The organism is Planococcus sp. SSTMD024 (genome assembly GCF_041320495.1).
GTDB lineage: Bacteria > Bacillota > Bacilli > Bacillales_A > Planococcaceae > Planococcus.
This window is the reverse complement of record NZ_JBGGNS010000022.1, coordinates 57,672-115,342: the sequence shown is the minus strand read 5'-3', so window position 1 is coordinate 115,342 and position 57,671 is coordinate 57,672. Positions and strand designations below refer to the sequence as shown.

The 57,671-nt window shown below is 48.9% G+C and carries 57 protein-coding genes, 1 pseudogene and 2 riboswitches (2 of these 60 cut by a window edge); of the genes and pseudogenes, 10 read left to right on the top strand and 48 right to left on the bottom strand.

Annotation, left to right across the window (positions count from 1 at the left end):
* The 4 genes from AB9R92_RS09405 to AB9R92_RS09390 all read right to left on the bottom strand — a co-directional run.
* On the bottom strand, positions 1-156 hold the 5' portion of the coding sequence (locus AB9R92_RS09405) for a hypothetical protein (RefSeq protein ID WP_370669203.1). It extends 114 nt beyond the left edge of the window; 156 of the gene's 270 nt are visible here — the first part of the coding sequence; its start codon is at positions 154-156; the stop codon falls past the left edge of the window.
* Positions 157-236: 80 nt separating this feature from the next.
* Positions 237-797, bottom strand: coding sequence for a DNA-3-methyladenine glycosylase I (locus AB9R92_RS09400; protein WP_370669202.1), 561 nt, complete (start codon positions 795-797; stop codon positions 237-239).
* 59 nt (positions 798-856) lie between these two features.
* Positions 857-1,057 (bottom strand): hypothetical protein, encoded by a 201-nt coding sequence (locus AB9R92_RS09395; protein WP_370669201.1) that lies wholly within the window; start codon positions 1,055-1,057, stop codon positions 857-859.
* 39 nt (positions 1,058-1,096) lie between these two features.
* Positions 1,097-1,303: a hypothetical protein gene (locus AB9R92_RS09390; protein ID WP_370669200.1), complete on the bottom strand. Its 207-nt coding sequence runs from the start codon at positions 1,301-1,303 to the stop codon at positions 1,097-1,099.
* Positions 1,304-1,488: 185 nt separating this feature from the next.
* Here AB9R92_RS09390 and AB9R92_RS09385 point away from each other — a divergent pair, with 185 nt between their 5' ends.
* Positions 1,489-2,214 (top strand): SDR family NAD(P)-dependent oxidoreductase, encoded by a 726-nt coding sequence (locus tag AB9R92_RS09385; protein WP_370669199.1) that lies wholly within the window; start codon positions 1,489-1,491, stop codon positions 2,212-2,214.
* A gap of 85 nt (positions 2,215-2,299) precedes the next feature.
* On the opposite strand, the gene AB9R92_RS09380 is transcribed toward AB9R92_RS09385, so the two are convergent.
* The 15 genes from AB9R92_RS09380 to AB9R92_RS09310 form a co-directional block, all read right to left on the bottom strand.
* On the bottom strand, positions 2,300-3,064 hold the full coding sequence (locus tag AB9R92_RS09380) for an IclR family transcriptional regulator (protein WP_370669198.1): 765 nt from the start codon (positions 3,062-3,064) through the stop codon (positions 2,300-2,302).
* A gap of 28 nt (positions 3,065-3,092) precedes the next feature.
* The gene (locus tag AB9R92_RS09375) at positions 3,093-4,277 is read right to left on the bottom strand and encodes a CaiB/BaiF CoA transferase family protein (protein WP_370669197.1); all 1,185 of its coding nucleotides are present in this window, start codon (positions 4,275-4,277) and stop codon (positions 3,093-3,095) included.
* Positions 4,278-4,285: 8 nt separating this feature from the next.
* Complete coding sequence (locus AB9R92_RS09370; protein WP_370669196.1) at positions 4,286-6,241, bottom strand: TRAP transporter permease; 1,956 nt, start codon at positions 6,239-6,241, stop codon at positions 4,286-4,288.
* Between the two features lie 42 nt (positions 6,242-6,283).
* Positions 6,284-7,264 (bottom strand): TAXI family TRAP transporter solute-binding subunit, encoded by a 981-nt coding sequence (locus tag AB9R92_RS09365; RefSeq protein WP_370669195.1) that lies wholly within the window; start codon positions 7,262-7,264, stop codon positions 6,284-6,286.
* A 5-nt stretch (positions 7,265-7,269) separates the two neighbouring features.
* Positions 7,270-8,085, bottom strand: a complete 816-nt coding sequence (locus AB9R92_RS09360; protein WP_370669194.1) for an enoyl-CoA hydratase/isomerase family protein — start codon at positions 8,083-8,085, stop codon at positions 7,270-7,272.
* A complete protein-coding gene (locus AB9R92_RS09355; protein ID WP_370669193.1) occupies positions 8,066-9,115 on the bottom strand; it encodes an acyl-CoA dehydrogenase family protein in 1,050 nt (349 codons plus the stop codon). Before AB9R92_RS09355 ends, AB9R92_RS09360 begins: the two co-directional genes overlap by 20 nt.
* Positions 9,112-10,266, bottom strand: coding sequence for an acyl-CoA dehydrogenase family protein (locus AB9R92_RS09350; protein ID WP_370669192.1), 1,155 nt, complete (start codon positions 10,264-10,266; stop codon positions 9,112-9,114). The genes AB9R92_RS09355 and AB9R92_RS09350 overlap by 4 nt, the downstream gene beginning before the upstream one ends.
* Before the next feature lie 568 nt (positions 10,267-10,834).
* Entirely contained in the window at positions 10,835-11,086 is a 252-nt protein-coding gene (locus tag AB9R92_RS09345) for a hypothetical protein (protein ID WP_370669191.1), read from the bottom strand.
* A gap of 132 nt (positions 11,087-11,218) precedes the next feature.
* The gene (locus AB9R92_RS09340) at positions 11,219-12,520 is read right to left on the bottom strand and encodes an MATE family efflux transporter (protein ID WP_370669190.1); all 1,302 of its coding nucleotides are present in this window, start codon (positions 12,518-12,520) and stop codon (positions 11,219-11,221) included.
* Positions 12,510-13,298, bottom strand: a complete 789-nt coding sequence (locus tag AB9R92_RS09335) for an ABC transporter ATP-binding protein (protein WP_370669189.1) — start codon at positions 13,296-13,298, stop codon at positions 12,510-12,512. Before AB9R92_RS09335 ends, AB9R92_RS09340 begins: the two co-directional genes overlap by 11 nt.
* Positions 13,280-14,095 (bottom strand): ABC transporter ATP-binding protein, encoded by an 816-nt coding sequence (locus AB9R92_RS09330; RefSeq protein WP_370669188.1) that lies wholly within the window; start codon positions 14,093-14,095, stop codon positions 13,280-13,282. Before AB9R92_RS09330 ends, AB9R92_RS09335 begins: the two co-directional genes overlap by 19 nt.
* Positions 14,092-14,928, bottom strand: a complete 837-nt coding sequence (nikC, locus tag AB9R92_RS09325) for a nickel transporter permease (protein WP_370669187.1) — start codon at positions 14,926-14,928, stop codon at positions 14,092-14,094. The genes AB9R92_RS09330 and nikC overlap by 4 nt, the downstream gene beginning before the upstream one ends.
* Positions 14,928-15,872 carry a nickel ABC transporter permease gene (gene nikB, locus AB9R92_RS09320; RefSeq protein WP_370669186.1) on the bottom strand — a complete coding sequence of 315 codons (945 nt, stop codon included), beginning with the start codon at positions 15,870-15,872 and terminating at the stop codon, positions 14,928-14,930. Before nikB ends, nikC begins: the two co-directional genes overlap by 1 nt.
* The gene (gene nikA, locus AB9R92_RS09315) at positions 15,873-17,402 is read right to left on the bottom strand and encodes a nickel ABC transporter substrate-binding protein (RefSeq protein ID WP_370669185.1); all 1,530 of its coding nucleotides are present in this window, start codon (positions 17,400-17,402) and stop codon (positions 15,873-15,875) included.
* A 330-nt stretch (positions 17,403-17,732) separates the two neighbouring features.
* Entirely contained in the window at positions 17,733-18,077 is a 345-nt protein-coding gene (locus AB9R92_RS09310; protein WP_370669184.1) for a DUF6176 family protein, read from the bottom strand.
* A 183-nt stretch (positions 18,078-18,260) separates the two neighbouring features.
* Here AB9R92_RS09310 and AB9R92_RS09305 point away from each other — a divergent pair, with 183 nt between their 5' ends.
* Entirely contained in the window at positions 18,261-19,187 is a 927-nt protein-coding gene (locus AB9R92_RS09305; protein WP_370669183.1) for an iron-hydroxamate ABC transporter substrate-binding protein, read from the top strand.
* 69 nt (positions 19,188-19,256) lie between these two features.
* Here AB9R92_RS09305 and AB9R92_RS09300 read toward each other — a convergent pair whose 3' ends face one another.
* The 10 genes from AB9R92_RS09300 to AB9R92_RS09255 all read right to left on the bottom strand — a co-directional run bounded on the left by AB9R92_RS09300 (position 19,257) and on the right by AB9R92_RS09255 (position 28,953).
* Positions 19,257-19,427, bottom strand: coding sequence for a Fe3+ hydroxamate ABC transporter substrate-binding protein (locus tag AB9R92_RS09300; protein WP_370669182.1), 171 nt, complete (start codon positions 19,425-19,427; stop codon positions 19,257-19,259).
* A gap of 23 nt (positions 19,428-19,450) precedes the next feature.
* Complete coding sequence (locus tag AB9R92_RS09295; RefSeq protein WP_370669181.1) at positions 19,451-20,005, bottom strand: hypothetical protein; 555 nt, start codon at positions 20,003-20,005, stop codon at positions 19,451-19,453.
* Between the two features lie 168 nt (positions 20,006-20,173).
* Positions 20,174-21,253, bottom strand: coding sequence for a M42 family metallopeptidase (locus AB9R92_RS09290; RefSeq protein WP_370669180.1), 1,080 nt, complete (start codon positions 21,251-21,253; stop codon positions 20,174-20,176).
* Positions 21,254-21,273: 20 nt separating this feature from the next.
* Complete coding sequence (locus AB9R92_RS09285; RefSeq protein ID WP_370669179.1) at positions 21,274-22,902, bottom strand: ABC transporter substrate-binding protein; 1,629 nt, start codon at positions 22,900-22,902, stop codon at positions 21,274-21,276.
* A gap of 193 nt (positions 22,903-23,095) precedes the next feature.
* Entirely contained in the window at positions 23,096-23,590 is a 495-nt protein-coding gene (locus AB9R92_RS09280) for an LURP-one-related/scramblase family protein (RefSeq protein WP_370669178.1), read from the bottom strand.
* Between the two features lie 85 nt (positions 23,591-23,675).
* Entirely contained in the window at positions 23,676-24,242 is a 567-nt protein-coding gene (locus tag AB9R92_RS09275; RefSeq protein WP_370669177.1) for a DUF4256 domain-containing protein, read from the bottom strand.
* A gap of 193 nt (positions 24,243-24,435) precedes the next feature.
* Positions 24,436-24,870: a GNAT family N-acetyltransferase gene (locus AB9R92_RS09270; protein ID WP_370669176.1), complete on the bottom strand. Its 435-nt coding sequence runs from the start codon at positions 24,868-24,870 to the stop codon at positions 24,436-24,438.
* A 75-nt stretch (positions 24,871-24,945) separates the two neighbouring features.
* Complete coding sequence (locus AB9R92_RS09265; RefSeq protein ID WP_370669175.1) at positions 24,946-25,626, bottom strand: hypothetical protein; 681 nt, start codon at positions 25,624-25,626, stop codon at positions 24,946-24,948.
* Positions 25,627-25,833: 207 nt separating this feature from the next.
* Positions 25,834-28,083 (bottom strand): catalase/peroxidase HPI, encoded by a 2,250-nt coding sequence (gene katG, locus AB9R92_RS09260; RefSeq protein WP_370669174.1) that lies wholly within the window; start codon positions 28,081-28,083, stop codon positions 25,834-25,836.
* Between the two features lie 228 nt (positions 28,084-28,311).
* On the bottom strand, positions 28,312-28,953 hold the full coding sequence (locus AB9R92_RS09255; protein ID WP_370669173.1) for a Yip1 family protein: 642 nt from the start codon (positions 28,951-28,953) through the stop codon (positions 28,312-28,314).
* A 158-nt stretch (positions 28,954-29,111) separates the two neighbouring features.
* On the opposite strand from AB9R92_RS09255, the gene AB9R92_RS09250 reads away from it, so the two are divergent.
* The gene (locus AB9R92_RS09250; protein ID WP_370669172.1) at positions 29,112-29,684 is read left to right on the top strand and encodes a YdeI/OmpD-associated family protein; all 573 of its coding nucleotides are present in this window, start codon (positions 29,112-29,114) and stop codon (positions 29,682-29,684) included.
* Positions 29,685-29,824: 140 nt separating this feature from the next.
* Here the strand turns inward: AB9R92_RS09250 and AB9R92_RS09245 are convergent, their stop codons facing one another.
* The 10 genes from AB9R92_RS09245 to AB9R92_RS09200 all read right to left on the bottom strand — a co-directional run bounded on the left by AB9R92_RS09245 (position 29,825) and on the right by AB9R92_RS09200 (position 40,285).
* Positions 29,825-30,841, bottom strand: a complete 1,017-nt coding sequence (locus AB9R92_RS09245) for an ABC transporter ATP-binding protein (protein ID WP_370669171.1) — start codon at positions 30,839-30,841, stop codon at positions 29,825-29,827.
* A complete protein-coding gene (locus tag AB9R92_RS09240; protein ID WP_370669170.1) occupies positions 30,838-31,845 on the bottom strand; it encodes an ABC transporter ATP-binding protein in 1,008 nt (335 codons plus the stop codon). Before AB9R92_RS09240 ends, AB9R92_RS09245 begins: the two co-directional genes overlap by 4 nt.
* A gap of 13 nt (positions 31,846-31,858) precedes the next feature.
* On the bottom strand, positions 31,859-32,689 hold the full coding sequence (locus tag AB9R92_RS09235; protein WP_370669169.1) for an ABC transporter permease: 831 nt from the start codon (positions 32,687-32,689) through the stop codon (positions 31,859-31,861).
* Positions 32,690-32,712: 23 nt separating this feature from the next.
* Positions 32,713-33,657, bottom strand: a complete 945-nt coding sequence (locus AB9R92_RS09230) for an ABC transporter permease (RefSeq protein WP_370669168.1) — start codon at positions 33,655-33,657, stop codon at positions 32,713-32,715.
* Positions 33,658-33,749: 92 nt separating this feature from the next.
* Positions 33,750-35,330, bottom strand: a complete 1,581-nt coding sequence (locus AB9R92_RS09225) for an ABC transporter substrate-binding protein (protein ID WP_370669167.1) — start codon at positions 35,328-35,330, stop codon at positions 33,750-33,752.
* Positions 35,331-35,885: 555 nt separating this feature from the next.
* Positions 35,886-35,988, bottom strand: a riboswitch (SAM riboswitch).
* A 94-nt stretch (positions 35,989-36,082) separates the two neighbouring features.
* Positions 36,083-36,850, bottom strand: coding sequence for an alpha/beta hydrolase (locus AB9R92_RS09220; RefSeq protein WP_370669166.1), 768 nt, complete (start codon positions 36,848-36,850; stop codon positions 36,083-36,085).
* A gap of 147 nt (positions 36,851-36,997) precedes the next feature.
* The gene (gene mmuM, locus AB9R92_RS09215; protein ID WP_370669165.1) at positions 36,998-37,951 is read right to left on the bottom strand and encodes a homocysteine S-methyltransferase; all 954 of its coding nucleotides are present in this window, start codon (positions 37,949-37,951) and stop codon (positions 36,998-37,000) included.
* A 43-nt stretch (positions 37,952-37,994) separates the two neighbouring features.
* Positions 37,995-38,732: an amino acid ABC transporter ATP-binding protein gene (locus tag AB9R92_RS09210; RefSeq protein ID WP_370669164.1), complete on the bottom strand. Its 738-nt coding sequence runs from the start codon at positions 38,730-38,732 to the stop codon at positions 37,995-37,997.
* Positions 38,732-39,451 carry an amino acid ABC transporter permease gene (locus tag AB9R92_RS09205; RefSeq protein WP_370669163.1) on the bottom strand — a complete coding sequence of 240 codons (720 nt, stop codon included), beginning with the start codon at positions 39,449-39,451 and terminating at the stop codon, positions 38,732-38,734. Before AB9R92_RS09205 ends, AB9R92_RS09210 begins: the two co-directional genes overlap by 1 nt.
* A 21-nt stretch (positions 39,452-39,472) precedes the next feature.
* Positions 39,473-40,285 (bottom strand): transporter substrate-binding domain-containing protein, encoded by an 813-nt coding sequence (locus AB9R92_RS09200; protein ID WP_370669162.1) that lies wholly within the window; start codon positions 40,283-40,285, stop codon positions 39,473-39,475.
* A 123-nt stretch (positions 40,286-40,408) separates the two neighbouring features.
* A riboswitch (SAM riboswitch) is annotated at positions 40,409-40,514 on the bottom strand.
* A gap of 206 nt (positions 40,515-40,720) precedes the next feature.
* Here AB9R92_RS09200 and solA point away from each other — a divergent pair.
* Complete coding sequence (gene solA / locus AB9R92_RS09195) at positions 40,721-41,860, top strand: N-methyl-L-tryptophan oxidase (RefSeq protein WP_370669161.1); 1,140 nt, start codon at positions 40,721-40,723, stop codon at positions 41,858-41,860.
* A gap of 643 nt (positions 41,861-42,503) precedes the next feature.
* Here the strand turns inward: solA and AB9R92_RS09190 are convergent.
* From AB9R92_RS09190 to AB9R92_RS09170, 5 genes are all read right to left on the bottom strand, one after another.
* Positions 42,504-43,562 (bottom strand): Gfo/Idh/MocA family protein, encoded by a 1,059-nt coding sequence (locus AB9R92_RS09190; protein WP_370669160.1) that lies wholly within the window; start codon positions 43,560-43,562, stop codon positions 42,504-42,506.
* A gap of 11 nt (positions 43,563-43,573) precedes the next feature.
* Positions 43,574-44,548 carry an ABC transporter permease gene (locus AB9R92_RS09185; RefSeq protein WP_370669159.1) on the bottom strand — a complete coding sequence of 325 codons (975 nt, stop codon included), beginning with the start codon at positions 44,546-44,548 and terminating at the stop codon, positions 43,574-43,576.
* Entirely contained in the window at positions 44,541-46,055 is a 1,515-nt protein-coding gene (locus AB9R92_RS09180; protein ID WP_370669158.1) for a sugar ABC transporter ATP-binding protein, read from the bottom strand. The genes AB9R92_RS09185 and AB9R92_RS09180 overlap by 8 nt, the downstream gene beginning before the upstream one ends.
* 64 nt (positions 46,056-46,119) lie before the next feature.
* Positions 46,120-47,100 carry a substrate-binding domain-containing protein gene (locus AB9R92_RS09175; RefSeq protein ID WP_370669157.1) on the bottom strand — a complete coding sequence of 327 codons (981 nt, stop codon included), beginning with the start codon at positions 47,098-47,100 and terminating at the stop codon, positions 46,120-46,122.
* 112 nt (positions 47,101-47,212) lie between these two features.
* Positions 47,213-48,202 (bottom strand): LacI family DNA-binding transcriptional regulator, encoded by a 990-nt coding sequence (locus AB9R92_RS09170; RefSeq protein ID WP_370669156.1) that lies wholly within the window; start codon positions 48,200-48,202, stop codon positions 47,213-47,215.
* A 201-nt stretch (positions 48,203-48,403) separates the two neighbouring features.
* On the opposite strand from AB9R92_RS09170, the gene AB9R92_RS09165 reads away from it, so the two are divergent.
* From AB9R92_RS09165 to ahpF, 3 genes are all read left to right on the top strand, one after another.
* Entirely contained in the window at positions 48,404-49,372 is a 969-nt protein-coding gene (locus AB9R92_RS09165; protein WP_370669155.1) for a sugar phosphate isomerase/epimerase family protein, read from the top strand.
* A 452-nt stretch (positions 49,373-49,824) separates the two neighbouring features.
* Positions 49,825-50,394 carry an alkyl hydroperoxide reductase subunit C gene (gene ahpC, locus AB9R92_RS09160; protein WP_370669154.1) on the top strand — a complete coding sequence of 190 codons (570 nt, stop codon included), beginning with the start codon at positions 49,825-49,827 and terminating at the stop codon, positions 50,392-50,394.
* Positions 50,395-50,407: 13 nt separating this feature from the next.
* Positions 50,408-51,955, top strand: coding sequence for an alkyl hydroperoxide reductase subunit F (ahpF, locus tag AB9R92_RS09155; RefSeq protein ID WP_370669153.1), 1,548 nt, complete (start codon positions 50,408-50,410; stop codon positions 51,953-51,955).
* A 98-nt stretch (positions 51,956-52,053) separates the two neighbouring features.
* Here the strand turns inward: ahpF and AB9R92_RS09150 are convergent, their stop codons facing one another.
* The gene (locus AB9R92_RS09150) at positions 52,054-52,536 is read right to left on the bottom strand and encodes a nucleoside deaminase (protein ID WP_370669152.1); all 483 of its coding nucleotides are present in this window, start codon (positions 52,534-52,536) and stop codon (positions 52,054-52,056) included.
* Positions 52,537-52,737: 201 nt separating this feature from the next.
* On the opposite strand from AB9R92_RS09150, the gene AB9R92_RS09145 reads away from it, so the two are divergent.
* A complete protein-coding gene (locus AB9R92_RS09145; RefSeq protein WP_370669151.1) occupies positions 52,738-53,109 on the top strand; it encodes a VOC family protein in 372 nt (123 codons plus the stop codon).
* A 43-nt stretch (positions 53,110-53,152) separates the two neighbouring features.
* Here the strand turns inward: AB9R92_RS09145 and AB9R92_RS09140 are convergent.
* The 3 genes and pseudogenes from AB9R92_RS09140 to AB9R92_RS09130 all read right to left on the bottom strand — a co-directional run.
* Positions 53,153-53,326, bottom strand: a pseudogene (locus tag AB9R92_RS09140) (DUF4317 family protein); the annotation flags it as partial.
* Between the two features lie 184 nt (positions 53,327-53,510).
* Complete coding sequence (locus tag AB9R92_RS09135) at positions 53,511-54,167, bottom strand: RsiV family protein (protein ID WP_370669150.1); 657 nt, start codon at positions 54,165-54,167, stop codon at positions 53,511-53,513.
* Positions 54,168-54,371: 204 nt separating this feature from the next.
* A complete protein-coding gene (locus tag AB9R92_RS09130; RefSeq protein WP_370669149.1) occupies positions 54,372-55,559 on the bottom strand; it encodes a DUF4317 domain-containing protein in 1,188 nt (395 codons plus the stop codon).
* Between the two features lie 166 nt (positions 55,560-55,725).
* Here AB9R92_RS09130 and AB9R92_RS09125 point away from each other — a divergent pair, with 166 nt between their 5' ends.
* Both AB9R92_RS09125 and pgaC read left to right on the top strand, forming a co-directional pair.
* The gene (locus AB9R92_RS09125) at positions 55,726-56,592 is read left to right on the top strand and encodes an FG-GAP-like repeat-containing protein (protein WP_370669148.1); all 867 of its coding nucleotides are present in this window, start codon (positions 55,726-55,728) and stop codon (positions 56,590-56,592) included.
* A 332-nt stretch (positions 56,593-56,924) separates the two neighbouring features.
* Positions 56,925-57,671 carry the 5' portion of a poly-beta-1,6-N-acetyl-D-glucosamine synthase gene (pgaC, locus tag AB9R92_RS09120; RefSeq protein ID WP_370669147.1) on the top strand. Its footprint extends 513 nt past the window's final position, so only the first 747 of its 1,260 coding nucleotides appear in the window; its start codon is at positions 56,925-56,927; its stop codon lies beyond the right edge, outside the window.

The window sequence follows — 57,671 nt, the reverse complement described above, 5'->3', positions numbered from 1 at the left end:
GGACACTTCTGACTGCAACACGTGCTCATTCGCCCATAAGGCTTCGATATTCGGCTGATACAGCATCGTTTTCGCGTATCCGACTGTAAATATAATAATCCAATACAGAAGATGGGCTATCATCGCCCCGGCTGCTGCTTGGCATATCAGCTTCATCCCGCTCACTCCTTTTCCATATTTTAGCATAAAAATGGAAATTCGCCAACATTGAATTCCAACTGTTCCCAATTTTTTATTTATTTTCGGTTTGCGCTATGGAACGGGCAGTTGATGACATGATCGTCAACCATTCCGACTGCCTGGAGAAACGAGTAGGTGGTGACCGGGCCGACAAACTTAAAGCCGCGCTTTTTCAAATCCTTGCTAAGCTTTACCGACAACTCCGACTGAGCGGGAATCTCCGAGTCCGATTGCCATTCGTTGATCACCGCTTGGCCGTTCGTGAAAATCCAAAGATACTCGGCAAAACTGGTGAATTCCGATTGGATCTCCTTCACCGCCTGTGCATTCGTGCGGACGGATTGGAGCTTGCCGCCATGTTTGATCACGCCGTATTGTTCTTTGATCTCAGCAAGCGCTTCGTCCGTCAATGCGGCGCAATACTCGATATCAAAATCGTGAAAAGCGGCTTTATAGCTATCGCGTTTGGACAGCACAATCTGCCAGGACAAGCCTGCTTGGGCGCCTTCTAAGCTCAGCATTTCAAATATATAGCGTTCATCGCGGCTTGGGCGGCACCATTCCTCGTCGTGGTAAGCCTGCATCTGTTCGTCGCCTTTCGGCCATTCGCATTGCATTGGAGCACCTCTTCCTATTTTTTATGGCAAAAAAAGAAGCGGCCATCCTTCCCGCTTCTTTACCGATGATCGTCTTCCGATTTTTCCCGTTCCTCTACTTTGACGCTTTTTACAGGTGTTTGTTGATTTGGCACATCGTCCACTTTATTGGACTTGCTCTTTTTCAGCATCATGAGGATACTGCCGACCAAAAGCCCGGTAATGAGCAAGAACAAGCCAAAGATGATAAGCGCTACTGTAATTCCACCAGGCATTTCCATTTGCATTTCCTCCTTTCACTATCGATCCTTAGCTTCTCTTCATTGTTCATTCTCCAGCTTTTCCACGCGCATTTCCAGTGCCTCGATGCGGTTTTTCAAATCCGTTTCATCCGGCTGCGTCTTTTTATTCTTGTTAGCCACTGCCTTTACCGCGGCCACTACCAGCACGACCGCTAACACGAAAAAGCCGAGGAGGAAAAATGTCGCAATGATATCGCCTATATTGAACATCCTCGTATCAGCCATAATTCATATCCCCTTCCAATCTTGGTGTAAACTTCTATATACTTGGTCTAAAATCCTTTTCCTGCAAATAGCTGAGCAACTTATTCACAAAAATCTCGAATTCAAGATAGTGTAGAAGAGGAGGTTCTTTCATTCATGAAGAACCTATATTATGGAACGTCAATTATAATTAGGAGGAGATTGTATTGGGTAAATTGCAAGGAAAGACAGCCATCATAACAGGTGGGGCTTCCGGAATCGGTGCAGCCACTGCACGGCTTTTTGCGAAAGAAGGTGCTAAACTTGTACTTGTCGACTTGAATGCAGAAAAGGGGCAGGCATTTGCATCCGAACTGCCAGACGCCATATTCGTCAAAGCAGACATTACTGACGAAGCGCAAGTCCAAAACGTTTACGCACAAGCGGCTGAGACATACGGGCAAATCGACATCGTCTTCAATAATGCCGGCATCGGCAAAGTGACCCCGACACATGAACTATCCTACGAGGAATGGCGCAAAACCGTTAATGTTGACTTGGATGGCGTGTTCCTTGTTGCACGCGAAGCCATCCGTGCCTTCCAAGAAATTGGCGGCGGCGTCATCGTCAACACCGCTTCGATGTATGGCTGGGTCGGCTCTCCAGGATCCGCTGCATATAACGCAGCAAAAGGGGGTGTCGTTAACTTGACCCGTTCACTCGGCCTCGAATACGCGGACCAGAACATCCGCGTCAATGCACTATGTCCGGGGTTCATCGATACCCCGATCATTCCGGAAGAAAGCAAGGACATCTTGAAGGAAATGACACCGATGAAACGCCTTGGGCAATCCGAGGAAATGGCAAAAGCCGTGCTGTTCCTCGCATCCGATGACTCCAGCTTCATGACCGGTTCAAGCCTCGTCGTCGATGGGGGCTACACCGCACAATAATTTCAAAAACTATTCCTATAGGAAAAAAGCCGAAGCCCTTACGGAAGGGCTTCGGCTTTTTATTGCTTCAAAAAGTTAATTAGTTTTACAAAACTATTTCTTGAGCAGCTTTTTTCAGAGTTTCAGTTAAACCTTCAAAATCATATTCTTCTTGCCTAATATAAGGAAATGTAACTGATAATGTCCCCAATAAAAAGTCTTCTTTGGCTAAAATAGGAACACTAATAGAAACGGCCCCTTTTACTCTTTCTCCATAAGTAATAGAATATCCTTGGTTTCGAATCTCAGCAAGTTGCTTGCGCAATTCTTCTTTGGAATTAACGGTAAGATCTGTAATGCCAGATAGTTCAATGCTGTTTAAATAGGATTCGATAAACTCTGGTTCACAATAAGCTAACAGCACTTTAGCCGATGCCCCTGCATACAGAGGAGAAGTATGACCGACAAATGTCAAAGCAGAGAGTTCATGGCGGCTTGGCAAATTATAAATACACCTTCTTTGATTACCTTCAATAATATTCAAAGAGATATTCTCTTTTGTATCTTCGTTCAATCTTTCCATAATTGGGATAGCCTTCGACAACAAAGCATCACTCTTCTGAACCATCTGCCCCAAGAACATTAATTCAAGGCCAAGGCTATATTGTTTTGTCTTTTCATTCTTCGTTAAGAATCCTTCGTAAACCAAGGTATTCACAATACGTTGTAAACTCGAAACAGAAATCCCCGTACTGCGCGACAACTCTGTTAAAGACATATGCGGTTGATCTACCTTAAATGCCCGAAGCACTTGAATTACACGATGAATACTGGACATAGAATAGTTAGTTTTAAATGCTTCTGGCTCCATAACTCCACCTCTTCTGAACGTGTTACCATTATATTAACTGATTTCGAGCATTGAAAGAAGAAACATGGTCACGATTGTTTAGCAATTCTTTTAGTATCTCTTCTGTATGCTCACCTAATTTTGGTGGTGCGTAGCGAGTTGATACATTGAGGCCACTATATCTTAAGGGGCTTGCCAACAATTTCACTGGCCCACTGCCGTTGTCCAGAGTTTCTACTCCTTCTCTATACAAAATTTGCTCTTGTTTCAATGCTTGTTCAATAGTATTGACTCGTCCTACTGGAACTTTCGCATTCGCTAATATCTGCACCCAGTAATCGGAGGATTTGTTTAGGAGGACTGCTTCAATCATCTTAGCTAATTCATTTTCATATTTCTTTCTTTGAGCATTATTTACAAACCTTTCGTCTTCAGCCCATTCTGGATGATTCAAAGCCATACACATTTTTTTGTAAAGCCCATCATTTCCAGCACAAATCATAATTGGATAATCTCCAGTTTGAAATACTTGATAAGGCGCTACATTATTATGCTGATTTCCTTTTCTTTCAGAAATCATTCCAGTGTTTAAGTAAGCGCTGGCTACATTGGCCATGCTTGCAATTTGAACATCTAGTAAAGACAAATCAATAGATTGTCCCTCCCCCGTGAAATCTCGTTGCCTAATAGCCGCAACGATACTGAGAGCTACATAAACTGAAGTAATGATATCTGCAATCGGAATCCCCACTTTTGTAGCTTCACCCCCTGGCTGTCCTGTTACATCCATTAACCCGCTCATCGCTTGGATAACTGGATCGAAACCCGGAAGCTCCCCTAACGGACCACTCTGACCAAATCCTGTCACTGAACAGAAAATAATCTTTGGATTAATCGTTCGTAGTGTTTCATAATCGATTTTGAGTTTTTTCATCGTTCCCGATTTGAAATTCTCAATGATGACGTCAGATTGTTTAACAAGATCCAGAAATTGCGCTCGACCATCATCTGATTTTAAATCGATTACCACAGATCGTTTATTACGGTTAGCACTTAGGTAATACGTACTTTCCCCATGGAGAAAAGGCCCCCAATCCCGCATGCTGTCAGAACCGCCAGGCGGTTCAATTCGTATGACATCGGCTCCTAAGTCCCCTAATGTCATGGCTCCAGCAGGTGCTGCATAAACTCTTGAAAGATCAAGCACACGTATATCATGAAGTGGTTGCAACATTTTTTTACCTACCTTTCTGTAATACTTTCTTCTTTCAATTTAGGAATTTCGGCTCTATTTCGTCTCCACCCCGCTTTTTTGAAATGACTCACCATAATCACAATCAATAGCCCGAATCCAATTAAATCAGTATTTCCTGATGTGTCTATAATCATTAAACCGGATATAACAAACAAAACTCTAACCGGCATTGAAACTTTAGCTTTCAAATGTCCTGCAATAGCTACAGCCAAGGCTGATCCACCAACCAAGGCAATGCTTCCTGCAATGATACTCTCCCAACCCGATCCACCATCAAATAACAACACTGGATTGAAAAGGAAGAAGAAGGGGATAATGAATCCTACAGCCCCTAGCCGTACTGATTCAACCGCCACAGCAGTTGGATTGACTTTAGCCAGCCCAGCAGCTGCGTAACTCGCAAGTGCCACTGGTGGAGTGATGCTCGAGAGCGCTGCATAATAGAACGCAAACATATGCGCCGCCATTGGAGGGACACCCATTCTTGTCAAAATCGGAATCGAAATAGTAGCTACAATAATATAAGCAGCTGTTGCTGGAACTCCCATCCCTAAAATAATGCTAATAACCATAGTCAAGATTGCCGCTATTAATACACTCTCGCCAGCTAGATTCAATACATTATTTCCTATTGTTAATCCAATACTGGTCAAAGTGACTGTCCCTATTACTATTCCAACGATTGCTGTAGCAACTCCAACGTTGATTGCTCCACGAACTCCCTCTTCGATCGATGTAAGAATATCCTTCAAGCCCATTCGTGTAGAACTTCTAATCCAAGACGCGAGAATCGTAGAAGCCAGCGCCCAAATTGCCGCAAATAATGGTGTCACTCCTGTCATTAAAGTGCCAATTAAAACTATTAACGGAATCAGGAGATGTCCGCCGTCTTTCAGTACCTTCAAGGCGTTTGGAATATTCTCTTTGGCAATGCCTGACAAACCTAAACGCTTCGCTTCTAAATGAACGACAATTAACAGAACTGAGTAATACAAAACTGCCGGAATGATTGCTGCAAGCATTACTTGGGAATACGGAACCCCTAGGAATTCTGCCATGATAAATCCAGCTGCACCCATAATAGGAGGAGCGAGAAGCCCTCCTGTACTGGCGACTGATTCTACAGCCGCAGCAAACTTGGGCTTATAGCCAGTTTTCTTCATAAGAGGGATGGTTACCGCTCCAGTTGTTACAACATTTCCAACAGCAGATCCGCTCATCATACCCATTAATCCTGAACCAATTACAGAAACTTTAGCTGGTCCACCAGCTGATCTTCCGGCAATCGTTAATGCTAAGTCGTTGATAAAATCGGAGAATCCACTATTTTTGAGAAAAGCACCGAATAACACGAACACAAAAATATAAGTGGCTGATACACCAATTGCAGTTCCGAAAATTCCCTGGCCTCCCCAGAACATTACTGTAATGATTCGTTCTGGGCTAAATCCTGAATGAGAAAACACCCCTGGAAGATAAGGTCCAATGAAGTTATAGGCAAGAAAAATTCCTGCAATAAGAGTCATGGAAAGGCCTGTAACACGCCGTGTCGCTTCGAACAATAGTACAATGGCAATTGCCCCCATTACATAGTCAAGTGGGATATTCACACCATAGCGCTCCCGAACAAATACATCATAAGTAAATAGAAAGTATCCGATGGAAACTATAGTGAGCAACACGAGCCCTAAATCCAGTTTAGTGGGTGCAATTCTTCTGGACGTTTTCTTTGCAGGGTATAAAAGGAAGCTGAACACAAGCAGGAAGCCAAGGTGCCAGGCCCTGAATTTGATGGCGTCCATTACACCGTAACTGCTCATATATAGTTGGAAAATTGTCCATATCACAGCTAATGCAAGAATAATCCGTGCCCAGTTACCTAAAAAGTGACGCTGGCCTTCTTCTTTTTCTGCCTGAATGGCAGCTTCTTCCTGCTTGGTCATACTACCCCTCCTACTTTTCCTTCATAAGTTTCGATCCATTTGTTATTCCAACACTCCAACTTCCTTATAGTATCGTTCAGCACCTGGATGCAAAGGTACGTCAGCTGTACCCTTTACCGCTTCTTCCAACTTGAATTGTTTTGCTACCGCATGTCCTTCTTCAAGTTCTTCTAAACTCTCCCATAATGACTTTGTCATTTCATAAACTACATCTTCTGAAACACTTGCATCAATCGCAATCGAACTAAATTGTCCAACTGTCCGAACATCTTCTTCCTGACCTTCATAAGTACCTTGTTCAATAAGATATTCAAAATTCCATGGATTTTCTTCATCTGTCATTGCTTGAATGGCTTCATCCGTAAAGCTAATAACTTTCGAATCTACAGTCGAAATTAATTCAGAAGCTCCAGCTGCTGGCACTCCTGTATATATATTTACACCTTGTACTTGCTTGTTGCGCATCAAGTCCACCGCTTCACCAAAACCAACGTAGTTCTCATTGACCGTTTCAAGATCAACACCATGTGATGATAATACAAGTTTCGATTCCAGTTCAGTCGCAGAACCCGCGGCACCATAAACAAATGATTTTCCTTCTATATCTTTCACCGCATCAACGTCAGCATCGTCCAATGCAATGATATGACTGACATTAGGGTAGAGATTTGCTAGGATGCGGACATCTTCATACTGCTCATCTTGGAAACTTTTTTCACCATTAAATGCCTCCCAAATGATGTTTACGGTGGAAAGTGCCAACTGCGAATTACCACTCTGCATCATTTTTAGGTTTTCTACCGATCCATTGGAAGCTTGGGCAGAAACTGACGCCGCTTCTCCATTTGTCCAGTGCGTGGCAAGTAAAGCCCCTAATGGATAATAGACACCGCTTGTCGTTCCTGTACTAAAAGTCAATTGGTCAGAGCTGGCATTTGCGTTACCTTCATCCCCACCGCTGCAAGCGCTTACAATTAAGGACAGAATGATTAGCATGACTAGAAATAGATAAGGTTTTTTCATATGTTTTACTCTCCCTTCCCGAAAACGGGTATTCTTTTATCCATGACTGCCTGTACACCTTCTGCATGATCTTCTTCCTCCATTACAATCGCCATTTTAGATGAAATATAATCCAGTGATGAGCGCAAACTCATGTCAGCACTTTGATTAACCGCACGTTTAATAAATTGAATCGCTAATTGAGGACCATCAGCTAATTTTTTTGCATATTCTTCAACCATCTGATCCAGTTCTTCATCCGCTACAACAAAAGTGACCATTCCCCGTTCCAGTGCTTGTTGTGCGGAAAGTGCCTCACCTGTCCAAAGCATGTGCAAGGCCATATCCCTGTTCATAAGTCGTGGCAAAAAATATGCCCCGCCATCCCCCGGAACAAGCCCTACTTTGATATAACTTTCAGATAGCTTTGCTGATTCAGCCGCAAAACGGATGTCACACATTAATGCCATGTCTAAGCCAGCACCAAATGCTGCTCCATGGACTTTTGCAATTACTGGCTTATCAATTTCTTCAAGAAGGAGTGGTATACGTTGAACTTTTTTCCAAAGTGAGTTTTTCCTTTTGACTCCTTTAGAAATATTGTCTTCGTCTGATTTATAAAACCCTCGTCCAGCCATCATTTCTTTGATGTCCCCACCTGAACAAAACCCTTTTCCGGCTCCTTGTACAAGGAGAACTGCGATATCATTTGAGTCTCTTACTTCTTCAAGAGCAGTAATCCATAAATCAAGCATCTCTCCACTAAAAGCATTTAAAGATTCAGGACGATTCAATGTAATGGTGGCTATCTTTTCATTTACTTCAAATAATAGATCCGGCATGTACTTCATCCTCCTTCACAAAAGTGATTTGCTCCCAAATATCATAATCAGTTTGCATATACAAATCAGCCAAACGGCTAGTCCAATAAATTTCATTCCCTGCTTCTTCACGCCACGACCAGAGACGACGTGTAAAGTGGTGCAATTCATGTTCATAGGTCATCCCGATTCCAGCGTGTAATTGGTGGGCAGCTTTTGCTACTGTATTTGCACGACTAGAGAGCTCTGTTTTCATCATGGCAACATAGTCGGTAAAGTAAGGCTTTTCAAATGCCCCGGCAGTGACTTGCAAGGTCGAGTAAGCCGCAGCGTATTCACCTGCCATAGCTGTTAAATGATGCTGAATCGCTTGAAACTTATGAAGGGAACGTCCAAATTGTTTTCGCTCTTTCGAATAAAATACTGATAAATTTAAAACGGCTTCGATAGCACCAGTCATCTGCGCTCCTTTTCCAGCAGCTGTTTTAATTAGATGCTTGTCTTTCAATATTTCATAATCGACAGCTAACTTAACCCAATCCATACTATTGTCTATTTCTATTGTATCGCGGGGCTCTGCTGCTAAATTCCCGCCTGCTTGCAATTTGATCTTAGATAAGTCAAGAAATGCAATGGCCGATTGTTCGCCATCTTTTTTTATCAAAACTAGCTCCTCCACGTAACGGGCAAATGGAACTTTCTCAATAAAATTTCTTTCTTCTTCGTTGATAAACTGAACGACTCTTTTCTTATCGCCGAACTCCATACCACTAGAAGCCAATACTGAGTTTGCTGCAATTATTTCAAGTAACGGGATAGGTGCAGCATATTTTCCAGCCAAGTATAATACTCCCAGCACATCTTCGAAATCCCCTCCCACACCACCTTGTTCCTCTGGAATACCAAGCAGGGTCAAGCCTGCTTCTTCACACGTCTCCCATAAGACAGTGGCTTCATGCCCCTCCTCAAAAGACTCCCTTATCTCTTTGGTGGAAAGATCTCTTAATATCTTTTCAGTAGAATCCATAATGAACTCTTTCATTTCACTCATGCCGATACAACTCCCTTCGCCACAATTCCTCTAAGAATTTCTGTCGTTCCGCCCCGGAGAGTGAATCCAGGTCCGTGTAAAATTGATTCTGCTAATAATCGTGAATAAGTTTCCTCACCTTTTTTGTCTGGCATCTCTGGAATCAGCAACCGAACGACTTCTGCGACGTATTGTTCGAAATCGTTACCCAAATCCTTTACCAGTGCCGCTGCAAGGTTCACATCTTTGCCTTCTTGGAGAAGATTAGCAATTCCTATGGAAAGGTTTCGTAATGACCACATTCTTGAAACAAGTCCAGCCGTTCTGACGAGTCCTGAGTGATCTTCGTTTTCTTTTAAAATTCTTATTGATTCTTCGAGAAGTGGATAAGTACTGAGTATCCGTTCAGGTCCACTTCTTTCAAAAGCTAGTTCCGTCATTCCTTGTGACCAGCCCTCACCCACCTCTCCAACTACACGATTATCTGGTACAAAAACATTTTCCAAAAACACTTCGTTAAAATGATGTTCACCTGTCAAAAACTGAATCGGCCGAATGGTTACCCCTTCAGTTTTTAAATCGATAATCAGCTGACTCATCCCTGCATGTTTCTTATCTTCTACTCGAGGACTCGTTCTGCATAAAGTAATCATATAATGAGAATGATGTGCTCCTGAAGTCCAGGTCTTCATACCATTAACAAGCCATCCGCCTTTTACTTTCTCAGCTGTTGTTTGTAAGGAGGCCAAGTCAGATCCCGAATTTGGTTCAGACAGACCGATTGAAAAGAAACATTCTCCTTGCGCAATTTTGGGGATGAAGAAATTCTTCTGTTCTTCGGTTCCAAACTTTAACAAAAGCGGCCCCGATTGCCGGTCGGCAAACCAATGTGATGCTACTGGAGCTCCAACTGCCAATAATTCTTCCGTAATGATATAGCGATGTATGTAAGATTTAGCTTTCCCACCATATTCTTTAGGGAATGTAATTCCTACCCACCCCTTCTTGCCTAATAAGCTTGAGAATTCTGCGCTGTATCCACTTAACCAGGAATCAGCGTGTGTGTTAAAAGTTCCTCTCTTTTTTTCTTGTTGAAGAAAAGCTCGAACTTCTTTTCGAAATTGATTTTCCTCTTCATTGAATTCATATGCTGGTAGTTGTAGCTGTTTCATATTCACCACTCCTTTTACCGTTATATAATAACTATTATTGCTGAAAGATAACTAATGACAGAATATAACGAAAATTTCGAGTTGTCAAACTGGCTTTTAGTTAAATAATGATTTTTCCAGAAAAAATAAAGGTTGAAAGAGACAATACTTGAGTGAATAAATTTTCTAATAAAATAAAACGAGAAAGAGATCGTGAAAGCATCACGGTTTCTTTCTCGTTTTTGATTAAATAAATAATATTTGAATACACATTCAAAAATATTTTTTAAAGAAATCTTTTGGTGAATCATATTTTAAGAATTCTATACTATGAATTAGAACTACTGGATCATTTCATTAAAAAAATACAGCTGATAGACAGCCGGAAGCAATAACGCGGCGGCCAAACAAATTACGGCCGCGATTTTCACCTATTTGCGAAAACATCCATCTTCCGATTTCAATTGCTCGGAAAACGTTAACGTAAAGTAAAAACTTGCCACGAACAAAAGAGCTGAAACGATCCCATCCAACTGCCCATTCCAAACATCCCCATATTCGACATTTCGCTTCCCCATTTCATATCCGATTAGGCGTCCATTAAGCCGTCAAAAATAAGCTTTGCCATGACACAGTCAATAAAAACAGCGAAATGACCACAAAAGCATCCCCAAAATTCTTTCTGGTTTTTCTCGATCCGTTCGAACCCTGTAACAAGCATAATCAAGCCTGCAAGCAGCATGACGAGCGGCGTCAAAACCAAGATTTTGGTAAATAATGTATAGCTTCCTGCTCCGATAACGCTTAATTGAAGAATAACCCGAATTATTTTCAGTATCATTATTCCCCATTCTTATGGAATTGGTCCAATGTGTATGGGCACATTCAGGCAGCCCATAAATTCCCAATTTCTCATCCTATCCTTTTAAAACAATTGAGGAAATATGAAGATAGGAACTTATTGAAATAAAAATCAAGCCGAAAAATGCCGGTTCAACTTCGGAATATACATGGAAAGGAATAATGAACGACCCGCACTAAACGCAATGAACGCGAGCCATAAGCCGTGGTTGCCGAACAGGGGGACGGCGAGAAAATAGACGGCCAAAAACAGCATCAGCGCCATCAGCATCGACTTCCGGACAGGCGCTGTCTCGGTGGCTCCCGTGAAAATGCCGTAGAAAATGATGCCGATGCTTGTGGAAATCGGAAACAGCAATAGCCACATGCTGTAATCGGATGCAATGGTGATGACTTCCGGGATTCCGGTAAACAGGCGGATAACCGGGCCACTGAACAGCCAATACACAGCAGTCAAAAACAGCGCCGTGATCAGCGCCCATTGGCTGGCCAAAGCGAGCGTCCGTTTATACAAGCCTTCATCTCTCGACCCGGCCGCCTTGCCGGATAAAATGCTCGAGGCATTCGAGAAGCCGTCGAAAAAATAAGCCATCAAATAATGGATTTGGATCAGCACGGCATTGGCAGCCAATGTCTCGGTGCCGAATGACGCACTTTTGTATGTAAAGATATTGAAAACAGCGAGCAGGCACACGGTCCGGATAAACAGATCCTGGTTGACGGCGATCATCTTTTTCAAAGCCGCGGCTTCGAAAATCTGCTGGAGCGGCAATAGCTTCAGCGTGAATTGCGTCCGTTTCACGAGAAAATAAATGCCCAGAACCATGGCGCTCACTTCGGCGATCAAGGTGGCAGAGGCGACCCCAGTGACGCCCCAGGCAAAACCTGTCACGAACAGCAAATCGAGCGCGATGTTCAATAAGTTCATGGCGATTTGGATCGTCACCGCGAGGCGGATGCGCGACATGCCCATCAGCCAGCCGAGAATGACGTAATTGATGAACGTCACCGGCACGCCCCATACGCGGATATGGAAATAATCCAGCGCCAAGGCTTCTACGTCCTGTGCCGGATTGAGCAAGGCCATCGCAGCTGCCGCGATCGGATTTTGGAGAATCAGGAAAACGAGCCCGATTAATAGCGCGATGAAAAACGGCCGAATAAACGACAGCGTTTCCTGCAGCTCATCCTGCGCACCGAGTGCTTGTGCGGCAAAACCTGAGGTGCTGACGCGCAAAAAGCCGAACAGCCAGTACATCGTATTGAAGACCACGGTCCCGATCGCGACGCCCCCAAGGTAAGCGGGGTGCGGCAGCTGCCCGACGACCGCGGTATCCACGGCCCCGAGCAAAGGCGTCGTCACGGTGGAAAAGGTTAAAGGCAAGGCAAGCGCCAAGTATTTTTTATGATTCATGGTGCACTCCTGTTCGGTCGAATAACGAAACCAATTGTTGTGTATAAGGATGGCGTTCATCTGCGAACAAACCCTCTTTGTCGAAACGATCGACGATTTGCCCTTCTTTCATGACCAGTATTTTCTGGCTCAATGCCTGAATGGCCAGCAGGTCATGGGAAATGAATAAATACGATAAGTCCAATGCATCGCGGAGATGATCGAGCAGCTTCAAGATCGACATTTGCGTCAGGACATCCAAACTCGACGTCGGTTCATCCAGCACCACAAGCGCGGGCTCCAGGCTGATGGCGCGCGCAATCGAGATGCGTTGCTTCTGGCCGCCGCTCAGTTCATGAGGGTAACGCGATAACAAGTCCGGCGAAAGTTCCACCGCTTCCATCAATTGGCGCGCCATACTTTCTTCAGTGCCATGCCGGAAGTGGGTCAAAGAGACTTGCGCGCCGTACTGGCGAAACGGCTCCATCAATGAATGGCGGATCTTCAACTTCGGGTTCAGCGAAGAAGCCGGATTTTGCATGACGGTTTGCAGGTGACGCCGGTACGGGCGGATTTCCCGTTCGCCTTTATCCTGCAATGGCGTGCCTTCAAACAAAATCTCCCCTTGGTCAAGACGCTCCAACTGCAAAATGCAGCGGGCCAAGGTGCTTTTCCCGCATCCGCTCTCGCCGACAATCCCAACGCATTCTTTTCGGCCGAGCGTAAAGTTGATGTCTTTTAGCACCGGGATTCCCGGCTGGTAGGATTTTTGGACATTGTTCAATTGCAATAAAGGCATGCGGTGTCATCTCCCTTCAATAGCTGGGATGCCGCGGACAAGCTGGGCGACGCTTCCATCAGCGCTCGGGTATAGGGATGCTGCGGCTGGTCCAGAACGCTTTGCTTGTCACCTTTCTCGACGACTGCCCCTTCTTTTATCACGATAATTTGGTCGGCATGTTTTCGCACATGCCGCAGATCGTGGGTGATGAAGAGCATCGCACAGCCGGTTTCCTGCTGCAGATCCGCAAGCAAACGAAGCACTTTAAAGGCCGAAATGCTATCGAGTGCCGCTGTCGGTTCGTCTGCAATGACGAGGTCCGGCTTTGTCAGCAGCGCCAAGGCAATCGAACTGCGCTGCAGCTGGCCGCCGCTCAATTGGAACGGGTAGCGCGTATACATCTCCGGCTGCAATCCTACCGACTCGAGCGCCTGTTCCGCCATTTCCCTGCGCCGTGCTTTCGACAGTTTGAAATGGGCTTTCAAAAACTCATCAAAATGGCGGCCGATTGTATGAAACGGCGTAAAAGAACCTTGATAGTCCTGAAAGATATAGGAAATGGAAGTGCCCCGCAAGCGGCGCATTTCTTTTGCACCCAACTGCAGGATATCTTTTCCATTATAAAGCGCTTTGCCCTGGGCTTTCAAATTCGGTGCGAGCAAACGGCCGATTGCCGAGGCGGTGACGCTTTTGCCGCTGCCGCTTTGCCCGATGATTGCAAGCCATTCGCCTTTTTGGACATCGAAGGAAATGTTACTAACGAGCGGGGCTTCTCCGGCCTGGACTGTTAAATTTTGTACAGAAAGCAAAGTCATTCTGCCACTTCCTTTTTCACGTCAAATTTATCGCGCAAATAATCGCCAAGCAGATTGGAAAACAAGACGACCGTCACGATGGCGAGACCGGGATAGATCATCAAGGCCGGGACCGTCTGGAAATAAGGACGTGCTTCGTTGAGCATCGCGCCCCATTCCGGCGCCGGCGGCTGTGCGCCGAGCCCGATATACGACAAGGAAGAAATCAATAAAATGATTTTCCCCAAGTCCAGGCTCGCAAGCACCAAAATATGGCCGATCAGATGGGGAAACAAATGCTTCAACATGATGCGCCATTCGCTCAAGCCGTTGATTTTGGCCATGGTGATGTAATCTTTCTGCCGTTCCGTGACGACTGTGCTGCGGGCAAGGCGCGCGTAATTCACCCATTTGACCAAAATGATCGCCAACAATAGATTCTCGATGCCTGCACCGAGCAAACCGCTCAGCACAATCGCAACGACCGTATCCGGAAATGCCAAAAACGCATCTGCCACCCTCATCAGCAGGCGATCGATGAGCCCGCCCTTGAATCCTGCAATGACACCCATCGGCACTCCGATCGCAACGGCTAACAGAAGCGCCAAAAAGCCATAGCCGACTGTCAATTGAAAGCCGAGCAGGATGCGCGTCAGCATATCGCGGCCCAGATGATCGGTGCCAAACGGATGCTGCCAGCTCATCGGAAGCAGGCGCTCATTCAAATCCACGAATGACGGATCGTGCTTCAATATTAGAAAGGTATAAGCCGCAATCGAAGCGATCAGAATCAGGAAAGTCGATAAAAAGACCTTGGTGGCACATGTTTTATTTATAGTAAGCCCGCTTTTCATCACACTCTCCCCTTTCCTTTTAAGCGCAGTTCCGGATTTAAATAACGATACGACAGATCAACGATGCTATTGATGACAAATACCAGAATAGCCATGACGAAAATATAGCCCTGGATCATCGGATAATCCCTGCCGCGGATCGCGTCGACGACCATCTTGCCGATACCGGGATAGGCGAAAATCACTTCAATGACAACGACGCCGCCGATTAAACTGCCCAAGCTGACGCCGAATACGGTGATGACCGGCGGCAAGCTCGCACGCAGCACGTGGCTGAAGAAAATCCGCGGTTCTGAAATCCCGCGGGCACGCGCCGCCCGAATATTTTCCTGATTCAAAGAATCAATCAAGCTCGAGCGCAATAAGCGCACATAAACACTCGAAATCGCGAGCCCTAACGTAACGGAAGGAAGGACGGCAGAATGCAAGCCGTCCCTCCCCATTGTCGGCAGCCATCCTAAGCGGACGCCGAGCAGATCGATCAATATAAGGCCCAGCCAGAAACTTGGAACGGCCGCACCGAGCAGCGACAAGCCGCGGCTCACTTGGTCGATCCACCTGCCTCTGTAAAGTGCGGCGAGTGAACCGAGCGGCAAGGCGACCAGCACCATGACGAACAGCCCGCCGAGCGTCAATTCCAATGTTGCCGGAACGCCGCCACGCAACATGTCCATGACAGGCTGGTTGGAAATATAGGAATTTCCGAAATCCAGGCGGGCAAAATCTGCCAACCACTCGCCGTACTGGACGAGCAATGGCTCGTTGAACCCCATGTCTTCGCGCAATTGTTCCACTTGCTCGGCCGATACCGATAAGTCATCGACACGCAGAATCGACAGCACCGGGTCTCCCGGTGCCATCCGTGCGAATAGGAAACTGACGAACGTAATCAATAAGAGAAAGATCGCCACTTCAGCTAAGCGGCGTGCAAGGATGCGAATCACTTACTCCACATCCAATTCGTTCGTCAGCATATAGTATTCGCTTCTTGTCGTCGTCCAATTTTTCACCTTGCCGGAATTATAGGCCACGAGCGTATTCGGATGCAGCACAAATGAGTTGTACATCTGCTCGTCGACGTAGCTGGCGATTTCTTCTGCGATATCCGACCGTTGCTCTTGACCGACGACCTGGTTCAATTCATCGATCATCGCCGTCAGCTTGTCGTCATCTGCCCCGCTGAAATTGAGGGCGCCTTCCGGGTGATAGGTAGCGTTCAAGTAATAGCCCGCATCCCCGCGTGGTGCGGTTAAGTTGCTGTAAGTCGCCAAATCCCAGTCGCGGTTGGCGACCATATGCTCTTCCGGGATTTCAATTTGTTCAATCACTACGTCAATGCCGAGCTGCCCCGCATCTGATTGGAACACTTGGGCAATCAAGGGCAAATCGGCGCGTGCGCTATACGTCAACAGCGTCCACGTCAATGGCTCACCGTCTTTTTGCATCACGCCGTCCTGCTCCGTATAGCCTGCCTGTTCCAACAGTTTGCGCGCTTCATCGATCCCCCGCTGCTTTTCAGGATAGTCCGGGGCAAAGGAGAAAGAAGACGGAAACGGCCCTGTCGCCACTTCCGCATGGCCGCTTAAAATCGTTTCGGCGATCATGTCCCGGTCGATCAATGCATCGATCGCTTGGCGGACATGCACATCTTGCAAGGACTCGCGCTGCAAGTTCATCGTCATCTGATGGACGCGGAATGTCGAAGTCGACTCGACCGTCACACCGTCGATTGCTTCTAGCTGTTCGACCGTTTCCACTTCCGGGCGGAACACGATGTCCGCGCCTTTTGATTCGAGTGCAAGCGAACGGGCATTGGCGTCTTCGTTAAATGAAAATCGTGCTCTCTCCAGTTTCGCAGCGCCGTCCCAATAGTCGTCGAAGCGCACCAAGTCTACTGCCGTACCCGGCGTGAACGAAGCGACCGCAAACGGCCCGGTGCCGACGGGTTTGTTGATAAAATCAGTTTCACTGACATCGATGATCGAGGTGTTCGGATGCACCAATTCAGAAGGGAATTCCGGGAACGGCATCGTCGTTTTGATGGTCAATTCCGCATCGTCGACTGCGATCGACTCGATGCGCAGTGCATTTGCAATGGCGATATTATCGGCCATGGCGCGTTCCAAGGACGCTTTCACCGCTTCGCCGTCCATCGGCTTGCCGTTTTGGAACTTCACATCTTCGCGCAGCTGGAATGTCCACGTCTGGCCATCCTCACTTGACCAGCTCTTTGCCAGCCACGGTTCGATCTCCAAAGTTTCGTCGTTCAAATAAACCAAAGTCTCGGCTATTCCCGCCCGCACCGGCACATAGCTTGTGTCAACATGGGGGTCGAGTGAATTGGTCGCAAAATTGAACAATAGATTCACTTCTTTGGCGGCATCACCCCCGCCCTCCGCTGATGAATCGGAACAGGCGGACAATACTAGCACCATAGCGGCTAATGCAGCGAATAGAATTAACAGTTTCTTCATAAGATCTTCTCCTTTTTGAATCATGTTGGTAAAACTAGCAGAGCGTATAAACATTTCTTGCATTAATTGACCGAAGCAACCCTTTAAAAAGTAATTATTACGATTTATAAAACCGAAAAAATTTTTAGCCTCCTTCGCAGTGGCTAGATGTTCTATGTAATTTAGAGCTCCAGATAACGGGAATCGACAATATGAATTAAGTGCAAAGAGTAAATGTTACGATTTACATCATATACCTTTGTTTTTTATTGCGCAAGCACGATTTGGGCTTGATGTTATTTTTCATAAAAAAAAGAGCGGGGCTACTGCTTCAGCCCGCTCTTATCTTTATTACTTCATCTGGTTCCGGATATGGCTGGGAATCATGACCGCTTCGACCGATAAATCGGCTGCTTGGAAGTCTGGATCGATGCATTCCTGCCAGTACGCCATGTGCTTTTCGTCGATCCAATGCGTCGAGGTTTCCACCGCCTGCCCGCCTTCCCCTTGCACAGAGTACCAATACAAATACTCGGCCCCGTCCAGCGTTTCCCGGAAAATCGTCTCAACGTACATGTTCTCGCCTTCCAACGTCGCGAGAACATCTTCCATATGATCGTTCAGGAACTTCAGCCATTCGTCCACCACTTCCGACTTTCCTTTTTTCACGCGAAACCGCGTCAATTCAACATTCATTCGAACCACTTCCTTCAAAAGTTTTCAAAGTTGCACAAGATGGCAGAAAACAACAAGCTTGGTGAAATTCTCTTCCACAAGTTTATTGACAATACACGAGCAGAGAAGTAGGATGAAACAAGAATCTAATTGAAAATGATTATCATTATTGATTGATCGTTCTCGAAAAAGGAGAAGAAGAACTTGAAAAAATCAGGATTATTGTTCATGCTTTTACTGCTATTGGCTGTACTTGCAGCTTGCGGCTCTGCCGAATCGTCTGAAGAGACAGGCGCTGCAGAACAAGACGCAGCGGCGGAAACATTTACATACGAATCGGAAACAGGTGCTGTCGAAGTGCCGACAGACCCTCAGCGCATCATCGCCTTGACAAACGGGCCGAATGTGTTGGCGCTTGAAGGCAATATCGTCGGCATTGACGAATGGACCAATGCCAACCCGCTTTTTGAAGATATGCTGTCCGGTGTCGAAATCGTCACGGAAGACAATCTGGAAAAAATCATCGAATTGGACCCGGACCTCATCATCGCAGGCACCCATATGAAAAATCTCGACAAGATGAGCGAAATCGCACCGACCGTTGCCTTTACGTGGGGCAAACTCGACTATTTGGAGCAGCAAGTCGAAATCGGCAAATTGCTCAATAAAGAACAAGAAGCGACAGATTGGGTCGCTGATTTCCAAAGCCGCGCACAAGCTGCCGGTGAAGAAATCCGTGCCAAAATTGGCGAAGACGCTACTGTTTCAGTCATCGAAAGCGGCAATAAGGAATTCTATGTATTTGGCGACAATTACGCACGCGGCACCGAGATCCTCTATCAGGAAATGGGCTTGAACATGCCGGAAAAAGTCGAGGAATTGGCTCTTGAAGCGGGCGTTCACACCTTCTCGCTCGAAGTATTGCCTGACTTTGCAGGGGATTATGTCGTACTCAGCAAAAATCCGGATGTCGACAACTCATTCATTGAAACCGATGTGTGGAACAATATCCCTGCCGTAAGTGAAGAGCACGTCATTGAAATCAATACGAAAGCTTCGACGTATAGCGACCCGATCACCCTGGATCATCTGCTTGGCATCTTTGAAGAAGGATTCCTTGCCGAAAGTTAAGCCATTTGAAAGCCCCCGTCCGAACGGCCTTCCACTACCCCCCGGAAGCCGTTCGGACGGGGGCTTTCGTTATTTTTTGCTTTTGGCGCACACATCGCACGTAAACTGGGCCTCCGTTTTTAAATACGCTTTGATTTCCGTGAACCCTTTGCGCTTCGGGTAGCGCATCTGGATATGCACCGGTTCGCCGCCTTCGATTTCCTTGCCGCACACTTGGCATTTCGGTGGTTCACTGAACATGATCATCCCTCCCCCCTCGATCGTTATTGTTTTAAGCGCTCCGATAAGCCTTGGTCGTCCGTATAAGTGAACTTGCCGATCTTGCCTTCTTGAGCGGTCGAAAATAACACGACGCCTCCCACTTCAGCATGCTGCTCTTTTCCGCCTTTTTTCTGAAACGCGACTTCTGCTGTAAATAAATAGCGGTTCGCCACCGTCTCGCTCAGCTCGATGTCTACGTCTTCCAAACGCAGCTCATACCCGTAAATATCAGCCAATCCTGGAAAGTAAGTGCCGAATACCCGCATGAACTGATCCAATTCACTGTCGGTGAAGTAAGCTCCGTATTTATCGTCCACTTGCTGCTCAAATGCCTCATTCACTTCGACGCCGTCCACGATTTGTTTGTTCGCGGGATTCCACATCGTCTCCAGAAACTCTTCGTCCGGCCCGTTGAATTGCAGCTCCAATACCCGCTCGATTGTCTCCATTTTCGGATCGTCCGCTTCCGCCGCCATACATCCGCCTATAGTGAACAAAGCCGCGAGCACGGCCAAAACCGCCAGTGCCAGCTTCCATTTGCTTGCTCCTTTCCGCATTCCGACCATCTCCTTTGTTTATAATACGAATTAACTAGAGGTAAGTTTCAATTTTCTGGAATTTAAGGAAACCCCGCTTGAAAAGCGTAAATCCTCACAAAGAAAAAACGCCTTTCTCCTCGCTTCCCCCATTGGGTTCGCAAGCAAAAAAGCGTTTTGGGAATCTTATTAGGTATCCAAGAAAGTTTTTCCGTTTAATTCATTCGACGACAAAATAAAGTGTTTCACCAAATCCACGGTATGCTCCAAATCCTTCAAATCCACAATTTCAATCGGCGTATGCGTATAACGGGACGGAATCGAGACGACACCGGATGAGACGCCTTTATAAGTCATGTGGATCACCCCGGCATCTGTGCCGATGCCCATAAAGATTTCCTGTTGATACGGAATCGCTTGATTGGCGGCCACTTTCTCCAATAGCCCCGTTACCAAAGGGTGCGAAATCAGGGATTTATCCGTAATCTTGATGCACGGTCCGCCGCCCAGTTTTCGGGTTCCGGTCATAAGCACGTCATTTGTGTCGCTCGTCGGCGTCGTATCGATTGCCAAAGCGAAATCCGGCTGCAGGTTCGCGCTCAACACCGATGCGCCGCGAAGCCCGACCTCTTCCTGTACAGTGAAAGCGAAATGGATATCGCCATGCTTCAAACCGGCTTGTTGATGAAATTGCTCGATCAACTCCAGCAATACGGCACAGCCCGCCCGGTCATCCAAGGCTTTTCCGACGACGCGGTTTTGCCTGGCATCGCCGATCAGCTTCAATTCGCTTCCGTAACTCACCGGCTGGCCGACCCTGACGCCCATTTGCGCGACTTCTTCAGGCGAAGCCGCCCCGATATCGATGTACAGTTCCCGGTGCGAAGCGATGCGCTTCGGGTCGTCCCATTTCACGTAATGGACAGCGAGCGTCCCGATGACTCCCTGGATATAGCCATCATCGCCTTTGATCGTCACCGGCTGGGCCAGCAAGGTGCGGTTGTCGAAGCCACCGAGCTGTTCGAAGCGCAGCGTGCCATTCGCTTCGACCTTTTTCACGATAAAGCCGATCTCATCCGAATGCGCGGCAAGCAGAATCGACGGCAAGGAAGCATCCGTCGCCGGAATGGTCGCGATGATGTTGCCGAGCGGGTCCACCTCACACTTCGCCACTTTATTTTCTATTTCAGTCTTGATATAGCGTTGTACATCTTGTTCGAAGCCGCTTGGCCCCACCAATCCACATAACTCCTTCAATACTTTATACAAAACGGTTCAACTCCAGCTGCTTAGTTTGATAAATATACATCGGTCATTAAATCATTGCTCATTGGATGCGGATTGTAATCTTCCACGTAATCGCTCTGTGCCAACGGCGGCGTCGTATAAGCGAGCATCACCCACGGGGCGTCTTCCTGGAACAATTGCTGGGCTTCCTGGTACAGCTCCGTCCGCTTGTCCGGGTCGATCGTTTCACGCGCTTCCGTAATCAATGACGTGAATTCGTCGCTCTTATAGAATGCGATGTTTTGTGCAGGCACTTCGGCGTTCGTTTTGCTCAGGTTCGGGTAGAGAAAATTGTCCGGGTCGGCCATGACCCCAGTCCAGCCGTACATCGCCATGCTGTGCTTGCCGCTCTTCGTGTCTTCCAAATAAGTCGCCCATTCAGACGATACGATTTCTGCCGTGATGCCGATTTCTGCCAAGTCCGATTGGATCGCTTCCGCAATTTTCATCGGTTCCGGCAAATAAGGGCGGGGATTGCTCATTGTGTGCAATTCCGTTGTAAAGCCGTCTTCATAGCCGGCTTCCGCCAATAGCTTCTTCGCTTCTTCTACATTGTAATCGTATTTTTCCAGTGACTCGTCATGGCTCCAGAGAGACGGCGGCAGCGGGCTTGTTGCCGGGTCTGCCAGTCCGTTATAAAAGGCATCGACGATTTCTTCTTTATTGATCGCCATATTGATGGCCTTGCGCACCAAAGGATCATCAAATGGCTCTTTTTCCATATTGAACGCCATATAACCGATATTGAAACTTGGGCGTTTGATCAACTCAATGCCGTCCGTGTCTTCCGCAATCGTCGTATCGCTCGCGTTCATCCCGTCCACAATGTCGATTTCCCCTGTCTGCAAGGCATTCAAGCGTGCAGAGTTTTCGGGAATGACTTGATAAATGACTTGGTCGAGATAAGGCTTTCCGTCCATCCAATACTCTTCGTTTTTGGACAGCGTGATGGTGTTGTTGCGGTTCCATTCCTCGAATTTGAACGGCCCTGTGCCGACCGGGTTCTCTCCGATGCCCGCCCCGTGCTGTTCAATCGCTGCAGGGCTGGCAATCCCGAACATGGAAATCGCCAAATAGCTGAGGAACGGCGCCGTTTTCCGCTTCAACACGATTTCCAGTTCGTAATCATCTGTCGCTGTCACCGATTCGATCAAGTGGTTTTCGTCTCCTTTAAACCCGCCGTACAAGAACGGATAATAAGGAAAATCCCCTTCGTGGTACGGGTTTTCAGGGTCCATCCAACGCTCGAAGTTAAAGACGACGGCGTCTGCGTTAAAATCGGTGCCGTCATGGAACTTCACGCCTTCTCGCAGCTGAAATGTCCAAGTCAGGCCATCTTCGCTTGAGTTGTATTCCGTCGCCAGTTTCGGCTGAAGCTCCAAATTATGGTCGTATTCCAGAAGTGTTTCGTATATATTGTGCGTGACCCGGATCGATTCGCCGTCTGTCACATTGATCGGGTCCAGGCTGACCGAATCGGCGCCGCGCCCATAAACCAAGGTCCCGCCGCTTTTCTCGTCTTCAGAGGCAGCACCGCCCTCATTTTCCGTGTTGTCGCTCGAACATCCAGCCAAAACGACGATCCCGAATGCGATGAAAAAATAAAATAATTGACGAACTTTCTTTTCCAACCGGCTTCCGCCTCCTTTTCGCTCTCTTTCTCTAGCACAGTAAAGTTTTAGAGAAAGGAAGATAGCTCCAAGTATAAAGTTATTGGAATTAATTTTCAAATCTATTTTTTCAGAATCTTATTCACTTCCATAAAAAACACCCACTTATGCAGTGAGTGTTTCAGGTTATTTTAGGTTTATCCGCATTGCTTTCTTATCCACCAGCAGAAGCAGCTGCAGCTTGATCGGCTTTTACGCAATCGATTGCAACGACGAGTGAAATGATGAGATGCTCTTTCGTTTCATCCAAGATGTCTACTTGATACGTGTCTCCCCAGCTGAGCCATTGCTTGCTTACTGAGCCGATAACTTGTCCGTGCTGAAGGATGTCAAAATTCATTTCCCACCAATTCCCTTGCACATCGATGCCTTCCGCTTCAATGGCGTAGCGAGGCTTTAGAAAAGTGAACTCTTTCTTGATCATGACCGCTTCCTGCCCGTCCACTTCTACGAAGAAAGTCGGCAAGAAACTAAAGGTCTTTTTCGTGATCACGCCGATTTCCTGATTTCCTGCGTCCAGAATTGAAAAGGTCTTCGGGATTTTCAAAAAACTGCCTTCCACAAAATACTGATCCTGTTCTTGTTCGTCTTTCACCGTGAACTTCTCGCTCAAGCTGAACACTTTTTGTTTGATATAAAATTGCCTCATACTAACTCCCTTTCTGGTTATTGCTGTTTTGATGCCCTTCACTGTGAAGTCGTTCTTTTCGTTCCACGTGGAACATCTTTACTGCTTATACTTTCAAGATCCCCCTGAACCCCCTTGCGGCGTAATAGGAATCCGCGCCGTTATGGTAAACAAAAACCTGCCCGTACCTGCAATCGCCAAAAATCGCCCCGCCTCGCTCCCGAATTTCCTGCGGGGTCTCGAGCCAACTTGAAGTCTTCAAATCAAACTCCCCCAAGGTCTGAAGCATCCTGTACTGGTCTTCTGTCAATAATTCAATGCCGATCTCCTTTGCCTTATCCACTGCCGAGCTTTCGGGCTTGTTCTTTTTACGCGATTCAAGCGCCGCCCGGTCATAACAAAGGCTTCTGCGTCCTGCAGGGCTTTCCTTCGAGCAATCGCAAAACAAGAACATGCCGGTTTCCGCTTCATAGCCAATGACATCCGGTTCGCCGCCTGTTTCCTCCATCCGTTGCAAAATCACCAAGCTCTTCTGATTTTCGTTCAGCTTTAACAGGATATTGTCCCACCCCATCTTTTCGTGGCGTTGCTCGTTTTGTTCAAAGCGCTTTTTCAAGGTTTCGAGCAACTCGTCCCGTTGGCTTTTAGTCAATTGTTCTTCAGAATTTTCCATTTCTCTCCGCCTCCACTTCTTACTCACTGCAGATACTCTTGTATATGAAGTTGGCTATTTGGCTTTGATTTCCTTTATTTACGGACAGCTTTTGGAAAAGATTCATTTGCCAGATGCCACTCCAGCCGTTTCCAGCCTTTCTCCTTTTCACAACAAAACTCCCGCTGCATCAAAAGACGCAGCGGGAGTTTTTTCAATAAGTCAGTTTGTAGACGATTTCCCCTTCGATGATGCGGCCGTCTGCCATAAAGCCCAGCTGTTCGTATAATTTCTTTGCCCCTTTATTGGCCGGCTCAAAACTCAAGTAAATCATGTGATGTTCACGGTCTTGTTGAAGCTCGGCGATGAGCCGTTTCATCACCAACTTTCCGTAGCCTTTTGATTGATGCTTTTCATCGATCATCAAGCGATAAATCCAATATTCCTGGTCATCCTGGTCCAGGCAATACATAGTGAACCCGACGAGTTCATCGTCGTGGTAAACGGCTGAACAGACACATTCCGGGTACGCTTTTGCCTGTGCCAAGGAATAGACATTCGGCGCCACAAATGACTTTTGGTGTTCTGCCACTTTCAAGCCGATTACATCGGCAAAATTATGGCGGTCGACTTCTTTAAAATGGATCATCCACATTCCTCGCTTGCTGTTCAGGGTGCGTGCAGTATCGCCCTTACTTGAACACTTGGGCATTGGCTTCAGCCATTATTTGTTCCTTATTATAACTATATCGACCACCGGGCCGTCTTCCGTTTCAGCAGAATACGTGATTTTGTAATTCTCGACGTAATGGATATTGAGATAGTACTGTGTTTCCGACCGGTCGTACCCTACCTCTCCTTTTGCCCCAAGAATCTCATCGACTTCTTCAAACGTCATGCCGACGCGGGTATCGAAGACCGAGACGTCAGGATTGCCGACGAGAAAACCTTTAGCAATATTGTCGTCATCCAGGAAATAACCGTCTTTTTCTTTAAACATGACGAGCCGGCTCCCGAGGAAGTAATCGTCATAAGTCGGTTCTCCGTAATGGGCAATCAAATCGGCCAGCGGCGTGCCAAGCGGTAGCGGCATGGTGATGCCCCGCTGGTCTTCAGGCACCGCTTGCCCCTCTTCATCACTAGCAGCAGTCTCCGCCTCTTGTGCATTTTCTTCTGTCTCTTGCGTTTCCTCTTCTTCTGTTACTTTAGTTTCTTCTGCTTCTTCTTCCGGTTGTTCCGTTTCTCCGGACCCACCCGATGCCGTCGTTGTTTCAACATCCGCTTGTTCACTTTCTGCTGGCTGTTCAGCGATGGTATCTGCCGTTCCACACCCTGCTATCAATAAGGCCGAACCGAGAATTCCAACACTCAAACTTCTTTTATAAAAGCTTTTTCTTTTTGGCAATCTAACTCTCTCCTTACCGTTTTTGATCTGAATCCAGTGGCTGCAACGCATCTGGGGTCGATAAAACGTACTCTTGGATGATGGCTCTTATTCCAGTTTATCACTAAATACAACAAGAAATTACATTTTTCTGAATTCTCTTATTTCCAGTTGATGTGAGTCCACAAAAAAACCGGCCAGCTAAATGCTGGCCAGTCAGTATCTTGTTTATTTCTGCAGATCGTAACGATCGGCATTCATCACCTTGTTCCATGCTTTGATGAAGTCATGGACGAATTTTTCTTTGTTGTCGTCTTGTGCGTAGACTTCGGAAATCGCACGCAAGATGGAGTTCGAGCCGAATACGAGGTCGATGCGCGTTGCAGTGCCAGCGGATTCGCCAGTTGCACGGTTTTTGCCTTCGTATTTATTGAACTCGACCGGTGCCCATTCGATGTCCATATCCAATAGCTTCGTGAAGAAGTCGTTGGTCAAGACGCCAACCTTATCAGTGAAGACGCCTGCTGTAGAACCTTCGTGGTTTGCGCCAAGTGCGCGCATGCCGCCGACAAGAACGGTCATTTCCGGAGCTGTCAGGCCAAGCAATTGCGCTTTATCCAACAGCATTTCTTCCGGGCTTGTTGCATATTCTTTCTTATGGTAGTTTCTGAAACCGTCAGATAGCGGCTCAAGCACTTTAAAGCTTTCAGCATCGGTTTGCTCTTCAAGCGCGTCTCCGCGGCCTTGCGTGAATGGCACTTCGATATCAAAACCGGCTGCTTTGACCGCTTGTTCGATCGCTGCGTTGCCGCCGAGGACGATCAAGTCGGCGATGCTCACTTTATCGCCTGTTTCTGCTTTCAAATGCTCATAGAAGTAAAGCACTTTTTCCAACTCTTCCGGTTCGTTGGCATCCCAGCTGCGCTGTGGTGCAAAGCGGATGCGCGCACCGTTTGCGCCGCCGCGCTTGTCAGAACCGCGGAATGTGCTGGCAGAAGCCCAAGCTGCTTTGACGAGCTGCTGCGGGTTGACGCCGCTTTCCAGGATTTTCGCTTTCAGTTCAGCCACTTCTTTGTCTTTCAAGGTTCCTGGCGCTGCCGGTACCGGGTCTTGCCAGATCAACTCTTCTGCTGGCACTTCTGGTCCCCAGTAGCGGACTTTCGGGCCCATGTCACGGTGAAGAAGCTTGAACCATGCACGCGCGAACGCATCTTGGAATTCATCCATGTTTTCGTAGAAACGGCGGGAAATTTTTTCGTATTCCGGATCTACGCGAAGCGCCATATCGGCAGTTGTCATCATCGTTTTCACTTTGATGGACGAATCTTCTGCGTCTGGTGCCATTTGTTCTTCAGAGAGGTCTACTGCTGTCCATTGGTAAGCGCCGGCAGGAGATTTCGTCAATTCCCACTCATAGCCTAACAATTGCTCGTAATAGCCATTGTCCCATTGGGTCGGGTGAGCAGTCCATGCGCCTTCGATACCGCTTGAAATCGTGTCGCGGCCTTTTCCAGAGCCGTATGAACTCTTCCAGCCAAGCCCCATGTTTTCCATGACTGCCGCTTCCGGATCGTCGCTTACGTTGGAAGGGTCTCCAGCGCCGTGCGCTTTACCGAATGTGTGGCCGCCTGCGATCAAGGCAACGGTTTCTTCGTCGTTCATGCCCATGCGCGCGAACGTCTCACGGATATCCACTGCACTGGCAAGCGGATCCGGTTTGCCATTCGGGCCTTCCGGGTTCACGTAGATCAAGCCCATTTGAACGGCAGCGAGCGGGTTTTCCAGTTCGCGGTCGCCGGAATAGCGGTTATCCGCGAGCCATTCTTTTTCATTGCCCCAATAGACGTCTTCTTCAGGCGCCCAGATATCTTCACGGCCTGCACCGAATCCGAAAGTTTTGAAGCCCATCGATTCGAGTGCCACGTTGCCTGTCAAGACGAGCAAGTCAGCCCAAGAGATTTTGTTTCCGTATTTTTTCTTGATCGGCCAAAGCAAACGGCGCGCTTTGTCCAAGTTGACGTTATCCGGCCAGCTGTTAAGCGGCGCGAAACGCTGGTTGCCGGTAGAACCGCCTCCACGGCCATCCGTTGTACGGTAAGTACCTGCCGCATGCCAAGACATGCGGATGAACAATCCGCCGTAATGGCCATAATCCGCTGGCCACCATTCCTGGCTATTGGTCATCAAATCGCTAAGGTCTTGTTTCAATGCATCGTAATCCAATTTCTCGAATTCCGCTTGATAATCAAATTCTATCCCCAGAGGGTTCGATTTCGTGTCATGCTGATGCAGAATATTGACATTCAACATATTCGGCCACCAGTCTTTATTTTGCGTTTTGCCTGGCTTGTTCGAAGTCGTGATGGCGCTGTCTTGGTGTCCGCCCGTTTGGCTAGTCGGCTGTTGCCCGCCGGCGCCCGTAAATGGGCATTGTGCATCGGATGCAGCTGTATGACGCTTTTGTTCGTTGTTATCCATCTTGTAAAAACCTCCTAATTGATAATGAAAAAGGTAACCTTCTACCAGCACGCGTGTTGCCGGGCCTTGCTAATTGCATATAATGATTCTTACATTAGAATTATACTAAACTAGAGGCCGGGTGAACAGCAATATGAACGAAAATAAGGGCAAATCTTTTCTGCATGGTTCAACACAGAAAGAGTTGCCCGAATTTCTTCCTATTAATATATTTTAATTTTCTTCACTTCAGAAAAACTCCCTGAAGAATGAAGCGAACAACACAAAGACGATAATCAAAACGATGATCGTGATGACGATCCCCGGCAGCACGACGATAAAAAACCCTTTCCAGGACGACACCCGGTGCGCTTCGCCTACCGCCTTGCAAACGATAATGAATGTCCAGATGGAAACGACCGCCATGACGATGGACATGATGACGACAATCGGGTTGCCTTCCACGTCGGTCCGGTCAGCCAGGAACGTTTCGGGTGAGGCCAGCACCCAGATGATCAGCAGCGGCAACAGCCAAATTTGCGGAATTTGGGCAGTGACCAGCGCCTTGAACATTTCCTGATACGTCGCCGTCCCTTTAAACAATCGGCCGACGAACACCAGAACTGCAGCACCCAGGAAATAGCCGAAAGCGCTGCCGATCGGCCCGGTGACCAATGCCTGCAGTATGGCGGCCCATGGCGGCATATCGGAGCTGCGTTCGTTCATCATTCCGATCAAACCGGAAGCAAAGCCCGTGAGGACAATCAGCAGTATAATGAACTTGAATGATTTTTGTTCAATGACGAAACGGACGGTTTCACGCGTGCGCAGCCAGATGTCAGTAAATGGATTCAACCCGCGCTCATTTCTGATTCGTTCTTCCCTTACCATGATTCTTCCTCCTTTCTATGTGATGATTGCAATGGAACAAAAGACTATCCCCTATGTTTCTGCATATCTTTTGAATACCCTTTTCCATTTTGGTGAAAGGAAGAAAATTACGGCCGAAATGATAAGCGAACAGCTAATTGAGAAAGGAGTGGTGCCGGATGGAAATCGATCATTTGCTTCGCGCAAGCTCTAGGCAGGAATTGAGGGAATGGCTGGAAGAACACGCATCTTCCGCGAAATGTTGCTGGGTGCTGATCAGGACCAAAGAACGGCCGGAAGGAATCCCTTATTTGGATGCGGTGGAAGAAGCCTTATGCTTTGGCTGGATTGACGGCATCACGAAAAAGACAGCCGATAATCGATTGGCCCAGCGGTTTTCACCGCGCCGGAAAAAGAGCAATTGGACCGAACTGAACAAAGAACGTGTCAGAAGGCTGGAGAAACTGGGCTTGATGACTGAACAAGGGCGCCGCGTCCTCCCTGATATGCGGCTGGAGTCTTTTGCGATCGACGAAGAAATTGAATCCACTTTAAGACAAGACCCGCAAGTCTATGAAAACTTCTTAACCTTCCCCGAACTGTACCGCCGGATCCGGATCGATAATATCCAAGGCTATAAAAGCTATGACCGCGAAATATTCGATAAACGGCTGAAGAAATTCATTGAGAACACACGCGCCAACAACATGTACGGGCAATGGCATGACAACGGGCGCTTATTGGATGACTGAAAAGCTTGTCGCAAGTTTCCACCTTTGTTAAGTAGATATTTCTACCTTTGTTAGGTAGAACTTTGCGAGGAACGCTAGCATCTCCATCGAAAAAAAGGCATCTTTCCCGCGCATTTGCGCTGGGAAAGATGCCTTTTCTTCTATACATATAACGGATCTTTCGCCGCATCAGCCGGCTGTGTTTCAATAAGCGGATAAAAACAGGCAACTTCCTGGCCCGAGAGCCCTCTCGGTTCGAGCGCCGGCACTTCATTTTTGCAGCGTTCGGTGGCCATAGGGCATCTCGTATGGAATACGCAGCCGCTTGGCGGGTTCGCCGGCGACGGCAGCTCGCCTTTCAGCACGATGCGTTCCCTGCCGCGTTCGAGCAGCGGATCGGGTACCGGCACGGCCGACAGCAAGGATTGTGTATACGGATGCTGCACTTTCGTATGGAATGCGCCCCGTTCCGATTTCTCCATCATTTTCCCTAAATACATGACCGCCACGCGGTCGGCCAAATGATTGATGACGGACAAATCATGCGCGATGAAAACATAGGTCAAGCCCAATTGCTTCTGCAGGTCCTGAAGCAAATTAATGACTTGGGCCTGCACCGATACATCCAGCGCACTGACCGGCTCATCGCAAATCAGCAGTTCCGGTTCCAGTGCCAGGGCGCGCGCTATGCCGACACGTTGCCGCTGGCCGCCTGAAAATTCATGCGGCAGTTTATCGTAATGCGTATCCGGATTCAATCCGACCAGTTCGAGCAATTCCTTGACCCTCGTTTCCAGCCGCTCGGTTTTTTTATAGGCTTTTAACGGCGCCGCTATACTGTCCCCGATCTTCATGCGCGGATTCAAACTGGTATAGGGATCCTGGAAAACCATCTGGACATTGCGCCGCATGTCATGAAGTTCTTTGGCGCTGGCTTCTGCGTAATCTTTTCCGTGGAACAGGATTTCGCCCGCTGTCGGTTGCTGCAGGCCGACAATGCTTCTCGCGAGTGTGCTTTTCCCGCAGCCCGATTCGCCGACGATGCCGAGTGTCTCGCCTTTTTGGACTTGGAGGTCGATGCCGTTAAGCGCTTTGACGTAGCTTTTGTCGCGCTGCCACAAGCCTTTTTTGACAGGGAAATGGACATGCAGCCCTTTGATATCCAATAATGCGCTCATGTTGCCAACACCCCTTCCAATTGCTTTTTCTGTTGTTCGAATTCGTGGCGTGACAGAATGCACGCTGCCGAATGATTGCCTTCGCGCTGTTCGAGCGGCGGATCAACTTGCCGGCATGCCTCCTGTGCGAACGGGCATCTCGGTTCGAACGCGCATCCCGCCGGCCGGTCGATCAAACTCGGCGGCTGCCCATCGATCGGGATGAGCCGCTCCGGCCCGCCTTCCCGGATGACCGGAATCGAACGCAATAGCGACCACGTGTACGGCATCGACGTTCTATAGAAGATATCTTCAGCACTTCCCGATTCGACGATTTTCCCGGCATACATGACCAGGATGCGGTCGGCCAAATGGGCCACGACGCCGAGATCGTGGGTGATGACGAGAATGGCCGTGCCGTATTTTTCCTGGATGCCCTTCAGCAAATCCAAAACTTGCGCCTGTATCGTGACATCGAGTGCCGTTGTCGGCTCATCGGCAATCAATAATTTCGGGTTGGAAGCAAGCGCCATGGCGATCAAGACACGCTGGCGCATGCCACCTGAAAATTGGTGGGGATAGCTGTTCATGCGCGCTTTGGCATCGGCAATGCCGACGTCTTCCAATAACTCAATCGCTTTTTGACGCGCTTGTTGTTTCGGCCGCTTTTGATGCGCTTGAATGGCTTCGATCAATTGCTTGCCGATTTTGGATACGGGATTCAAACTCGACATTGGATCTTGAAAAACCATCGCGATGTCGTTGCCCCTCAGTTTTCTCAGTTCCGTCTTGCCCATTTCCAATACCGGCTGGCCTTCAAAATGAATCGTGCCTTGCGGATACAGTGCAGACGGTTCCGGGTTGAGCTTCATCAAGGAATGGGCGAGCACGCTTTTGCCGCTCCCCGACTCCCCGACGATGCCGATGGTCTCTCCTTTTTGGATGGAGAAAGACACGCCGTCGACCGCTTTCACGAGGCCGCCCGGTGTATCGAGATGAACATGAAGATTTTCTACTTGCAGCATTCGAATACCTCCTTTAGGCAAGCTTCGTTTTGCGCTTGCGTTTCGCTTGGTGTGGATTAAAACTGTCTCTCAGCCCATCGCCGAGCAAGTTCAAAGCCAGAACGGTGATGACGATCGCAAGGCCCGGGAAAATGGAATACCAAGGCGCGATGGTCACATAAATCTGTGCTTCCTGCAGCATATTGCCCCAGGTCGGCGTTGACGGGTTGACCCCCACGCCGAGAAAGCTGAGCGCCGCTTCCGCTAAAATCGCTTTCGCGAAAATGAAGGTGCTTTGGACAATGACCGGTGACAGGATATTCGGCAATATGTATTTAAAGATAATCACCGCATGGCTCGCTCCGGTCGTCTGGGCCGCTTCGATATAGGATTGGTTTTTCACTTGCAGCGTCGCCGATCGGACGACTCTCGCCATGACCGGGAAAAATGCCAGCGTCAAAGCGATGATGATATTGGTGATGCTGCCGCCAAGTGCCGCGACCAGCGCCAGCGCAAGGATGAGCGCCGGAAACGCCAAAAAGCCGTCGATGATTCGCATCAGCACAAAATCCACTTTGCGGAAATAGCCGGAGATCAAGCCGATCGCTGTACCGATCACCGTCGACAGCACCGCAACGATGACGCCGACAGACAAAGACACTCGGGCGGCGACAACGGTCCGCGAGAAAATGTCGCGCCCGAAATCATCCGTGCCGAACCAATGTGCCGCTGAAGGGCCGGTCAATCGCTGCTCCGGAGAAATCGCGGCCGGTGAGAAAGGCAGCCAGGAACTGGCGGTGATCGCCGCAAGCGCGACGATCAATAGCATGGCCAGCGCCAGCAAATTCGTTTTCTTAGTAAACATCGGTTTCGTCTCCTTCCAAATGGTCAATCATAACGGATCCGCGGATCGAGAAATGTGTACAGCAGATCCACCAATAAATTGACGAACACATAAATGCCGGCGATGAACAGCACAATGCCCTGGACGACCGGGTAATCGCGGCGGTGGATGGAATCGACCAAGAGCTGGCCGATGCCCGGGATCGTGAACAAAGTCTCGATGATGACTGTGCCCCCTAATAAGCCGGCTACCGTAGCGCCGAGCACCGTCGTCGTCGGAATCAAGGCATTGACGAACACGTGGCGCATCAACACCTCTCGTTCCTTGACGCCTTTCGCGCGCGCTGTTTTGATATAGTCCTGATTGACCGAATCGAGCATGCTATCGCGCAGCATCCGTGCGATGATGCCTACTTCAACAATGGCCAGCACAAACGATGGCAAGAGGATATGGTGTAGCCATGCATCCACTCCTTCCGCAAACGGCACATAGCCGGCCACCGGAAAGATCGGCAGCGCGACGCCGAAGCCGAGCACCAATAATGTCGCGAGCCAAAATTCCGGGACGGATACGCCGAACAAGGACACCGATGTGAAGATCGGATCCAAGACGGTTTTGCGTAACGCGACAATGAGGATGGCCACCGGAATGGCAATGACGAGCAAGATCACCGTCGACAGCGCCATCAGGCTGAAAGTCGGCCCGAAATTCTCAGCGATCAGCGAGGTCACCGATTGCGAAGAATAAACCGAGGTTCCGAGATCCCCCGTGATGACTTGCGAAAACCAATTGAAAAATTGGACATATAGCGCCTGGTCCAAGCCCAGTTCGCGCTCCAAATCAGCAATTGCTTCCGGTGAACTGTCCTCCCCTAAAATGAGGAACGCCGGATTGCCGGGCGTCAGATGAACGATCATAAAGACGATGACGCTGACGACCAGCATGACGGGAATCACCGACAACAGCCGGCGAATCGTATAGTTCAGCATTGCCTATTCCCCCTTTTCCACAAAAGGAAGAAAATCGCCAGCATCGTTCCTGACGATTTTCTTCTCTTAGTTATTTATTTGATGGCTAATCGTTAATTGGTTTTATACGTATTCCAGAAGCGCGGGCCGTACCATTCGCTATAATCGTTTAGGTCGGTCGTGCGCGCATTCAAGTTCGAGATGTTCGTCACTTTTTCAAACGGCAATTCTTCGTAGAGCGTTTCGTTCAAGCCGGCGAGGATCTTTTGCCGCTCTTCCTCGGATTCCGCTTGTGCCCACTGGGCGATTTGCTCCTGCCAGTTCTCGCTGTTGTACCAGCCGCTGCTGTTCGAATCCTGGCTCAACATGCCTGCCTGGTTCGGCGAGAAGAACGGGGACCATCCGACGACCACTAGATCCCAATTGGAAGCCTCTCCCCATTTCTCAAGGTATGTTGCCCATTCATAGGATTCCAACTCGACTGCAAAGCCGGCAGCTTCAAGCTGCTGTTCAGCGATCTCGGCGATTTTCTTATAGTCGTTGGAATCGCTTGAGAAGATGATTTTGATCGGCTCGCCGTCGTAGCTGCTTTCTGCCAATAAGCGTTTCGCTTCATCCACATCGTAGGACAGGAAGCCGTCCGTGTTTTCTTCGGAATACAGGGCGGTTTGGTTCGGCGTGAACAAAGCGCCGTCCAATTCGTAAAATTCCTCGTTGCCGTATGTCGCTTTGGCAATCGCTTCTTTATCGAGTGCCGCGTTCAGTGCCTGACGTACTTGCAAGTCATCGAAAGGCGCTTCCGATTTATCCGGCGTCAACACCGTATAGCCGTTAGTAGCGGTGCCTGCTTCGATATTCGGCGTGCTGTCGATCACTTCGTACAAATCGAGCGGCACTTCATCGCCGAAATCGTAAAGTCCGGTTTTCAAGCCATTGACCACCACTTGAGGGTCTTTGACGATCTTGAAATGAACCGAATCCACATAGGCTTTTTTCTCTCCCGTCAAACCGCTTGTCTCCTCGGTTCTGGATGCGTAGTCGTCGTATTTGGCAAGGACGATCTCATCGCCGCGCTTCCACGAATCAAACTGGAAAGGCCCGGTGCCGATGTACTGGTCATGGTCAAGCGGCTTTTCGCCGGCTGCTTCCGCGATTGCTTTCGGCAAGACGACTGCAGCCGATTTCGGGGCCGCCAAGTCAGAAAGCAAAGAACTGTAGGCTTTGTTCAATTGAATGGTCAATTGCGAGCCGTCTGCTTCCACGGACTCGACATGGTCATTGGTGATCTTGCCGACAGATGATACTTTCAACCAACGTTCAATGGACGCTTTGGCATCTTCCGCCGTTACCGGTTCCCCGTTATGGAACGTCACGCCTTCGCGCAACGCGATGGTGTAAGTCTTTCCGTCTTCGCTCACTTCATAATCTTCCGCAAGCAATGGCACTGCTTCAAAATCCTGATTCAAGGCAAACAAGCCTTCATAAATATGCCAGCCGATTTTACGTGCGGCACTTTCTCCCGTATACATCCAGTCGAGCGTGTTCGGATCTGCGCCGATCGCCACGTTCAACTCTCCGCCTTCTACAGGTTCTGAACCTGCCCCTGAATCTGATGGGCTTGCTTCACTGCCGGAACAGCCGGCCAATCCGATAAGTGCAATTAACGTGATAACTAAAAAGATGATATTCTTCACGATGTTCCTCCTTATGATTGAAAAAAGTGGTGATGTTCTTCACAGCGATGATTTGTTCATGATTCGCAATAATTAAAGAGACGATTAACATTTGTACATTTAAAAAAATCAATGGCCTCTCTAAGTATTTGGAGAAGCGTTCGCTCGACTCCTGCGGGAAAAGCGGGTTTGAGAGACCCCGCAAGCGGCGGTAGCCGATGAGGAGGCTCGATTCCCGCCCGCGGAAAGCGAGCGATAAGCTTCGGAAAATACGACTTCCTAACTTTCTCAATAAGCTGTTCTTACTTCTCTAAATTATGTATACAGCTTTCGATAAGCTTATCCGAGCTCCCAGATCTTCAGGGACGCATCGATATGCCGATGCGGCAAGCCCGCCTTTCCGCTCAAGCTCCAGTGGCCTTTCGAAAACCATTTGGCCAGCTCCCATCTCCCCACTGACAGCACCTCCTTTTCTGAAAACAATTTATCTTACCTGTTTACTTGGTTTTAACGTAATAAAAAAACCCCTTCTTCTTTTCGACAAGAAGAGGAGTAGTTTCATACGTTCGATCGCCTCTCTTATCTCTGTACACGCGGTACAAGGAATTAGCACAGTGCCGCGTTGCGGTCTGCTGCTTTGACGTCTCAGGGCCAGTCCCTCAGTCAATCTCGATAAGATGATTAAATTGTAAAGTTCATGTTACGGCCCTTGATGGGGCTTGTCAACATTATTTTGAATAAATTCAATTTATTTACATAGCATAAAATATGATCTACGCTTGCCGGCTGGCGGGCACGACATGCGCCTGTTCAATCCATTCAATGGATTTGGCGACGATGAAATCCAATTCGTGGTCCATGGAAGCGATGTGATAGGAATTATGGAGTTCGTGCTTGAACGCGTGTTCCGAACCGACCTTGCCGAGAATGAAATCGGTGTTGGCGGGCGGCACGACATGATCTTCAAGCGACTGGAAACACATGACCGGGCAGCGGACTTCGCCGAGTTTTGCGCGGACAGCATCCATATAGCCGAGCAGTTGCTGATACGCTTTGACCGGCGCTTGTCCGTAAGTGATTTCCACCGCATCCTCTTTTTTAATATCAGGCGCATCTTCTGTGACGTAAGCATGGGCCGGGCGACTGCGGTAAGTTTCAAACTGCGGGATGTCGATCGCCGGATTGATCAACGCGATGCCCTGGATTTCAGGATGGCGGCTGGCCAGATCCAAGCTCAAGGTGCCGCCCATCGATTGCCCGATGACAAAGACCGATGTGCATGTTTTTTTGAGTTCGATATAGGCCTGCTCGACACTCCCGAACCAGTGGCCATAAGAAAACTGTTCCAGATCCTTGAAATGGGTGCCATGGCCTGGCAGCCGCGGACAGGAGACTGTATAGCCTTGTGTGCCAAGCGCTTCGCCTAATTCCCTGACGCTTTGCGGCGTGCCGAGAAACCCGTGGCACAATAGGATGCCGGTGCTGCCGCCTTTCAGCAGGAAAGCTTCCGCCCCTTCGATGACAGGATATTGTTCGTTCATGCAACCCCTCCTTCAGCTGTTTCAAAATAAAGAGGCTGACTTGATGCCCCTAATGTGAAGTAGTGCGAAAAAAGCTTATTCACATTAGACTATATTTAAAACCTACTTGTCAACTAGGTTTTAAAACCCAGACAATCAGGCGATGCTTTAAACTTCCGAAGGCTTCCCTTGGCGCGCCCAGGACGCAATCGCTGCAATATCGGCGGGCGTCGTGCTGCAACAGCCGCCGATGATATCAGCTCCTGCTTGATGCCAGGCTTTCGAATTGGCTGAAAATGCCCCAGCCGACGGTTCGTCGCTCCAGGTTTTGCTTACCGGGTCGTAAGTGGCGCCGGAATTCGGATAGACGATGACCGGTTTGGAAGATGCGCTTTTCACTTCCTGGATCAAGGATTCGACAAACTGCGGTGCTGTACAATTAATGCCGACCGCCGCCACTTGCGGCTGTTCCTCGAGCCATTTTGCGCAATCCGCAATCTGCTCCCCGTCGCTGATATGGAACTCATCTTTCGCGCTGAACGTGAACCAAGCAGACACTTGCGGAAATTCTTCCAGCACGCTCACAATCGCTTTCGCTTCCGCAAGGCACGGCAAAGTTTCACACGCCAAAATATCTGCTCCCGCTTCGATCAATACACGAATGCGTTCTCTATGAAATGCGGCCAACTGCTCTTCGCCAATCGCATAGCCGCCGCGGTATTCAGACCCATCCGACAAAAACGCGCCATACGGGCCGACAGATGCCGCCACTAAGGGCTTCGGCCTATCTGATCGATCCTCTGCAGCGTCCCAAAACTCATCGCGCGCTTGCGTTGCCAGCTGGACAGACTTCGCAATCAACGCAATTGCTTGTGATTCTGTCAGCCCTCTTTCCCGGTAGCCTTCAATGGTTGCCTGGTAACTGGCCGTAATGGCACAATCCGCCCCAGCCTGGAAATAATCCACATGCACTTTCTTGATCAACTCCGGGGTTTCCATCAATATTTTCGCTGACCATAAAGAATCATTCAAATTGCATCCATAGTGTTCAAGCTCTGTCGCCATGGCCCCGTCCACAATGAGGACCGGGAACTCGTTCAATATCTGTTCAATCGGGTTCATTCCAAACCATCCTTCCGCTCTCAGTCGTTTCACTTACTTCGCCTCAGCCTTGGACGGCTTTTCCTAAAAATTGTCTCGTTCTTTCAAGGGCGGGCTCGGTGAAAATTTGCTCGGCCGTGCCTTGCTCAATAATGACGCCGTCTTCCATAAAGATGACGCGGTCCGATATTTCCCGCGCAAAACTTAATTCATGGGTCACGATGAACATCGTTTTTCCGGTGTCCGCGACGCGGCGGATGGTGGCCAATACTTCATCGACCAGTTCCGGGTCCAAGGAAGAAGTCGGTTCGTCGAATAACAGCACTTCCGGGTCCAACGCCAAAGCACGGGCGATGCCGACGCGCTGCTGCTGGCCACCGGATAATTGTGCTGGGTAATGGCTCAGTTTGTTCGACAAGCCGACCTGTTCGAGCATCTCGATCCCTTTTTTGTCAGCGGCGTCTTTTTTCATCCGCTTGACGCTCGTCAAACCGACGGAGACATTTTGCAACACAGTCAGATTCTTGAACAGGTTGTATTGCTGGAACACCATGCCCGTTGCAGTCCGGAGCGCGAAGATCTCCTTTTTCTTGGCGGTCTCCGCATCCACACGCTTTCCGCCGATTTCCACAATGCCGCTTGTCGGCTCCTCTAAAAAATTGATGCAGCGCAACAGCGTCGATTTCCCGGAACCGCTTGGCCCGAGGACCGCCACCACTTCGCCTTTTTCGACGGTTAAATCGATGCCTTTCAACACATGCTGGCGGTCATAATATTTATGCAGCTTCTCCAATTTGATCATCAGGCAATCCCTCTTTCATATCTGCGTGCACGCTTCTCAATCTTCACCAATAAGCGCTCGACGGCAATGCATAAGATCCAATAGACGATCGAGACGGCGATATACACTTCAAAGAACGCTAAGCCCCGGGAGCCGAGGATTTTCGCCTGGCCCATAATATCGATGACGCCGATGATGAACACGAGCGAGGTGTCTTTGAGCGTGCTGATGAACATATTGCCGAGGTTCGGGATCGCTACCGTCAAGGCCTGTGGGAAGACGATCTTCAGCATCATCTGCACAGGCGTCATGCCGATTGCTTTGGCCGCTTCGAACTGTCCGCGGTCGACCGATTCGATCGCCGAGCGGATTGTTTCGGACAAGTACGCGCCCAAATTGATGGAAAAAGCCATCAAGGCATAGAATTCCGGGGCGATGCTATTGACGTCCGCCGACTGAAGCCAACCGTATTCGCTCTGTAGAAAATAAATGATTTTCGGAATTCCATAAAACACCAGGTAAATCTGCACCAGTAAGGGCGTCCCCCGGATAAAGGAAATATAGATCGACGTGATGACGCTGAGCACAGGCACTTTGTAGATTTTGATCAATGCCGCAGCCACGCCGATGACCAGACTCAAAAGCAGCGAGCCGACTGCGATGCCGATCGTGACCGGCAGCCTGGAGATGATGGCGGGAAAGCTCTCGATCAAGAAATTCAAGTCCAGTAAATTTTCCATAGTCTCTGTCCTTCCGCTAGCTTATTCAGGGATGTAGTCGCCGCCGGTCCATTTCTCGGACAGTTCGGACAAAGTGCCGTCTTCTTTCAGCTGTTTCAAGATCGGGTCGATCAAGGCTTTCAGCTCTTCGCCTTTTTCTTCGTCTTTCAAGACGATGCCCATATCGTCATTGACCAAGGACTGGCCGACAATCTCCACGCCGAGTTCATTTTTTTCCAGCACCGCGTTCATCATGATCGGGTCATTGACGTACGCGTCGACGCGGCCGTTTTGCACATCCTGCAGAATTTCCGACGGGTTGCCGCTTTCGCTGTATTTCAGTTCGATTGGCTCATCGGCCGTCTCGTTGTATTCCTCAAGCAATAAGGTATAGGAATCCCCCGCCAACGCTCCGACCGCTTTGCCTTCTAAATCTTCAATCGTTTGGATGTCTTCGCGGCCTTCTTTCACCGCGATGACCGTTTCCGCTGCGAAATACGATTCATCGGTGAACAAATACTTTTCTTGGCGTTCCGGCGTTTTCGCCACTTGATCGGCGATGGCCTGGATTTTATTCGACTCGAGCGCAAGGAACATGCTGTCCCACGGCACGGCGACATATTCGAACGTATAGCCGTCCAATTGTTCATCGACGGCTTTCATCATGTCCACGTCATAGCCCGTCAATTGATTTGTGTCATCCGCAAAAGCGAAGGGCGGGTAGTCGTTTTGCGTCCCAACGCGGATCACTTGCTCTCCGTCAGCGTTCGCCGTCTCGGACGATGAACAGCCGGCAAGTGTCCCGGCAAGACCTACTAAACAGGCGGTTGCGACTACATAAGCGTTTCTTTTCATAATTCAAGCTCCTTTTGGTGTGTAATTTTGTGTGATGGGACTGGATTTTTCGCCTGCGTAGAGCGACTGCCCTCATTTGAATGCAAAAAAGCCTCTTTCAATAGGAAAGAGGCTTCGACCAATTTCTTATCTCTCAGAATGAACACATCCTGCAGGAATTAGCACCTCTCATGAACATGATGGTTGCTGGACGTCATAGGGCCTGTCCCTCAGTCTCTCTGGATAAGTTATTTAATTTTTTTAACATATTAACGATAGTATTTGAGATAGTCTCCGCTGTCAAACCCTTTTTGAAAATAAATCAAAATTTCGCATAAAAATTCAGGATGAAATTGACAAAGCCTGCCGCATTGCATACCATCAATTTAATATTTCATTGCTCCCGGGTTTCCAACGGGCGGCATGCATCCAATACAAGAGCGGAGTGAACACAAGATGAGCGAGGAAACTGTTTTTGATGTCGCCATAGTCGGTGCCGGCACGATGGGCATGGCGGCCGGCGCCTTTTTGGCACAGCAAGGCAAGAAGACATTGGTAATCGATGCATTCGATCCGCCCCATGCGAACGGCAGCCATCACGGAGATACCCGGTTGATCCGCCACGCTTACGGGGAAGGCAGGCATTACGTTAGGTTAGTGTTGCGCGCGCAGCAATTATGGGAAGACTTGGAGAAGCAGACCGGCTACAAAGTGTTCGACAAGACCGGCGTCATCGGGCTCGGCCCGGAAGACTCTCCTTTTCTTTTGGAAAGCATTGCAGCCGCCAACAGCTACGGATTGCCGCTCGAAATATTAAGCAGCGGCGCCATCCAGGAAAGATGGCCGGGCTTCACAGTGCCCGAGCATTTCATCGGCTGCTTTGAGGAACAGGCAGGCGTGCTGTACAGTGAAAATGCCATCCGTGCCTATAAGAAACTGGCGCTTGAAAACGGCATCCACTACGTGCCGAACACACCCGTCCAACACATCGATATACAGGATGGGGACCGTGTGAAAATCTCTACCGCACAAGGTATTTTTTATGCTGAAAAAGTGATTGTCACAGCCGGTGCATGGGCGAAGAAGTTGCTGCCGGACCTGCAATTGCCGATCCAGCCAACGCGTAAAGCGGTGGGCTGGTTTGAAGCACCGGAGATGTACAATGCCGATCAATTTCCCGGATTTTTTGTGGAAGGCCCCGAGATGATGTTCTACGGCTTCCCGAGCATCGACGGCGCTGGCTTAAAAGTTGGGCGTTCAGATGGCGGGCAGCCAATCGACCCGGACGAACAAACCCAGAACTTTGGGGAGTATGAATTCGATGAAGGCGACTTAAGAAGATTCCTGGACCTCTATATGCCCGAAGCGAGCGGACAATTGAAACAAGGCAAAACGTGTTTATACACAGTCTCGGACGATCATAACTTCATCATCGACCGCCATCCGGAAAACGAGCGCGTCATTTTCGCCTGCGGTTTTACCGGCCACGGCTTTAAATTCGGCAGCGTCATGGGCGAAGTGTTGAGCCAATTGGCAACAGATGGCCACACCGAATTCGATATTGCCCCCTTCTCACTCAACCGTTTCAAACTATGAGCGAAATGAAAAAGACCCTTTTGCATGTCGAAAAAGTTAAGAAGTCGTATTTTCCGAAGCTTATCGCTCGCTTTCCGTGGGGCGGGAATCGAGCCTCCTCGTCACTTCGTTCCTGCGGGGTCTCTCAAACCCGCTAGTCCCACAGGAGTCGAGCAAACGCTTCTCCAAATACTCAGCTAGCACATTGATTTTTTAATGTAAAAGGAGAGCCTTTTCTATTTGTAGCAATTTGTAGATCTTTTCAACACTTTAAAGAGTCTTCCTCTATTGATAAAGAAGAAACTTCTTAGAAGGTGAAATAAGTCGCACCTTTTCATTCATAACCTGTCTATTTCATTTTCTATTTAATAACTAATGAGATATAAAGGTGAGTGGCAGAAATATTATTTTGACGCTAGTGAAGTGTAAGCCGGCGACTCCTGCGGGAGCAGTGACTGAGCAAAGCGAAGGAGCGACGCGAGCTGAAGACCCTGCAAGCGAAGGAGCGAAGTCATTCGTTTGCGAAGCTCGAACTTTGTGAGAGTTGAGCAGGAGGTTTGTAGCGCCAGCGACGAAGCGGCTGAGGCCGTGCCCGCGGAAAGCGTCCGGCTGAAACGGAACGTAAAAAGCTGCCAATGTTTCTCGACAAGCAAAGAGTCTCTCCTTATTGATAAAGGAGAGACTCTTTTTCGATGGTGACCACTTGCTTCGTTTCGGCTGCTTCCATGATGCCCAAAATGACTTTCAGCGATTTCAAGGCGTCCTCTCCCGTGACGATCGGCTCCTGGTCCAGGCGGATCGAATCGACGAACGCATCAATGACGCCGCTCGGAGTCTGGTTATCGTTCGTTTGGATCGCTTCCAGCTGGTAGTTCACTTTCTCGCCGGATGCCATGATGAGTTCCAGTTGATACTCGTCATCGTGGTAGATTTTCATGATGCCTTTCTCGCAATAAACAACGGTGCTGTTGTCCTCTTCTCCGTAATAAGTCCAGGAGAAGGCGGCGTTCCCGAGACGCCCTTTTTCGGTTGCCAAGCTGCAGACCAGATTGTCGCATACTTCAATCAGCTCGCCATTTTCATCCGTTTTGTGCAACGCTCCCTGAAAGGCGCTCACTTGAATGATTTCATCATCGAGCAGGTAATGCAGCAAATCGATTTTATGGATGCCGAGGTCGCCGCCGACCCCGAAGCCCGAACGCTCCTTTTTGAAGAACCATGTCGATTTCGTTTTATTGATGCCCCAGGATTCCGGGCCTGAATGCCCGAAAGCGGTGCGGAAAGTCAAAACTTTCCCGAGCTCTCCGCTGTCCAGGATTTCGCGCGCTTTTTGGTGGGCGCGCGTAAACCGCTGATTGTGGTCGACCATCAGTTTCTTGCCGGACTTTTTCTGTGCCGCCAAAATCTCCTTGGCATGTTCGACCGTTAAGGAAATCGGTTTTTCGCACAGCACGTGCTTGCCGCTCAACAACGCTTGCGTCGAGAATAAATGGTGGTGTTCATTCGACGAGCAGTCACTGATGGCTGTAATATCGGAATCGTTGAACAATTGCTCGACGCTTTCCACATTCCGGCCGCCAAACAGTTCGACCATCGCTTCGGACCGGTGGAGATTGCGGTCGTAAAAGACGATTTCATCCACATATGGATTCGCTGTATATTCCGGCGCGTGACGCATTTTCGTAATGGCCCCGCAGCCGATGATGCCTACCTTGATGCCCATGCGATCTCCTCCTATTCTCTTTTTTGGAACACGACGGCAATGATGATGATCAAGCCTTTGACAAAGCCCTGCAGATGCGGCGAGACATTCATCAAGTTCATCATATTGTTGAGGATGCCCAGGATCAAGATGCCGAAAATCGTGCCGATGATTTTGCCGCGCCCGCCTGTCATGCGCGTGCCGCCGATGATAACCGCCGCAATCGCGTCAAGTTCATATTGCGCACCGGAACTTGAAGACGAAATCGAGTTCAGGCGGGACGTTTCAATGACTGCCGCAACGCCGACCAGCGTCCCGATTAGTGTATAGACGCCGATCTTGATGCGGTCGACACGGATGGCGGACAGCATCGCCGCTTTTTCATTCGACCCGAGTGCATAGACGTACCTGCCGAACCGCGTTTTGTGCATGACGATATAAATCAGCACGGCCATGGCGAAGAAAATGAGCACCGGCAAATCAAAAATCCATACATTGTTATTAGCGATGGCGGTGAATCCGCTCACTTCGCCCGACACGCTGCCGCCTTCTGCAATATAGAGTGCGATCGAACGGGCCGCGGCCATCATGCCGAGCGTGGCGATAAACGATGCGATTCGGCCTTTTGCGACCATCAGGCCATTGAGAAATCCGGCGAAGGCCCCGATCAATAAGGCGGTGAACACGCCGATCAAGATACTGCCGGATGCATTCAATGCCAAGACGGAAATGACGCCGGCGAGCGCCAGGACAGAGCCGACCGACAAATCAATGCCGCCTGACAGCATGACGACCGTCATCCCAAGCGCAATGATCCCGATGATCGACACTTGCATGAGGATGTTCAACTGGTTATTGATATCGAGAAATCTTGGATTCATCACGGAAGCAGCGATGAAAATGATGATGAACGCAATGATGACGCTGTATTCCGACCATAGCCAGGACAGCCTGCTTTTCATGCTTGGTGATTCAGGGCTGTATTCCTTTGTGTTGATATTATCCAATGTGCTCTCCCTCCCTTTTCGCGCCTGTGGCATAGTGCATGATTTCTTCTTCGTCTGTTTCGTCGCCCATAAACCTGGCCGTGATTTCCCCGTGGTACATGACGTTGATGACATGGCATATCCGCAACACTTCAGGGGCTTCCGAGGACAGAATGATGATCGCTTTGCCGAGTTTTGCGAGTTCTAGAATCTCCTGGTAAATTTCCTGTTTGGCGCCGACGTCGATGCCTTGTGTCGGGTTGTCGAAAATCAGGATATCGGTATCCGCTTCGAGCCATTTGGCGATGATCACTTTCTGCTGGTTGCCGCCGCTCAATTTGTCGATGGTGATGCGCGGATTGGCTACTTTGATGTTCAAAGCTTTTTTATAGCTGCTGAACTTTTCCAGCTCCCGCTTGTCTTGGATAAAGCCCAATCGCTCAAAATTGCCCATCGATGACAAGCTCATATTGTGGACGACGCTCAGATCTTTGATGATGGCATTTTCTTTGCGGTCTTTCGGCACATAGCCCATGCCCGCCTGCAGCGCCGTTCGCGGATGGGTGATTTTCATTGCTTTGCCCTTCACTTTGATGGTGCCCGTGTATTTTTTGCGGTAGCCGAATAAACTTTCAAACAGCTCCGTCCGGCCGTCCCCCGCAAGCCCGGTAAATCCGACAATCTGGCCTTTTCGGACGGTGAAATCGATCTCCTTGAACAAGCCGGGGCTGCTTAAACGCTCGACTTCGAGGGCCAGCTCGCCGAACTCGTGCTCATGGACGAAGCGCTCCTGTGAAATCGCTTTGCCGACCATCAGCTTGGTGATTTCCTCCAAATTTCCGCTCTGCATGTCATCCGTCTTCACCAACTGGCCGTCGCGCAGCACGGTGTAGCGGTCGCATATCGCTTGGATTTCCTTTAATTTATGGGAAATGTAAATAATGGATACGCCGGATTTCTTCAAGTTGCGCATCAATTCGAACAGCCGGCCCACTTCATGTTCTGCGAGCGATGTCGTCGGCTCATCCATGATGATGAGCTGAGATTTGTGCAGCAGCGCTTTTGAAATCTCGATCAATTGCTTATAGGATGTGGCGAGATTGCGTACATATTCTTTCGGATTGAGAAACACGCCCAGTTCCGCCAAAATCTCACGCGTTTGGCGGCACATTTCTTCCACGTTCAAAAACCCGGCCTTGTTGCGAATTTCTGAACCTAGAAACATGTTTTCGTACACTTTCAAATCGCCGACCATATTCAGCTCCTGATGGATAAAGCTGATGCCATGCGCCTGGGAAATATGCGGGTTCGCCATATTGACCTGCTTGCCTTCAATGCAAATCTCCCCGCTGTCCGGTTGGTGGACGCCGCCTAAAATATTCATCAGCGTCGATTTGCCGGCGCCATTCTCCCCAAGCAAGGCATGAATCTCCCCTTTTTCCACTTCCAGCGTCACTTTCTTTAAAACCGGGACGCCGTTGAATGATTTGTCGATTTGGTTCATCGCCACGAAAGGCTGCGAAGTCATGTCTTAACCTCCTTATAGGAAAAGAGGAAATGCAATGGCTCCACTGCATTTCCCGGCTATTGGCTTAGAATTTCGATTCCGGATCGTAATACTCATCGACGTTTTCTTTCGTTACTTGCGTCGCTTCCTTGACGACCATCGATTCAGCCGGCTCCTCGCCTTTTGCCAAATCACCAGCGATCGTCACTGCATCTTCGACCATGGTCGGTGAATACAGGAATGTCGCTTTCATCAGCCCGTCGTTCTGGATGTCTTCAAATACGCCTTTCGCGCCGCCTGCCCCTGTGACGAATTGGATATCTGTGCGGCCTGCTTCTTTAATGGCCTGCATGACGCCTAATGCCATGCCATCGTCTTGAGTGAAAACGGCATCGATTTCAGGGTTGGCCTGCAAAATGTTCTGCATGACTTCCAATGATTTCTCAGTGGAAAAGTCGCCGCTTTGCGAAGCGATGATCTCCATCCCTTCCTGTCCTTCAACCGCTTCTTTAAACCCGGATCCACGCTGTTCCGTTACCGAACTCGGCGGCCCGGTGATTTCAACGATTTTCCCTTCGCCATTCAATTGCTCGACGAAAAATTTGCCGGCATTGACGCCGATTCCTTCGTTATCCCCTTTGACGACCACTGTCGCTGCATCGTTTTCCAGTTCGCGGTCAACGATGACGAGCGGGATGCCCGCATCTTTGATTTTCTGTCCGACTGGGGTCAATGCTGCGGATTCGATCGGCAGCATGACAATGACGTCCACGCCTTGTGCAATCAAATCATCCACGTCATTCGCTTGTTTGTTCGGGTCTGCTGCGTTGGTCATGACGTAGTCAATGCCTTCACTTTCCTTTAACTCCATCGCCTGTTTCTCGGCGCTGTCAATCAAGGCACCCATCCAGCCATGCGTTGCCGAAGGAAGCGATATGCCGATCGTCATATCCCCGTCGCTTGAACCTTCAGCCGTTGAACCCGAACCTTCATTTTCCGTGCTGCCGCATGCCGCGAGCCCAAAAATCGTTACGAAAGACAATAAAATGAGCAATAGTTTTTTCACTTTATTCACCCCTTAGTTTTGTATGGATCCGTTAAATGTAATCGATTACATTAATGTTTGGCACCAGCGTTCTTGCCCATATCCCTGGTCATGAGGCGCTGGGTCCAGCCAGTTAGCCGGTGGTCGATTCCCGGATGACCAGTTCATGGCCCAGCACTACGCTATCGACGGTTTTTCCTTGGATTTTCTCAATCAGCATCCGCGCCGCGACCGTGCCCATCTTGTACATCGGCTGTGCGACGGTGGTCAGTGCCGGATTGGTCATATTGGAGAAATCGATCTTGTCGAACCCGACAACCGCGACATCGTTCGGCACGTGCAATCCGGCGGCAGTGATTTCTTTCAAGGCGCCGATCGCCAGCAGATCCGATACGGCAAATACGGCGGTCGGCCGGTCCTCGAGGCGCAGTATTTTCTTCATTGCCATCTGCCCCTGTTCGAACCCAAGCTCCTGCGTGTAGAAAATATAATCGCCATTCACCGGGATCTCGTGTTCACGCAATGCCCGTTCATAGCCCATCCGCCGTTCCCTGGCGTACAGGAATTTTTCATCGGAATTCATCAGCGCGATTTTTTTATGGCCGATCTGGATCAAATGCTTCACGGCGCGGTAAGACGCTTCCTCGCTGTCAATCGTGACGTACGGGATGCCGATGCCGCCGCCGTATTCGCTGCATTGGATGATGGCGTAATGTTCCGCAAGTTCTTTCAAGGTCTCAACATTCACTGCCGGGTCCATCGAAATGATGCCGTCCGCCATTTTCTTGCGCACCAAATCGAAATAAATCTCCTCCTTCTCAGGCTTGGAATCCGTTTCGCACAACAGGATGCTGTAATTCTGGCTGAGCGCCATATTTTCGATTCCCTTGATGATCTCAAAATAAAACGGGTTGGAGATCGTCGGGATCAAGATCAGCACAATGCGGCTTTCCGAATTTCGCAAATTCCTGCCGAGCATGCTCGGCTCGTAGTTCAAGTGCTGGATCGCCTCCTCCACTTTCAGCTTCGTCTTGGCCGTTACTTTGTCGTGGCCGTTCAATACCCGGGATACCGTGGCGACTGAAACCCCTGCACGCTTCGCTACTTGTTGTATGTTTGCCATATGCTTTTCCTTCTTTCTGACGCGACACTTCTGTTGTGAAATGAAATCGTTTACATTTTCATCATAATTTGTTCAGAATTATCTGTCAATAACTATTTTTATTGCATGAAATATATTGATTTACTTCATTTTATTCTATATGTTAAGAATGTAATGGTTTACATGTCAGTATAATCTGAAAACTTGAATGGAGGGATTTTCATGAAATTGGGGGTTTTTACCGTCTTATTTTCTGATCGAAATTTTGAAGATATGCTGGCTTATGTGGCCTCAAAAGGCATTGAAGCAATCGAACTCGGCACCGGCGGATATCCGGGCGATGCCCATTGCAAAGTGGACGAGCTGCTTGAAGACGCAGACAAGCAGCAAGCCTTCCTCAAGCAAATCGACGACGCCGGCCTCTTCATCAGCGCGCTCAGCTGCCACGCCAATCCGCTGCATCCCCAAAAAGACATTTCCGGCGCGGCTGATGAACTGCTCATCAAAACAATGCAGCTCGCCTCGAAGCTCAAAGTGCCGGTCGTCAATACCTTCTCGGGCTGTCCGGGCGACCATGAGAACGCGCTGTACCCAAACTGGCCAGTCGCCGCCTGGCCGAACGATTTCCAGGAAGTGCTCGCCTGGCAATGGGAACAGAAACTGATTCCTTATTGGAAAGAAAAAAACGCTTTGGCCGAATCGCTCGGCATCAAGATCGGCTTGGAGCTGCACGGCGGCTTTTCGGTCCATACGCCCGCGACCATGTTGCGCCTTCGTGAAGCGTGCGGCCCGTCTATCGGCGCAAACCTAGACCCGAGCCATATGTGGTGGCAGGGCATCGACCCGGTCGAAGCGATCAAGATTCTCGGGCGGGAAAACGCCATCCATCATTTTCACGCGAAAGACACCATCATCGACCAGGAAAACACCAACCGCAACGGCTTGACCGATATGACCGACTACTCCGAGATGAAAGACCGGGCCTGGTATTTCCGCACCGTCGGATTCGGCCACGGCCAAAAAGCCTGGGCCGATATCGTCAGCACCTTGCGCCTCTACGGCTATGATTACGTCGTCAGCATCGAGCACGAAGATGGTTTAATGTCGATCAACGAAGGCTTTACCAAAGCAGTGGAGAACCTGAAACCGGTCATGGTCAAGGAGTCGGTCGATGAGATGTGGTGGGTGTAGCTCCAGGATCGATCACGGCTTATCGTGCAATAGAAAGCGGGTCTCTTAAACGGAGCCCGCTTTTTTTTGCGCCTTTATTAATTAAATCTCTTTTTCGCCCTCCTGCCCTTCTATCAATTAGGGCTTGCCATTGAGAAATTCTTTCCCTCAATCATTGTTAACCCTATTCTGAAATATTTAATAATTATTAATTTCACATACTTTTTTTGTTTTCTTAAATATTTATTTCCCGGGAAAACTGCTTATTTTTTAGTATTATGCGAGTAATTATTAGAAAGCGTTTACACTACAGGGTTCTCTTTGACAAATTCCCCGTTTCATATGACAATGGAAATAGAATTAGAATCATTATAATCAGATAACGATATTAATTGAAGTTACCACTTCGATTATTTTTTTTGGCGTTATCGGTTATGGTCATTCTAAAAAAACATTCAGGAGGTAATTATTTTATGTCTTTGATCGGAAAAGAAATCCAACCATTTAACGCGTCAGCTTACCAGGCGGCGAGCGGCGAATTTATCGAGGTGACAGAAGAAAACATGAAAGGCCAATGGAGCGTCGTGTGCTTCTACCCAGCAGACTTCACGTTCGTATGCCCGACTGAACTTGAGGACCTCCAAAGCCAATACGCAACATTGAAAGAGCTTGGCGTTGAAGTATACTCCGTTTCTACAGATACTCACTTCACCCACAAAGCTTGGCACGACCATTCAGATGCAATCGGCAAAATCGAATACACAATGATCGGTGACCCATCGCAGCGCATTTCACGCGGATTCGACGTTCTTAACGAAGAAGAAGGCCTTGCACAGCGCGGCACATTCATCGTTGACCCGGAAGGCATCGTCCAAGCTGCAGAAATCAACGCAGACGGCATCGGCCGCGACGCAAGCACGCTTGTCGGCAAAATCAAAGCAGCACAATACGTGCGCAACAACCCAGGCGAAGTATGCCCGGCGAAATGGGAAGAAGGCAGCGACACATTGAAGCCAAGCCTTGACCTCGTAGGCAAAATTTAAGGGAGTTTTGACAATGATACTAGATGCGCAAATCAAAGCCCAATTAGAGCAATACTTGCAGCTTTTGGAAGGCGACGTGCTGCTCCAAGTGAGCGCCGGATCCGATAAAGTATCAACAGATATGGTCGATTTGGTGGAAGAACTGTCCGCCATGTCCCCGCGCATTCAAATGGAGCGCACGGAGCTCGAGCGAACGCCGAGCTTCAGCGTCACCCGTCCCGGCGAAGACATGGGCATCACGTTCGCGGGCATCCCGCTCGGCCACGAGTTCACGTCGCTCGTCCTTGCCTTGTTACAAGTGAGCGGACGCGCGCCAAAAGCTGATGCGAAAACAATGGATCAGATCAAAGCGCTCGAAGGCCCGTACCATTTCGAATCGTACATCAGCCTGAGCTGCCAGAACTGCCCGGAAGTCGTGCAATCCCTTAATTTGATGAGCGTCCTCAACCCGAACATCACGCATACGATGATCGACGGCGCTGCGTTCAAAGAAGAAGTCGAAAGCAAAGACATCATGGCCGTTCCAACCGTATTCTTAAACGGCGAATCGTTCGCAAGCGGCCGCATGTCGCTTGAGGAGTTGCTCGCAAAACTCGGCAGCGCGCCGGATGCATCCGAATTCGAAGGCAAAGATCCGTTTGACGTGCTCGTCGTCGGCGGCGGCCCGGCTGGTGCCAGCGCGGCAATCTATGCGGCGCGTAAAGGCATCCGTACCGGCATCGTCGCAGAACGTTTCGGCGGCCAGGTGATGGATACATTAAGCATCGAGAACTTCATCAGCGTCAAGCGCACGGAAGGCCCGAAATTCGCGGCAAGCCTCGAAGAGCATGTGAAGGAATACGACATCGACGTCATGAACTTGCAGCGTGCGAAACGCTTGGAGAAAAAAGAGCTGTTCGAGCTTGAACTCGAAAACGGCGCTGTCGTCAAAGGCAAGACCGTTATTCTTTCAACCGGTGCCCGCTGGCGCAATATTGGCGTTCCTGGCGAAGAAGAATTCAAGAACAAAGGCGTCGCGTATTGCCCGCATTGCGACGGCCCGCTATTTGCCGGCAAAGACGTCGCGGTCATCGGCGGCGGCAACTCCGGCGTCGAAGCGGCGATCGACCTTGCAGGCATCACGAACCACGTGACGGTGTTGGAATACAACGCTGAGCTTAAAGCAGATTCTGTTTTGCAGGACCGCCTGAAAAGCCTGCCGAACGTCACGGTACTGACAAATGCCCGCACGCAGGAAATTACCGGTACCGATAAAGTGAACGGCATTTCCTATATCGACCTTCAAACAGGCGAGGAAAAGCATGTCGAATTGTCCGGCGTCTTCGTCCAAATCGGCCTCGTGCCAAACACCGACTGGCTCGGTGACTTTGTCGAGCGCAACCCGCACGGCGAAATCGTCATCGACCAGCGCGGCGCCACGAATATGCCGGGCGTGTTCGCTGCAGGCGACTGCACGAACGTCCCGTACAAACAGATCATCATTTCCATGGGAGGCGGCGCCACGGCTTCACTCAGCGCGTTCGACCACCTCATCCGAAGCGATATCCCTGTTTTGGTGTAGTCAATATAAAAGGACTGCGAAGAGAATTTTCTCTTCGCAGTCCTTTTTGTGTTCAAAACAAATGGCTGATGTCCAATGCGACGGACGGCTTCAGCCGCTTAGCGCTTCGATTCGTGCAAACGGCGGTGAAGCTGGTGCACTTGCTCCGCGAGCTCCGGCACCGGCCCGTCAACGTCCGGGTCTGTCAGGATTTCCAGGATGGACAGGTTGCGGACAGGCGAAGGCTCGGCGCCGAGCTCTTGCATCCACCCCGCCAATTGCTGTGACGAACTGGCGTAGACAATGCGGCCGAGCCCGACCCAGCCATGCGCCGCCGCACACATCGGGCAATGTTCGCCGGATGTATAGACGGTCGCTCGCACCCGTTCTTCGGGCCCCATGTGTTCTGCCGCCCAGCGCGCGATCGCGAATTCGGGATGCTGCGTATGGTCGCCAGATGCCACATGGTTATGGTCTTCGAACAGCACCTCACCCTGTGCCGAGACGAGAACCGAACCAAACGGCTCGTCCCCTTTTTCCAGAGCGGTCTCAGCTAATTTCACACAACGGCGCAAATACTGCAAGTCCGTATCACTAATCATTATGCTACCTCCTTTAATAGTGGCAATACCTACTAAATAACCCAGTTGTGAATATCTTACTCCCATTCTTCTATCAATCCTCTATATTTGCTACCTGATTATTTACAGAATCAGGGAGGAATTGCTGGTCTGCCTCTTGAATGGTACAGGTGATTTGATATGAAGAATCGTCCGACAGCCAGCAAGAGAGGAGGTGATCATATGCAATTGGGCAGTTTTTCAATCAGTTTGAACGTCAAAGACATCTACGCCTCAAAAACATTCTATGAAAAGCTCGGATTTGAAGTGTATGAAGGAGAAATCAGCCAGAGCTGCCTCATCATGAAAAACGGCACCACTTTTGTGGGCTTATTCCAAGGGATGATTGAGAAAAACATGCTGACTTTCAATCCAGGATGGGATGAAAATGCACAAGAGCTTGACAGTTTTTCGGATATTCGCGAACTTCAGAAAACCTTAAAAGCAAAAGGCATCGAATTCAGAAGTGAAGCGGATGAAACAAGCCAAGGGCCTGCCAGCTTTGTCATCGAAGATCCTGACGGAAACCCAATTTTGTTTGACCAGCACCGGTAAAGTGCTTCTAAGCGAAAAAAACGGTTCGAGCATTATTTACGCGGCGCTGGCCTTTGTAATTGACTTGTTTGACGTAACGTAAATCTTGCGGACTGATATTGATTTTCGCGACTTTCGCGTTGATCTTGATCGATTTGGCGCCGTAGCCCGGCACGATGTGGCTCGCTTTTATCTCTTACTGGCGGTCATCAGTCACTTGATGGAAAGCCTGTTCCACATCCGAAGCGATATTTCTGTATTGAGGCAATAAAAATAAAAGGACGGCAAAGAGAATTTCTTAGCAGTCCTTTTAGCTTCAAATATTGTAAATCGATTTCAGTTATCCTGGTAGTCATCCTTTAAATCGTTTATTGCCAGCTACGGGATCAATCTTTTACAGAAAGCCCGATTCATCTAGCATGTCATTTGTAACCCTCTTTCAAACTTTCCAGCTCGCTTTTTGAAATGACCACTTCTTGCGGTCCCATAGATCCTGCAGTGATTTCATATTGGTCAAATACTAGAACTAGTTCTTCTTCCGTTAAATAGAATTGCTGCTCTTCTTTAATTTGATCGAATGGAAAAGACAGGTCCTCTTTCAGGCCACTCGCCTCCATCTCCTGATTCGCTGCAGCTAAAAGATCGTCTTCGTAATTCTCTTCTTCAAACAAATCGGTCATTTCAATAGCTGAACCTGACTGCAATTCATAGTTCAACGTTTCTTTGTAAGTATACCCATGTGCTGCACCAGCTTCGTATAAAAATCCAGTTAACAACACGCTAATGGTTTGAGCATCCAAAAGCTTTGTCTCAAAATTCATGGCGCCATCTGCATGCAAATCAGTATATCCTTCCTCTACCGCTTGTTCAGACTGTCTGATTTGCTCCTCCAGTTGTTCGCCCAGCCTCAACGCCTCTTCGTTGAATGCATCCAGCCCTTCCACTTGCGGCACCTTTATATCCAAGACCATTCCGTCGACTTCCTGCGCCACCACCATCTCTTCCACTTCCACAGGCTCCGCACAGCTTGTCAAAATCACAGCAGAGGCTATACCAATTGCGGGCAATCTACTCGCCATCTTGCTCCCTCCTCTTTTGAATTCTGAGAATCGTATGTAAGGTGAACGAGGGGGCTGATCCTGCTATATTCGTATTGTACTTTCTCTATTTCAATTCTAGCGACAAAGGAATAGTCCTCTTTATCCGAAGCTGTTGTTTCTAAAATACGAAAGGCGCCACAATGCATATGCACTGTAGCGCCTTCTGTTTCTGACAGGCCTGTCCTACTCCAACTCCTCCTCCGCCAGTAATTTAAACCCTTCCACCACCGTATCCTCTTCGACTTCGATCAGGATGCAGCGGCGGCCTTTGTAATTGACTTGTTTGACGTAACGTAAGTCTTGCGGGCCAATCTTAATTTCGGCGACTTTCGTGTTGATCTTGATCGATTTGGAGCCGTAGCTCGGCACGATGTGGCTCGCTTTCATCTCGTACTGGCGGTCATCCGTCACTTGCTGGAACGCCTGTTCCACTTTTTCGGTGCTGATGTCTTTGATGCCGCTTGCCTTCAACACGCGTTCGACTTCTTTGGAATCAAGCATCGGTGCCGGCTCGTCCTCGTCTTCCGCTTCCACTTCGAGCATGCTGTTGATCTCGTCGTAGACGCCTGCGAGCGTTCTCGAATTGACCTCGTCGCCGATCACGTGCTTGACGATTTCTTCAAACACCACTTTATCGTCTTCTGCGGTGGTGATTTCGTCGCCGTTCAGCACATTTTCGATAAACTGGAAATCCGGCTTATTGGCCTTCGCCGCTGAATACAGAATGCGGTTGACGTCTGCGGCGTTGTTCGTGAAACTCGGGAACAAGAACCCGCCGACCGGGGACGACAGCTTGATGACGGGGTCCGCCATGATGTTCGACTTGAATTCCTTTTCGATAAAATCAAACACCAGCGACGATTTCGGCAGCTCGGTCTGGTTCATGCTGCTGAGGACGAACGGCGTCGTGTACACTTCATCGCGCAGCGCCGCTTCCGTCTCGTCCACCTCGCGTTTTGTCGTCTTGAAATACGTGCCGCGGATGAAGGTGATGACCATGTCTTTCTCGTATGGCGTTTCTTCGACCATCTTCAAGGCGACGCGCTGCATATTGTCTTTCCAAGCTTCCGCGTCGTCCGCATGAAGCCCTTCGTACAGCAAATGCTGCGTATGGTCGGCTTGCCCTTCCTCCGGGCGCTGGAACTTCACTTCAAACAGCTTGATGTCGAGCTTGCCCGCCAGCACTTTCTTGAAGTTGGCCAAAAACAGCTCTTGCTGCTCCCGGTCAAGCAAGGAAAACGAACGGCTCTCCTCGTGGAAGATTTCGCTCGTGTCCTGCTTGATATATACATTGTAAATTTCAGCGATTTTCAACAAATCCGTCTCCAGCTTGAACTGCTTGCGGATCTCGGCAATGTCTTTTTTGTTCATCTCTATTTCCAACTCCCAGCTAATGAAATCCATGTTTCTGCAAAAAAAGAGCATCGAAAGCCTGCGCTTTAGACACAGCTCCATTATACCAGTTGAAGAGAGCGTGCAGGTATTGTGCCCTCTCTTGTATAAATAAATTCAAAACACATTCAACTCATAAGGAGAGATGATTCGATGCGAGAGATGGCAAGTGAAAACCGGCGACGAACCGATCTATTCCACTGCCATCGTGGCCCGTTTCAGCAATGGCCAGCGGGTTTTCATCTATCAGTCCTGGGACTGGTACCTCTATGTAACTTCCTTCGACAACCAATGCGTCAAACTGAGAGCCGGCACAGGGGAGTTGATATGGAAATTCAGTTCACTCGAACAAAATGAACCGTTTCCGTTAGTGGTGGATATCGACGGGGACGGAAAACTGGAATGCCTATTTAATAGCATCGACGAGCATGTCTATTGCCTCGATGCGGAAACCGGCAAGCTAAAATGGAAGAACCATGCCCGATTTGGCATTGACTGTTTCGGAAGTTACGCGGATATGGACGATGACGGCCTGCTCGAATACGCCATCAACGGGCGCGGCGGCAGGACGCTTTACATAGACGGCGCAACCGGCGCAACCAAATATCAATCGACGGCTTGGTCGGTTTGGGCGACCAGCGAAACCAATTCAAGAGCGACCGTCTTCGATTGCGAACCGGGCAAAAAAGCCGTAGTGTTCGGCGGGCTGGCCGGCTTCGTCTATTGCCTGGATGGCCAGGCGAATACCCATTGGCGGACCTATCTGGCTGCGAATATGCGAGGGTCGACCACTGTCTTGGATATCAATTCAGATGGAAAGGACGAAATATTGGTGCCGGATATGATGGGGACCCTGACGATCCTCAATCAACACGGAAAAGAAATCGGGCAAATCCACGTCAAGGGCGGCATTGAAGGCACCCCGCTCGCCGGGGATTTGGACGGAGACGGGAAAACCGAAGTCTTGCTGACAAGCCTCGATGGCTATGTAAGCCTGATCCGGTTCATCTAATGAATCACATGCTTTGCCGCAGTGAACGCTCTCTTAATAAAGCAGCGCGAATCCGATATTCATTCGGATTCGCGCTGCTTTTTTAAAAAGTCATTTGCAACCATTCCCCTTCTCAGTATAAAAACATGGGCTTATACTTAATTAACAATAATATGATTAAAATTATCAAATATCTATTTTATTCTATTTTAAGGATGCTTATATACCTATTTGTAAATTAATAATTAATTTTATTCAAATCTTATTGACACTTTATTACCATTAGGTTTATACTCACCTCTAAATTGTTTTAAGATTCTAGAAAATTAGAATTTTCATTAGGAGGCGTATCAATGGAATTTTCCCAGCTTTTTTCTGGCCCTTATAGCTTCATCACAGGCTATGTTTTTGTGTATCCTTTCGCAATGGCGCTTTTTTGGATAGCCGGTTCTATCCTCTTTCTGCGGACGAAGGAATTGAAAAGCGATCCGGTGGACTTCGAGGGATTTGATTGGCCCATGGTCAGCATACTGGTTCCTTGCTATAACGAAGAAGAAACCATAGAAGAAACAGTCCGCAACCTTACCGGACTGTCTTATCCAAAAAAAGAAATCATTTTGATTAATGACGGTTCGAAAGACGGGACGGGCGAGATCCTCAGAAGATTGTCGGAGCAATACGGGGACGTCCGGGCCATCCAGCTGCATGAAAACCGCGGCAAGGCGAACGCCTTGCAAGTCGGCTTGTTCGCTTCCAGATCGGAATACCTCATTTGTGTCGATTCGGATGCCTTGCTGGCCGATACCGCCCCTTATTATTTGATCCATCAATTCTTCAAACAAGGCGAACGGGTCGGCGCTGTAACCGGCAATCCCACGATCCGCAACCGCAATAACTTGCTTAGCCGGATGCAGCTAGTCGAATACGCTTCAATCATCGGGGCGATCAAGCGGACGCAACGGCTGCTTGGGAAAGTCATGACCGTTTCCGGCGTGGTCGTCGCTTACCGGAAAAAAGCGCTAGTTGATGTCGGTTTATGGGACCGCGACATGATCACCGAAGACATCGCGGTCAGCTGGAAACTCCAGAAGCGTTTCTGG

Bases quoted from the DNA above. Each gene is read 5' to 3' on its own strand.
- AB9R92_RS09270 (WP_370669176.1), bottom strand. From the start codon at position 24,870: ATGATCCATTTTAAAGAAGTCGACCGCCATAATTTTGCCGATGTAATC.
- nikA (WP_370669185.1), bottom strand. From the start codon at position 17,402: ATGAAGAAACTGTTAATTCTATTCGCTGCATTAGCCGCTATGGTGCTA.
- katG (WP_370669174.1), bottom strand. From the start codon at position 28,083: ATGGATAACAACGAACAAAAGCGTCATACAGCTGCATCCGATGCACAA.
- AB9R92_RS09330 (WP_370669188.1), bottom strand. From the start codon at position 14,095: ATGACTTTGCTTTCTGTACAAAATTTAACAGTCCAGGCCGGAGAAGCC.
- AB9R92_RS09345 (WP_370669191.1), bottom strand. From the start codon at position 11,086: ATGATACTGAAAATAATTCGGGTTATTCTTCAATTAAGCGTTATCGGA.
- AB9R92_RS09300 (WP_370669182.1), bottom strand. From the start codon at position 19,427: ATGTTCAGTGAACCACCGAAATGCCAAGTGTGCGGCAAGGAAATCGAA.
- AB9R92_RS09180 (WP_370669158.1), bottom strand. From the start codon at position 46,055: ATGACTTCGCAGCCTTTCGTGGCGATGAACCAAATCGACAAATCATTC.
- AB9R92_RS09390 (WP_370669200.1), bottom strand. From the start codon at position 1,303: ATGGCTGATACGAGGATGTTCAATATAGGCGATATCATTGCGACATTT.
- mmuM (WP_370669165.1), bottom strand. From the start codon at position 37,951: ATGAACCCGATTGAACAGATATTGAACGAGTTCCCGGTCCTCATTGTG.
- AB9R92_RS09275 (WP_370669177.1), bottom strand. From the start codon at position 24,242: ATGGAAAATTCTGAAGAACAATTGACTAAAAGCCAACGGGACGAGTTG.
- AB9R92_RS09190 (WP_370669160.1), bottom strand. From the start codon at position 43,562: ATGGGCATCAAGGTAGGCATCATCGGCTGCGGGGCCATTACGAAAATG.
- AB9R92_RS09165 (WP_370669155.1), top strand. From the start codon at position 48,404: ATGAAATTGGGGGTTTTTACCGTCTTATTTTCTGATCGAAATTTTGAA.
- AB9R92_RS09335 (WP_370669189.1), bottom strand. From the start codon at position 13,298: ATGCCTTTATTGCAATTGAACAATGTCCAAAAATCCTACCAGCCGGGA.
- AB9R92_RS09375 (WP_370669197.1), bottom strand. From the start codon at position 4,277: ATGTTGCAACCACTTCATGATATACGTGTGCTTGATCTTTCAAGAGTT.
- AB9R92_RS09220 (WP_370669166.1), bottom strand. From the start codon at position 36,850: ATGAACGAACAATATCCTGTCATCGAAGGGGCGGAAGCTTTCCTGCTG.
- solA (WP_370669161.1), top strand. From the start codon at position 40,721: ATGAGCGAGGAAACTGTTTTTGATGTCGCCATAGTCGGTGCCGGCACG.
- AB9R92_RS09360 (WP_370669194.1), bottom strand. From the start codon at position 8,085: ATGCCGGATCTATTATTTGAAGTAAATGAAAAGATAGCCACCATTACA.
- AB9R92_RS09370 (WP_370669196.1), bottom strand. From the start codon at position 6,241: ATGACCAAGCAGGAAGAAGCTGCCATTCAGGCAGAAAAAGAAGAAGGC.
- AB9R92_RS09170 (WP_370669156.1), bottom strand. From the start codon at position 48,202: ATGGCAAACATACAACAAGTAGCGAAGCGTGCAGGGGTTTCAGTCGCC.
- AB9R92_RS09395 (WP_370669201.1), bottom strand. From the start codon at position 1,057: ATGGAAATGCCTGGTGGAATTACAGTAGCGCTTATCATCTTTGGCTTG.
- AB9R92_RS09310 (WP_370669184.1), bottom strand. From the start codon at position 18,077: ATGAATGTTGAATTGACGCGGTTTCGCGTGAAAAAAGGAAAGTCGGAA.
- ahpF (WP_370669153.1), top strand. From the start codon at position 50,408: ATGATACTAGATGCGCAAATCAAAGCCCAATTAGAGCAATACTTGCAG.
- nikC (WP_370669187.1), bottom strand. From the start codon at position 14,928: ATGAAAAGCGGGCTTACTATAAATAAAACATGTGCCACCAAGGTCTTT.
- AB9R92_RS09200 (WP_370669162.1), bottom strand. From the start codon at position 40,285: ATGAAAAGAAACGCTTATGTAGTCGCAACCGCCTGTTTAGTAGGTCTT.
- AB9R92_RS09245 (WP_370669171.1), bottom strand. From the start codon at position 30,841: ATGAGCGCATTATTGGATATCAAAGGGCTGCATGTCCATTTCCCTGTC.
- AB9R92_RS09210 (WP_370669164.1), bottom strand. From the start codon at position 38,732: ATGATCAAATTGGAGAAGCTGCATAAATATTATGACCGCCAGCATGTG.
- AB9R92_RS09230 (WP_370669168.1), bottom strand. From the start codon at position 33,657: ATGCTGAACTATACGATTCGCCGGCTGTTGTCGGTGATTCCCGTCATG.
- AB9R92_RS09365 (WP_370669195.1), bottom strand. From the start codon at position 7,264: ATGAAAAAACCTTATCTATTTCTAGTCATGCTAATCATTCTGTCCTTA.
- AB9R92_RS09240 (WP_370669170.1), bottom strand. From the start codon at position 31,845: ATGCTGCAAGTAGAAAATCTTCATGTTCATCTCGATACACCGGGCGGC.
- AB9R92_RS09350 (WP_370669192.1), bottom strand. From the start codon at position 10,266: ATGAAACAGCTACAACTACCAGCATATGAATTCAATGAAGAGGAAAAT.
- AB9R92_RS09125 (WP_370669148.1), top strand. From the start codon at position 55,726: ATGATTCGATGCGAGAGATGGCAAGTGAAAACCGGCGACGAACCGATC.
- AB9R92_RS09255 (WP_370669173.1), bottom strand. From the start codon at position 28,953: ATGGTAAGGGAAGAACGAATCAGAAATGAGCGCGGGTTGAATCCATTT.
- AB9R92_RS09250 (WP_370669172.1), top strand. From the start codon at position 29,112: ATGGAAATCGATCATTTGCTTCGCGCAAGCTCTAGGCAGGAATTGAGG.
- AB9R92_RS09400 (WP_370669202.1), bottom strand. From the start codon at position 797: ATGCAATGCGAATGGCCGAAAGGCGACGAACAGATGCAGGCTTACCAC.
- ahpC (WP_370669154.1), top strand. From the start codon at position 49,825: ATGTCTTTGATCGGAAAAGAAATCCAACCATTTAACGCGTCAGCTTAC.
- AB9R92_RS09130 (WP_370669149.1), bottom strand. From the start codon at position 55,559: ATGAACAAAAAAGACATTGCCGAGATCCGCAAGCAGTTCAAGCTGGAG.
- AB9R92_RS09355 (WP_370669193.1), bottom strand. From the start codon at position 9,115: ATGAGTGAAATGAAAGAGTTCATTATGGATTCTACTGAAAAGATATTA.
- AB9R92_RS09295 (WP_370669181.1), bottom strand. From the start codon at position 20,005: ATGCGGAAAGGAGCAAGCAAATGGAAGCTGGCACTGGCGGTTTTGGCC.
- AB9R92_RS09150 (WP_370669152.1), bottom strand. From the start codon at position 52,536: ATGATTAGTGATACGGACTTGCAGTATTTGCGCCGTTGTGTGAAATTA.
- AB9R92_RS09235 (WP_370669169.1), bottom strand. From the start codon at position 32,689: ATGTTTACTAAGAAAACGAATTTGCTGGCGCTGGCCATGCTATTGATC.
- AB9R92_RS09205 (WP_370669163.1), bottom strand. From the start codon at position 39,451: ATGGAAAATTTACTGGACTTGAATTTCTTGATCGAGAGCTTTCCCGCC.
- AB9R92_RS09380 (WP_370669198.1), bottom strand. From the start codon at position 3,064: ATGGAGCCAGAAGCATTTAAAACTAACTATTCTATGTCCAGTATTCAT.
- AB9R92_RS09340 (WP_370669190.1), bottom strand. From the start codon at position 12,520: ATGAATCATAAAAAATACTTGGCGCTTGCCTTGCCTTTAACCTTTTCC.
- AB9R92_RS09135 (WP_370669150.1), bottom strand. From the start codon at position 54,167: ATGGCGAGTAGATTGCCCGCAATTGGTATAGCCTCTGCTGTGATTTTG.
- AB9R92_RS09145 (WP_370669151.1), top strand. From the start codon at position 52,738: ATGCAATTGGGCAGTTTTTCAATCAGTTTGAACGTCAAAGACATCTAC.
- AB9R92_RS09280 (WP_370669178.1), bottom strand. From the start codon at position 23,590: ATGAGGCAATTTTATATCAAACAAAAAGTGTTCAGCTTGAGCGAGAAG.